This window comes from Alicycliphilus denitrificans K601, from assembly GCF_000204645.1.
GTDB classification, from domain to species: Bacteria; Pseudomonadota; Gammaproteobacteria; order Burkholderiales; family Burkholderiaceae_C; genus Alicycliphilus; species Alicycliphilus denitrificans.
This window is the reverse complement of the sequence record NC_015422.1, coordinates 4887124-4941531: the sequence shown is the minus strand read 5'-3', so window position 1 is coordinate 4941531 and position 54408 is coordinate 4887124. Positions and strand designations below refer to the sequence as shown.

The window sequence follows — 54408 nt, the reverse complement described above, 5'->3', positions numbered from 1 at the left end:
GGAATTCGGCGTTCGTCGCCTCGTGCGCGACCACGCCCTGTTCGATGATGTAGTGCCGGTCGGCGAGCTGCGTGCAGACTTCCAGGTTCTGCTCCACGAGCAGGATGGACACGCCCGCGGCCTTGATGGTCTTGAGCTGCGCAACGATCTCCTCGACGATCACGGGCGCGAGGCCCTCGACCGGCTCGTCGAGCATGAGCAGGCGCGGCGCGTTCATGAGCGCGCGGCCTATGGCCAGCATCTGCTGCTCGCCGCCCGAGAGCTGGCCGCCGCCGTTGCCGCGGCGCTCCTTCAGGCGCGGGAAGATGCGGTACACGTCCTGCAGCTGCCAGGGCGACTTCTTGCGCTGGGCCAGCATCAGGTTCTCCTCCACCGTGAGCAGCTTGAAGATGCCGCGGTGCTCGGGCACGAGGCAGATGCCGCGCTGCGCCACCTGGTGCGTGGCGAGCCGGTGCGTGGCCTCGCCGCCGAAGCGCACCTGCCCCTGCGTGGGCTGCATCACGCCCGCGATGGATTTGAGCGTGGTGGTCTTGCCTGCGCCGTTGCGGCCCAGCAGGGTGACGAGCTCGCCGTCGCCTACGCGCAGCGAGATGCCCTGCAGCACGTGGCTCTTGCCGTAGTGGGCGTGGATGTCCTCCACCGAGAGAAGCGGTGCGACGGGTACCGGAGTACCTTCGCGCTGATGCGCTGCGGTGCTATGAACCTTCGGAGCGGCCGGGCGGCTCATGCCTTGCCTCCGGTGATCATGTTGCCCAGGTAGGCGCTGCGCACGCGTTCGTCGGCGCGGATCTCGTGCGGCAGGCCCTCGGCCAGCACGCGGCCCTGCTGCATCACAGTGATGGTGTCGGAGATGTCCATGACGATGCCCATGTTGTGTTCGATGAGCACCACGGTGTGCTCGTCCTTGAGGCCCTGGATCAGCCGCTTCATGTCGTCCAGGTCGTCGATGCCCATGCCCGATGTCGGCTCGTCCAGGAAGATGGCCTTCGGGCGCGCGGCCAGCGCCATGCCAACCTCCAGCCGGCGCTGCTGGCCGTGCGAGAGGTTGCCTGCGGGCGTGCCGGCATGGCGCTCCAGCCCCACGCGCGCGAGCACGCTGGCCACCGTGTCGGCGCACGAGCGCCTGCCCACGGGCGGGCTCCAGCAGTTCAGCGCCGCCCCCGGCGCCACGCCCTGGGCGGCCAGGCGCAGGTTCTCGCGCACGGGCAGGGTTAGGAACAGGCTGGTGACCTGAAACGAGCGTGCCATGCCGCGGCGCACGCGCCGGTGGTCGGGCTCGCGCGTCACGTCGTGACCGTCGAACAGGATGCGCCCGCCGCTCACGCCCTTGGTGCCCGTGAGCATGTGAAACAGCGTGGTCTTGCCCGCGCCGTTGGGGCCGATGACCGAGTGCACGGTGTTGGCGCGCACCTTCAGGTCCACGCCGCCCAGGGCGACGAACTTGCCGTAATGCTTGGCGACGCCCTGCGCTTCGAGCAGGACCGGGGATGCGGTGGGAGCGCTCATGCCTGACCTCCGTTGGCGCTGGGTGCGGCGGCGGGCGCGGGCGGCGCGGGCCGCTTGCGGCGCGCGAGCATCCACAGGCTCTCGCCCAGGCCCCACAGGCCGCGCTGCAGGCCCAGGCTGACCACCATGAGGACCACGCCGAGCAGCAGCAGCCAGCGCGGCCACAGCGTGGAGAGCCAGTCGCCCAGCAGCACGTAGAACGCCGCACCCAGCACCGAGGCCAGCAGATTGCCGGTGCCGCCGATCACCGTCATCACGATGATCATCTCGCTCGTGTGGTATTCGGCGTTGGACAGGGGCGCGATGCCGGTCATCATGGCGTGCAGCGCTCCGGCCAGGCCCGTGACGGCGCCGGAGATCACGAAGGCCTGCAGCTTCAGCAGGCGCAGGTCGTAGCCCACGGCGGCGGCGCGCTCCTCGTTGTCGCGCACGGCCAGCAGCGTGCGGCCGAACACCGAGTCGCACACGCGCCGCAGCAGCCAGAACGCCACCAGGAACAGCGCGGCGACGAAGCCGTAGTACTGCCAGGGCGAGGCCAGCGGCCACAGCGTGTGGCCGGCGACGGCGAGCGACGGGCGCGGGATGTCCAGCAGGCCGTTGTCGCCGCCCGTGAGGCCGGGCAGCGAATAGGCGATGAAGTAGAACATCTGTGCGAACGCCAGCGTGAGCATCACGAAATAGGTGCCGCGCTGGCGGATCGCGATCCAGCCCACCACGGCCGCGCCCGCGGCCCCCATGGTGATGGCCGCCAGCAGCGCCAGGGGCATGGGCAGGGGCCAGCGCGTGAGCAGCAGCGCGATGGTGTAGCTGCCCAGGCCGAAGAAGATGCCCTGGCCGAACGACAGCAGCCCCGTGTAGCCCAGCAGCAGGTTGCAGCCCATGGCGGCCAGGGCGTAGATCAGCACCTCGCTCGCGAGCGAGCCCGAGTGCATGAACAGCGGCATGGCGACCACGATGGCCAGCGCGAGAAGAAGGTGGGAATGTCTGCTCATGGCGGTCATCCTTTGCGGCCCAGCAGGCCATGGGGGCGCAGCAGCAGCACGGCGGCCATGGCCACGTAGATCATGATGCGCGCGCCCTCGGGCCACAGCGTGCTCATCACGCTTTGCACCACGCCGATGAGAATGCCGCCGACGAGTGCGCCGCTGAAGCTGCCCAGCCCGCCCACGACGACGATGACGAAGGCCACGCCCAGCGCCTCGATGCCCATGAAGGGCTCGGCGCCGCGGATGGGCGCGGCCAGCACCCCGGCCAGCGCCGCCGTGGCCGCGCCCAGCGCGAACACCAGGCTGAAGATGCCGAACACGTTCAGGCCCAGCAGCGACACCATCTCGGTCGATTCGCTGCCGGCGCGCACCGCGCTGCCCAGGCGCGTGCCTTCGAGCACCCACCACAGCAGCACCGCCAGCACGGCCGTGAAGCCGATCACGAACAGCCGGTACTTGGGGTAGACGAAGCCGCCCCACATCACCACGCCCTGCAGCAGGTCGGGCGTGGCCACGCTGTCGCCCAGCGGCCCCCACTGCAGGATCACGAGCTCCTGTACCACGAGCGCCAGGCCCACGGTGACCAGGATGTGGAATTCGTGCGGCTTGGCGTAGACATGGCGCAGCAGCAGCTTCTCGGTCAGCCAGCCGATCGCCCCCACGGCCAGGGGGGCGATGAGCAGCGCCCACCAGAAGCTCCAGCCCCAGCGCGTCAGCTGGTAGCAGAAGTACGCGCCCATCAGGTAGAACGCGCCGTGGGCGAAGTTCACGAAGCGCAGCAGGCCGAACACGATGGACAGGCCCACGGCCAGCAGGAAGTACAGCATGCCTATGCCGATTCCGTTGATGGTCTGCAGCAGGTAGATGCTCATACGGCGGTTCCGGGACGCTCTGGGCGGCAGGGGGTCAGGCCAGCTTGCAGCCGGTCTGCTCGGGCGGCAGGAAGGACTTGCCGGAGCTGATCACGTCCACGTAGTCGTCCTTGTTCTTCATCTTGGCCTTGGCCTTGCCCTTGAGCAGGTAGTAGTTCTTGAGCACCTGGTGGTCGGCCTTGCGCACCTCTTCCGCGCCCGTCAGGCCTTGGTACTTCATGCCGTCGAGCGCGGCGATCACTGCCTTCTGGTCCACGGAGCCGGCCTTGACGATGGCGTCGATGAGCAGCTTGGTGCAGATGTAGGAGCCCGCCAGGCTGTAGTTGGGGTTGGACTTGAACTTGTCCTGGCAGCGCTTGACCAGGTCCAGGTTCAGGGGCGCGTCCACCGTGTGCCAGTACTGCGCGCCGAAGTACACGCCGTCGCACAGGTCGGCGCCGAGCGACTCGAACTGTTCCAGCCCCGAGGCCCAGGCGATCAGGATGGTCATGTTCTTGTGCATGCCGAAGCTGATCGCCTGGCGCAGCGTGTCCGACGACTGCGCGCCGAAGTTCAGCAGCAGCAGCACGTCGGGCTTGGCGGCCACGGCGTTGGTCAGGTAGCCGCTGAACTCCTTCTCGGTCAGCGAGTGGTAGCTGTTGCCCACGTGCTCGACGCCCTTTTCCTTAAAGATGTTCTTGGCGGCCGACAGCAGGCCGTCGCCGAACACATACTGCGGCGTGATCGTGTACCAGCGCTTGGCTTTCGGCATCGCGTCGATCAGCGGGCGCACGGTTTGTTCGATGGCGCCGAAGGTGGGCACCGACCAGCGGAAGGTGGCGCTGTTGCAGTCCTTGCCCGTGATCTCGTCGGCGCCCGCGGTGGTGATGAAGATGCCGCCGACCTTCTCGGCCTCCTTGCCCATGGCCAGCGCCTCGGACGAAAGGATGCCGCCCGCGAAGAAGCGCGCGCCCTGCTGCTGGGCCGCCTCCTGCACCTTGCGCACGGCGGTGGCGGGCTTGCCCTCGGTGTCCAGCAGCGTGTAGGCCAGCGGCCGGCCCAGGGCCTTGCCGTACTGCTCCAGGGCCAGCTTCATGCCCAGGTCGGCGAACTTGCCGTTGGCGGCGAACGGGCCCGACATGGGCACCGGGCAGCCGAACTGGATCGCGTCCTTGGACTGCGCCCAGGCGCTGGAGACCAGGCCCAGGGAGGAGGGCAGCGCGCCGAGCGCGGAAAGTTGCAGGAGATGGCGACGTTGCATGGAAGAACTCCGGTGGGTGGAACACAGGGATGGATGGCCCGGGGCGGGCCCGGGAGCATGTGACGTCGTCGCGCACGCGGTTATTCGGCGCGGCACGGGCATGCCCCTCTGTTCCTATTTATAGTGATAAATCGAATGAATATGACGAGTGCAAACCCTAGCGTTCCCGCAGACTCTCGTCGCCTCATACTGCGGCTGGGTTCCCGGGGAGAATCATCACCATGACAAGCAAAAATTCCGCCACGCTGGCGATCCGGCAGCTCAAGCGTTCCGACCTGGTGGCGCAGGAGATCAAGCGGCTGATCACGGAGAAGAACCTGAGCCCCGGCGACCGCCTGCCGCGCGAGAGCGAGCTGCAGGCGCAGTTCCAGGTCAGCAAGGGCACGATCCGCGAGGCGCTCAAGGCGCTGGAGGTGCAGGGCCTTGTCACCATCTCCACGGGCCCTTCGGGCGGCGGCACCATTGCCGAGGTGCCGCTCGACCGCACGCTGCAGTTCATGCAGAACTACCTGTTCTTCCAGGAGGTGACGATCGACGACATCTACACCGTGCGCCAGATGCTCGAACCCGAGCTGGCCGCCGGGGCGGTGCCGCACCTGACCGAGGCCGACTTCGAGGCGCTGGAGCACAGCATCAGCTGCTGCGACCCCACGCAGAGCCAGGAAGACCTGCTCACGCAGCGGCGCGAGGACGTGAACTTCCACGACATCCTCGCCGCCGCCAATCCCAACCCGTTCCTGCGCTTCACGTGCGAGCTGATCAACGAGATGATCCGCCAGCTCATCGTGTTCGGCAACCGCACGCCGCAGACCGAACACCGGCGCTTCGGAGAGGCCAACGCGCAGTTCCACCGCGAGATCGTGCGGTCCGCGCGCGCGCGCGACGCCGAGGGCGTGCGCGTGCTGATGCAGCGCCACATGCAGGACGCGGCCAGCAGCGTCAAGCGCATGAAGGGCCGCATCCAGGGCCGCCTGATCCTCGACGCGGACACGCTGCGGCGTCCGCGCGTGGCGCCCGCCGCCGCCAGGCGCCCGCGCAAGCTCGCCGTCGGCGCTCCATGAGCCGGCGTTGGCTCAGGCCGCGGCCGTGGTGCCTTCCGCTGCCTGGGCTGCCCACATCACGACGCGGTTGCGGCCCTGCTCCTTGGCTGTGTAGAGGGCCTGGTCGGCACAGGCAAGCAGGGCCTGGGGCTGGTCCGCGTGCTGGGGGAAAGCCGCCACGCCGCACGACAGCGTGGCGGCGAGTTCCTCGCCTTCGGAGCGCACCCGCAGGGCCTCGAATGCCTGGCGCAGTTCCTGCGCCCGTTCGATGGCCGCGGCCACCGGCATGTCGTCCAGCACCAGCAGGAACTCTTCGCCGCCGAGGCGGCACGCCAGATCCTGCGGGCGCGCATGGCGCAGCAGCAGCCGGGCGAGCGCCTGCAGCACCATGTCGCCCGCGGCGTGGCCGTGGGCGTCGTTGATGCGCTTGAAGTGGTCGATGTCGATCAGCAGCACCGATAGGGGCGTGCCCTGCTCGCGGCAGCGCCGCAGCGCGGGCGCCAGCGCTGCGTCGAGCTGGCGCCGGTTGAACAGGCCCGTGAGCGGGTCGCGCAGCGCCTGCTCCCGCAGCTGCGCCTGCAGGGAGCGGATCTCGTCGAACTGTCCGCGCAGCTGCGCATGCACCTGGTACTGTGCCATGGCGCGGTCGTAGCCGTCGCGCGCGAACGCGAAGAGGTACAGCCCCAGCGCGAGCATGCAGAGCAGGGAAGTGCGCAAGTCCGTATCGGGGTGCCACGACGGCAGGGCTGTGATGGCCGCGAGCGCGATGCCCGCCGCCATCGACACGACGAGGCGCACGCCCCCGCGCGCGCCATGGAACACCACCATGTTGATGCAGCCGGACGCACACATGATGAAGGTGATCCACAGCGGAAAGCCGAGCGCGCCCAACCAGATGCCGGCCAGGACGATGTCGGCGTCCATGTTGTGCATCTCCGCGCGCCGCTGGTCGGACGAACGGCACGCGCGCCAGTAGGCCAGCTGGGGGTAGATGAGGTAGTGCAAGACCAGCGCGGCCCAAGCCCACGCCGGGGCACCGGTGGCCAGCAGGTGCGAGCCCATTGCCAGGAACAGCAGAACGTAGAACGCGCTGCGGTTGCGCCGGTTCATGCGCACCGTCCAGTGCACACCTTCCCGGTGGGAGGAGGGCTCGGGGGTCAGTTTCATCGGCAGGCGGTTGATTTGTTATCAATCGTAACATCAACCGGATGGCCGTGCGCCGCAGGGCCCGTGCGGCGCAGGTGTCACTACCGCCCGCTCAGCGGCTGCTGGGGAAGCTGAACACCGCCCCCTCGCGCACGCCCGCGCCGGGCCAGCGCTGGGTGATGGTCTTGCGCTTGGTGTAGAAGCGCACGGCATCGGGCCCGTAGGCATGCAGATCGCCGAACAGGCTGCGCTTCCAGCCGCCGAACGAGTGGTACGCCACCGGCACGGGCAGCGGCACGTTCACGCCCACCATGCCCACCTGGATGTGGTCTGAGAAATAGCGCGCGGCCTCGCCATCGCGCGTGAAGATGCAGGTGCCGTTGCCGTACTCGTGGGCGTTGATCAGGTCCATGCCCTCCTGCAGCGTCTTCACGCGCACGATGCCCAGCACGGGGCCGAAGATCTCCTCCTGGTAGATCTTCATGCCCGGCTTCACATGGTCGAACAGGCAGGGGCCGAGGAAATAGCCGTCCTCGTGGCCCGGCACCTCCAGGCCGCGGCCATCGACCAGCAGCGTCGCTCCCTCGGCCACGCCGGCATCCACATAGCCTCGGACCTTCTCGAAATGCTGCCGCGTCACCAGCGGGCCCATGTCGTTGCCCTCGTCGGTGCCGGGGCCGACCTTCATGTCGCCGATGGCGGCCGAGAGGCCCGCGATCATCTTCCCGGCCACCTCGTCGCCCACGCAGACGATCAGCGGCACGGCCATGCAGCGCTCGCCGCAGCTGCCGTAGGCCGCGCCCATCATGGCGCTCACCGCATTGCCGATGTCGGCGTCGGGCATGACGATGGCATGGTTCTTCGCGCCGCCCAGGGCCTGCACGCGCTTGCCGTGCCGGCAGCCCTCGGCATAGATGTACTCGGCGATCGGCGTGGAGCCCACGAAGCTCACGGCCTTCACGCGCGGATCCTGCAGCAGCGCATCCACCGCCTCCTTGTCGCCATTGACCACGTTGAGCACGCCGGGCGGCAGACCCGCCTCCAGCGCCAGCTGGGCGATGAACAGGGTGCTGCCCGGATCGCGCTCGCTGGGCTTCAGGACGAAGGTATTGCCGCAGGCCACGGCCATGGGCCACATCCACAGCGGCACCATGGCGGGGAAGTTGAACGGCGTGATGCCCGCCGTCACGCCCAGCGCCTGGAACTCGGACCACGAGTCGATGCCGGGGCCCACGTTGCGGCTGTGCTCGCCCTTGAGCAGCTCGGGCGCGTAGCTGGCGTACTCCACGTTCTCGATGCCGCGCTGCAGCTCGCCGTGCGCGTCGGAGAGCACCTTGCCGTGCTCGGCCGTGATCATGGCGGCGATCTGGTCGGCGTTCTCCTCGAGCAGCACCTTGAGTTTGGACAGGACCCGCGCGCGCTTGAGCGGCGGCGTGTTGCGCCAGGCGGGGAAGGCACGCTCGGCGGAGGCGATGGCGTCCTGCACGGTGGCCTTGCCGGCCAGCGCCACGCTGGTGGTGGACTGGCCCGTGGCGGGGTTGAACACGGGCTGGGTGCGTTCGGCGCGGGTGACGAGCTGGCCGTCTATCAGGTGGCCGATGGTGGAGGTGACGGACTTGTCGTTGTGCATGGTGATTTCAAGCAAAAGACGCCCCTGGCGCTTGCCCAGCAAGCGTCAGCAGCTATCAAAAAATGATTGTCAGGCTGTCTCGGCGAGCGCGTCGCCCAGGGCGCTCACGAGGCGTTCGATTTCCGCCTCGGTGCTGACGAAGGGCGGCGCGAGCTGGATCGTGTCGCCGCCGTAGCGCACGTAGAAGCCCTTGTCCCAGCACTTCATGGCGATCTCGTACGGGCGCCTGGCGGGCTCGTCCGGCAGCGGTGCGATGGTGAAGCCCGCGGCCAGGCCGTAGTTGCGGATGTCGGCCACGTGCTTCGCGCCCTTGAGGCCGTGCACCGCCTTCTCGAAGAACGGCGCGAGCGCCTTCACGCGCGCGGGCATGTCCTCCTTCTGCAGGATGTCCAGCACCACGTTGCCCGCCGCGCAGGCCACGGGGTGGGCCGAGTAGGTGTAGCCGTGCGGGAATTCGAGCATGTAGCCCGGGCCGCCCGTGGTCATGAAGGTGTCGTAGATCTCCTTGCTCGCCACCACGCCGCCCAGCGGTTGGGCGCCGTTGGTCACCTGCTTGGCGAAGGTCATGATGTCGGGCGTCACGCCGAACACCTCGGCGCCCGTCCAGCCGCCGCAGCGGCCGAAGCCCGTGATCACCTCGTCGAAGACCAGCAGGATGCCGTTCTGCGTGCAGATCTCGCGCAGGCGCTCCAGGTAGCCCTTCGGGGGAATCACCACGCCGGCCGAGCCCGAGAACGGCTCCACGATCACGGCGGCGATGTTGCTCGCGTCGTGCAGCGCGATCAGGTCGAGCAGCTTGTCGGCCAGCGCCCGGCCGTCGATGTCGGGCATGCCCTTGTGGAATGAGCCCACGGGCGGCTGCGTGTGGGGCAGGTGGTCGGCCTCCACGCCCTGGCCGAAGGTCTTGCGGTTGCCCACCATGCCGCCGACCGAGATGCCGCCGAAGTTCACGCCGTGGTAGCCCTTCTCGCGGCCGATCAGGCGCGTCTTGCCCGCCTGGCCCTTGGCGCGCCAGTAGGCGCGGGCCATCTTGAGCGCAGTGTCGGCGGCCTCGGAGCCCGAGGCGGTGAAGAACACGTAGTCCAGCCCCGCAGGCGTCAGGTCCTTGATGCGGTTGGCCAGCTCGAACGACGCCGGATGGCCGAACTGGAACGCGGGCGAGTAGTCGAGCGTGGCGGCGGCCTTGCCGATCGCATCGGCCACGTCCTTGCGGCCATGGCCCAGGCCCGAGCACCACAGGCCCGAGAGGCCGTCGAAGATCTTGCGGCCGTCGGCGTCGGTGTAATAGGCGCCCTGGGCGCCCACGATCATGCGCGGCCTGGCCTTGAAGTCGCGGTTGCCGGTGAACGGCATCCAGTGCGCGTCGAGCCAGGCGGCATCCATGCGCGGGGCGGTGGTGGTTTCGTCGATCACGGCGAAGGACATGGCGGTCTCCTTGAGCAAGAGGGAATGCGCGATTGTTGGCAGCGGCCATAATCTCTTGAAGCAACAAATATCCACGTTCACTTGCCAGTTCATGCAAGTAAAAACCGCCCCCCGCCAGCGCGCCGTGCTGGGCCAGCTCTCCGACATGGACCTGCGCCTGCTGCAGGTCTTCAAGGCCGTGGTCGAGTGCGGCGGCATGGCCGCGGCCGAGCTGGAACTGAACATCGGCACCAGCACCGTGAGCCGCCATGTGAAGGACCTGGAGACGCGCCTGGGCCTCACGCTGTGCCGGCGCGGGCGCGCGGGCTTCGCGCTCACGCCCGAGGGGCAGCGCGTGTACGAGGAGACGCTGCGCCTGTTGGCCTCGGTGCGGGGGTTCCTGGGCAGCATCGACGACATCCACGCGCGCATGGGCGGGCAGCTGGCCGTGGCGGTGTTCGATAAGACCGCCAGCAACCCGGCCGCGCGTATCCACCAGGCGATCGCCGCCTTCACCGCGCAAGCGCCGGACGTGCAGTTGCAGCTGCACGTGGCCAGCATCAACGCCATCGAGCGCGGGGTGATCGACGGCAGCTACCAGGCGGGCATCATCCCCGCGCACCGCAGCTCGCAGAGCCTGGTCTACACCGACCTGTTCGGCGAGGCCATGCTGCTGTACTGCGGCGCGGGCCATGCGCTGTTCGATGCGCCCCACGACGCGCTGGACTGGGACGCCGTGCGCGCCTACCCCTTCGCGGGCCTGGGCTACCACTCGCCCAACATGGAGCTGAGCCACGAGGCGCGCCTGACGCGCAGCGCCACGGGGTTCGACCAGGAGTCCATCGCCACGCTGGTGCTGTCGGGCCGCTTCCTGGGCTTCCTGCCCGACCACTATGCCGAGGGCTTCGAGCGCCAGGGCCGCATGCGCGCCGTGCGGCCCGACCTGTTCCGCTACGACTGCCGCTTCGTGAGCCTGGCGCGCCGCTCGCCCGAGCCCAGCCGCGCGGCGCAGCTGTTCGGGCGCTGCCTGCTGGATGCGCATCAAAACGGGCTTTAGCGCTTGCCAGTCAAGCGCTGACAGCTATCGAAAACAAAGCGCCGCTCAAGTGCCGGCGTGAATGGCCGATACCATGGGCACCATGACCCCGCTCGCCTCCATCGCCCGATCCGGCCTCCAGGCCGCGCAGCTGCGGCTGGACAGCAGCGCCCACAACGTCGCCAACCTGGGCACGCCGGGCTTCGCGCGCCAGGCGGTGGACCAACAGGCCGCGCCCGCCCAGGGCGGCGTGCAGGCGCGGACGGGGCGGTTCGGGCAGCCCGGCGTCGCCCTGGAGGCCGAGGCCGTGGAGCAGATGGCGGCCACTTACGCCTTCAAGGCCAGCCTGCTGGTGCTGCGCACGGCCGACGAGATGGCTGGCTCCTTGCTCGACGTGTGTGCCTGAGCGGCGGCGGCCCCGCGCTTGCGCAGCGCGCGCTCCCACGCCTTCTCGTGGAAGAAGAACGCCACGGCCTGAACCGTGGGCTCCAGCAGGCTCAGCGTGAGCGAGGCGATCAGGTTGCCCGTGACGGCGTAGGCCACCAGGGCGGCCACGCAGACGTGGATCACGTAGTAGCTGCCGGTCTTCATCAGCGCGGGCAGGTTGTGGCGGGCGACGGTGCGGATGCGGGACATGGCGGGCTCCTCGGATAGGCTCATTAAATGATATTTATTCTCATTTAAATTCTCCAATTGATCGTTCCTACCTCCGCGATAGCGGCAGGGCGCCCGCGCATGCCGCCGCTCGCTATGATGGCTGCTTCCCTTTTCCCTCCACCTTTTCCGCCCGACGGGAGCACGCGTATGGCCCTCATGGACTTCATCAAGAAGCAGTTCATCGACATCATCCAGTGGACGGAAGAGGGCGACGGCACGCTGGCCTGGCGCTTTCCGATGCGGGACATGGAGATCCAGAACGGCGCCACGCTGGTGGTGCGCGAGTCGCAGATGGCCGTGTTCGTCAACGAGGGCCAGGCGGCCGACGTGTTTGGCCCCGGCACCTACAGGCTCACCACGCAGACGCTGCCCGTGCTGACCTACCTGAAGCACTGGGACAAGCTGTTCGAGTCCCCGTTCAAGAGCGACGTGTATTTCTTCAGCACGCGCCAGCAGGTGGACCAGAAGTGGGGCACGCCCCAGCCCATCGCCATCCGCGACAAGGACTTCGGCGCCGTGCGCCTGCGCGCCTTCGGCAACTACGCCTACCGCGTGGCCGATCCCAAGCTGTTCCACACCGAGATCTCGGGCACGCGCGACGCGTACCCGGCCGCTGACCTGGACGGCCAGCTGCGCGGCCTGGTGCTGCAGAACATCAGCAACGCCATCGCGGCCAGCGGCGTGCCTTTCCTGGACCTGGCGGCCAACCAGGCCATGTTCGCCGACGCGCTCGCCAGGGAGCTCGCGCCCGCGTTCGCCCGCATCGGCCTGAAGCTCGAAACCATCACGGTGCAGAACGTCTCGCTGCCCGAGGAACTGCAGAAGGTGCTCGACCAGAAGATCGGCATGGGCATGGTCGGGGGCGACATGGGCCGCTTCATGCAGTACCAGACGGCGCAGGCCATCCCGAAGTTCGCCGAAGGCGGGGCCCAAGGTGGCGGCGTGGCGGGCGACGCCATGGGCCTGGGCGCCGGCGTGGCGCTGGGCCAGGTGCTGGCGCAGAACCTGCAGCAGGGCCTGCAGGGCGGCGGCGCGCAGGCGGCGCCCGCCGCAGCCGCCGTGGGCGTGAGGCCCGAGGAGGTGATGGCCACGCTGGAGAAGCTGGCCGACCTCAAGGCCAAGGGCATCCTCACGCAGGAAGAGTTCGACGCCAAGAAGACCGAGCTGCTCAAGAAACTCGTCTGACTATCGTTTTCGTAGCTGCCAGCGTTTGAGGGATAAGCGCTGGAGGCCAAAAACACCCAAAACATCCAATGGCCGAAAGCGGCACCCAGCGCCACTACCGCGCGCCCTGCCCCGGCTGCGGCGCACCCGTCGAGTTCAGGAGCGCGCAGTCCACCCACGCCGTCTGCTCCTACTGCCACAGCACCGTGGTGCGCAGCGGCGAGGTGCTGCGGCGCGCGGGCAGGATGGCGGAGGTCTTCGACGACCACAGCCCGCTGCGGCTCATGGCCAGCGGCAGGTTCGAAGGCCAGCCCTTCACCCTCATCGGCCGCCTGCAATACAAGGGCGACGAGGGCGGCTGGACCGAGTGGATCGCCTGGCTGCAGGACGGCAGCACCGCCACGCTGAGCGAGGACAACGGCGCCTACGTCTTCATGCGCCCTGCCGCGCTGGGCCGCGAGCCGCCGGACGCCGCGCGGCTGCGCGTGGGCGCTACCACGGCCGTGGACGGCAAGCCCTTCAGCGTGGCGGCCAACCTGCGCGCGCAGCTCGTCGCGGCCGAAGGCGAGCTGCCCCGGCTGCCGCCGCCGGGCCAGCCCTTCCAGGTGGTCGAGCTGCGCAGCGGCGACGGCGAGGTGCTCGCCATCGACTACGGGAGCAGCCCGCCCCAGGTACAGCGCGGCCGCGCCGTGCGCCTGGAAGACCTGCAGATGCAGGGCCTGAAGGACGAATCGGCCAGGGAGGAGAAGGGCCGCCAGTTCAACTGCCCCCACTGCGGCGCGCCCGTGCAGGTGCAGCTGGCCACCACCAAGAGTTGCACCTGTCCCGCGTGCAACAGCCTCATAGACCTGAGCGCCGGCGTGGGCGGCGAGCTGCGCCACGCCGTGCAGCACGAGCCGGTCGCGCCGCTGATCCCGTTGGGGAGTGTGGGCCAGTTCGAGGGCGCGTCGTGGCAGGCCGTGGGCTTCCAGCACCGCATGGGGCGCGAGCCGGGCGACGACGAGGAATTCGGCTGGGACGAATACCTGCTCTACAACGCCCGGCGCGGCTTCGTTTTCCTCGTGGACGCGAGCGACGGCTGGAGCCTGGTGCGCCCCGCCACCGGCGCGCCCCAGTACAAGAACGGCGCGCAGACCGCGAGCTACCTGGGTACGCAGTACCGCCTCGCGTCCACCTACACGGCCGAAACCGACTACGTGCTCGGCGAGTTCTACTGGCCCGTCGAACGCGGCCAGAAGACCAGCAACGCCGACTTCGCCGCCACCGGCGGTAGGGGCCTCCTCTCGCGCGAGCAGTCGCGCGGCGAGGTCACCTGGTCGCACGGCGAGCGCATCGACAGCAGCGCCGTCGCCCAGGCCTTCCGCCTCGGCGACAAGGCCGCCCTGTTCCGCCGCCAGGACGCGGGCCCCGTGGCCGGCAACCCGGGCATAGGCTGCAGCACGCTGATACTCGCCGCCGTCGTGCTGCTGGTCCTGCTGGTGCTCATGAGCAACTGCGCGGGCTCGTCGGGCGGCGGCTACCGCAGCTCGGGCGGCTCGTTCGGCGGCTACACCTCGGGCGGCGGGCACAAGTGACATGACCAAGAACCACCTTCACAAGGAGCAAACGCCATGATGGGAATCGAATGGCTCCGGCCCGCGGCTTTCCTCGGGTCCATCCTCTACGCGCTGATCGGCGTTGTCGTCTTCTGGCTGTGCTTTCTCATCGTCGACAAGATCACGCCTTACGACCTGTGGGCCGAGATAGTCGAGAAGCAGAACCGTGCGCTGGCACTGGTGGTGGCAGCCATGTGCCTGGGCATCAGCATCATCGTGGCGGCGGCGATCCATTGACCGGCCCGCGCGCATGAGCGCCGCACCCGAAGCGGCGGGCGCCGCCCCGCCTGCCCCGCGCCCCACCGACATCGCCCTGCTCGCCAGCGTCTTCGTCATCGCCGCCTGCGGGCTGCTCTACGAACTCGCGGCGGGCGCGCTCGCATCGTACGTGCTGGGCGACTCGGTGCTGCAGTTCTCCACCGTCATCGGCACCTACCTGTTCGCCATGGGCGTGGGATCGTGGCTGTCGCGCTACTTCGAGCGGCAGCTGCCCGCGCATTTCCTGCGCATTGAGCTACTCGTGGCCCTCGTCGGCGGGGCGCTGCCGGCCGTGCTGTTCCTCGCGAACGCCTACGCGCCGGGGGCGTTCCGCGTGCTGCTGTACGGCATGGTGCTGCTCGTGGGCACGCTCGTCGGCCTGGAGATCCCGCTGGTCATGCGCATCTTGAAGCGCAACGTGCGGCTCAAGGACCTGGTGTCGCAGGTGCTCACCTTCGACTACCTCGGTGCGCTGGCGGTGTCGCTCGCGTTTCCGCTGCTGCTCGTGCCGCAGCTCGGGCTGGTCCGCACGGGCCTCTTGTTCGGCTTCATGAACGCGGCCGTGGCCGTGTGGGCGCTGTGGCTGTTCCGCCGTGAGCTGCGGCGCTTTCGCGCGCATGCCGTGGCCTGCGCGGCGGTGGTGGGCGCGCTGCTCGCGGGGCTGCTGGGGGCCGAGCACATCACGCGTTTCGCGGAGGACAAGTTCTACCAGGACCGCATCGTGATCAGCGCCGCGTCGCCCTACCAGCGCATCGTGGTCACCAACGGGCGGCAGGGGCACCGCCTGTACCTCAACGGCAACCTGCAGTTCGCCGAGCGCGACGAATACCGCTACCACGAGGCGCTCGTCCACCCCGCCATGGCCGCGCACGGCGCGCCCCGGCGCGTGGCGGTGCTCGGCGGCGGCGACGGCATGGCGGTACGCGAGATTCTCAAGTACCCCTCGGTCGAATCGGTCACGCTGGTGGAGCTGGACCCGGCCATGACGCGCCTGTTCACCCAGGACCCCGCGCTGCGGCGCCTGAACGGCGGCGCGCTCGCCAACCCCAAGGTGCGCGTCGTGAACACCGATGCCTTCCAGTGGCTGCAGCAGGACGAGGGCAGCTACGACGTGATCGTGGTCGACTTTCCCGACCCCACCAACTTCGCCATCGGCAAGCTCTACACCAACAGCTTCTACGCGCTGCTGGACCAGCGCCTGGCGGCCAGCGGCTACGCCGTGGTGCAGACCACCTCGCCGCTGGTGGCGCGCAAGAGCTTCTGGACGGTGGTGGCGACCATCGAGTCCGTGGGCCTGGCGGCCACGCCCTACCATGCCCACGTGCCCAGTTTCGGCGAGTGGGGTTTCGTCATCGCCAGCCGCCGGCCCTGGCGCCTGCCCGCCGCCCTGCCCGGGGGGCTGCGCTTTCTGGACCTGAAGTCGCTGCCGCTGCTGCTCGACTTTCCGCTGGACATGGCGCGCGTGCCCGCCGAGGTGAACCGCCTGTCCAACCAGGTGCTGGTGCACACCTACGAGCAGGAATGGGGCGCGGTGGTGGCGCACTGATGGACCGCCGCACCTTCCTGGCCGCGCCCCTCGCGCTGGCGGGCTGCGCGCCGCAGACGCCCGGGCTCGAAGGCGGCTTCACCGGCATCGCCATGGACCGCGGCCATGCGCTGCGCGACCGGCTCGAAGGCGCCGCGCCCGCCGTGACGCACCGCACCCGCGTGGTGATCGCGGGCGGCGGCATCGCCGGGCTGGCCGCGGCGCGCGCGCTGCGGCTCGCGGGCGTTCACGATGGCGTGCTGCTGGAGCTGGAGGACGAGCCCGGCGGCAACAGCCGCGCGGGCAGCGTGGGCGGCATCGCCTGCCCGCTGGGCGCGCACTACCTGCCCGTGCCCGGCGATCATGCGGGCGAAGTGCAGGACCTGCTCGAAGAACTGGGCCTGCGCCGCCGAGTGGCCGGCCGCTGGCAGTACGGGGGGGATGATGGGCGCCACCTGTGCCACAGCCCGCAGGAGCGCTTGTTCCTGCACGGCCACTGGCAGGAAGGGCTGCTGCCCGTGCAGGGCGTGGGCGAGTCCACGTTGGCGCAGTATCGGCGTTTCTCCAGGCGTGTTGATGAACTCGCGCGCGTCGCGCCGTTCACCATGCCCGCGCTCAAGGCATGGATGCCAAATCGGCCTCCAGCGCCCATTCATCAAGCGCTGGATGCTATTACTTTGGATGATTGGCTGGCGCGCGAGGGGCTCGATGACGCCTACCTGCGCTGGTACCTGGACTACTGCTGCCGCGACGACTACGGCGCCGGCAGCGCGCGCGTCTGTGCCTGGGCGGGCATCCACTACTTCGCGAGCCGCCACGGCTTCCACGCGCCCGGCGACGACGAGGGCGCCGAGCGCGAAGGCGTGCTCACCTGGCCCGAGGGCAACGGCTGGCTCGCGCGGCGCCTGGCCGCGCTGGGCGCGGGCCAGGTGCGCTGCGGCACCGGTGTGCTGCGCATCGCCGAGACGCGCCATGGCGTGGAAGTCGATGCGCTCGACCACGCCAGCGGCCGCATCGAGCGCTGGCAGGCCGATCGCTGCATCGTCGCGCTGCCCGCGTTCGTCGCCGCGCGCGTGGTGCAGCCCGCGCCCGCCTTCGTGCAAGAGGCCGCACGCCGCCTGCAGTGGGCGCCCTGGCTGGTCGCCAACCTCCGCATCGGCGTGCCCCTGGCCGACCGCGAGGGCGCCGCGCCCGCGTGGGACAACGTGCTCTATTCAGACCCCGTGCCAGGCGGCCTGGGCTACGTGGATGCGGGCCACCAGCGGCTCGACCCCGGCGCGTTGCTCGCCGGGCCCACCGTGCTGAGCTACTACCAGGCTCTGGGCGACCTGCCCGATGGCCGCGCGCAACTCGCCGAGCGGCCCTGGACACACTGGCGCGACGCCATCCTCGCCGCGCTCGCCGTGCCCCACCCCGACTTGGTCGGGCGCGCCACGCGCATGCAGGTCACGCGCTACGGGCACGCCATGTCCATCCCCGTGCCGGGCACGCTGGGGTTTTTAAGCAAAATCGGCCTCCAGTGCCCGCCAGGAAAGCGCTGGCAGCTATCGAATGGAGAGCGTGTGCCGCTGCCGCCCACGCCCGGCACCGCGCGCCTGCTGTTCGCGCACGCCGACTGGTCGGGCTACTCGGTGTTCGAGGAAGCCTTCACGCGCGGGCATGCGGCGGGGCTGGCGGCGGCGGGGTAGCGCGGCCATGCACGATGCGGTCGAGGAGTGATGGAGCCAAATCGGCCTTCAGCCCTTTACGGACAGGCGTTTCCAGCTATCGAATAAAGAGCGAATGCCGGCGCGCGGGCAGGAGGCAGAATCGGGGCAGCTCCCCCATGCACGCGAGACACATGCCGCCGCCGCACCCCGTCTACCACCGCACGCCCCTGCCGCCGGGCGCACGGCGCAAGGTCGGCTGGCTGATGCTGTGCTGGATGCTGATCGTCTTCAGCCCCTTCGTCGGCTTCGCGCTGCACGGCAAGGTGGAGGAGCGGGGCCTGGTCTTGGGCCTGTATTTCGCGCTGCTGCCGCTGTGCGGGCTGCTGGCGCTGCGGCGCCTGCACCGCGCCGGCCTGCGCCGGGTGCCGCCAGACGTGGTGGATGAGTGGCGGCATGGCCGCTTGGTACCGCCCGAAGGCGCGCCGCCCGTGGCGCCGCCGCTGCGCTACGCCGGCCCGCGCCACTGGATCGAGCTGCGCGCCGACGGCGTGCTGGCGTCGCGCAGCGCCCTGCTCCACCTGAACGGCGAGGGCGGCATCGCCGAGGTGATCGACAGCCTGCGCGTGGCTGACGCCGCGGGCCAGTACTTCGTGCCGTGGGCGGCCATCGACGGCTGGGAGATCGACACCGACGGCGACGGCCCCGATTTCCACCGCCTGCGGCTGCGCCCCAGGGGCTTCGTGCTCCTGCGCCGCTTCCGCGCCGGCGCCGGGCACGAAGCCGGCCTGCTGGACGGCGTGCGCTCCATCGGGCGGGTGCCGGTGCTGCTGAAGGACGACCTGACGGCGCCCTGATGGCGCGTGGCCAGGTCAGAGCATGAGCCCGTGGGCCACCCCGTCGCGCCCCGGGTCGGCGCCGCCGTGCAGCCCATCGGGCAGCGCCTGCACGCCGTGCACCCAGGCGATGGTGTAGTTGTAGGGGTTGCGGTTGACCTGGTAGCCCTGGGCCTCCAGCGCGCGCGCGGTGTGGCGCGGGATGCGGTTGCACACGTCGATGGCGTTGCTGGTGGACGAGAAGCGCGGCGCGCTCACGGCAGCCTGCATCTGCATGCCGTGGTCGATCACGTTGAGCAGCACCTGCAGCACGCCCATGGCGATCTGCGTGCCGCCGGGCGCGCCGAGCACCACGTCGAGCCTGCCGTCCTTGAACGTGAGGGTGGGGCACGACGAGGTGAAGCGGCTCTTGCCCGGCCGGATGCTGCCCGCGCGGCCCGGGCGCGGGTCGAACACGCCCATGCAGCCGTTGTAGATAAAGCCCATGCCCGGCGTGATCACGCCCGAGGGCATGGCGAGCGAATGGGTCATAGAGACGCAGTTGCCGTCGCCATCGACCACGCAGAGGTGCGTGGTGTCGCGCGGCACCGGCGCGCCGGGGTTCACGCGCTCCACGCTGAAGCGCCGGCCCGCGCGGATCTGCGCGGCGGCCTCGCGGGCCATGTCCTTGGAGAGCAACTGGTCGAGCGGCACGTCGAAGAACCGCGGATCGCCGATGTGGCGGTCCTTGTCCGACGTGGCCTTCTTCATCGCCTCGCACACGGTGCGCAGGTACTCGGGGCTGTTGTGCTCCATCGCGCCCAGGTCGAAGTTCTCGAGGATGTTGAGCATCTCCAGCAGCATCGCGCCGCCGCCCGGGGGCTGGTTGGTGGTCACCGTGCGGTCGCGGTAGCTGCCCACGAGGGGGGCGTTCCTTTGCACCTCGTAGCGCGCCAGGTCTTCGAGCGTGATCAGCGCGCCGAGCGACTGCAGGTGCGCCACCATCTCGCGCGCCAGGTCGCCCTGGTAGAAGGGGTGCGAACCCTCGTCGGCAATCCGGCGCAGCACGCGCGCCATGCCCTCGTTGCGCAGCGGCGCGCCGATGGGCTTGGGGCGGCCGTCGGGCCGGCAGTAGAGCGCGCGGCCCTCTTCGCTGTACTGCAGGCGCTCCAGGTTGCCCACGCGGCCCGAGGTGGGCTCGTCGATCCAGAACGCGTGCATGCCGGGGCGCACGAAGAAGCCGTCCTGCGCCCAGCGGATCGCGGGCTCCACCACCTGCCTCCACGGCAGGCGGCCGTGGGCCTGGTGCATGGCCTCCAGCCCCTTGAGCGTGGCGGGCGTGGCGATGGACTGCGGGCCGATGTCGTTCACGCGGCCCTTGAGGATGAAGCCGAAGCCGTCTTGCGTCTCGCCTTCGAGCAGGTCTTCCCACATGTCCTCGCGCGCGGCCAGCGGCGCGGGTGAGTGGAAGTCGAAGTATTCGTGCACGCCCGCGCCGGGCAGGTACACGGCCGCGGTGCCGAAGCCCGCGATGCCGCACATCAGCGGGTCCACCACCGTCTGCGCGAGCGCGGTGGCCACGGCGGCGTCCACCGCGTTGCCGCCCGCGCGCAGGATGTCTATGCCCGACTCGGCCGCCTCGGGCTGCGGGCAGACCACCATGGCTTGCTTCTTCATGGCGCCGTGCCTCACTTGGCGCTCAGGTTCAGCGCGTCCAGCGCCGGGCCCCAGGCCTTGGCGTCGCGCACCGTGGTCTCCATGACCAGCGACGCCGGACCCGAGACGGGCAGCACGCCCATGCTCTGCAGCTTGGCCTGCACCTCGGGGCTCTTGTGGAAGGCCTCGGTGGCCTTGTTGAGTTTCTCGATGATGGCCGCCGGCGTGCCCGCGCGCGCCACGATGCCGCTCCAGCCCATGTTGTCGAAGCCCTTCACGCCCAGCTCGCTCGCCGTGGGCACGTCGGGCAGCTCGGGCGTGCGCTGGGGCGCGAGCACGGCCAGCGCGTTGAGCTTGCCGTTCTTGATGTGCGGCAGCGCCGTGCCGTAGACGGGCGCCATCACCTCCACCTGTCCGCCGATGGTGGCCATGATGCCGTCGGCCTCGCCCTTGTAGGGGATGTGCGTCATCGAGATGCCCAGCGCCTTGGACAGCAGCTCCACCGCCAGGTGCGTGGAATTGCCCAGGCCTGCAGACGCGAAGTTCAGCTTGCCCGGCGCGGCCTTGGCGCGCTCGGTCAGCTCCTTGAGCGTCTTGATGCCCGTGGCCGGGTTGGTCGAGAGCACGAAGGGCACCGTGGTGAGCATGGCCACGCCCGTGAAATCCTTCTCGGGCGAGTAGGGCAGAGGCTTGTAGGTGAACTGGTTGAGCACCATCAGCGACACGCTGCCGTACAGCAGCGTGTAGCCATCGGCCGGCTGGTTCAGCACGCTCTGCGCGGCGATGATGCCGCCGCCGCCCGGCTTGTTCTCCACCACGATGGTGCCGCCGATGGCCTTGCCCGCATGCTCGGCCCACAGGCGCGCGATGGTGTCGCTGCTGCCGCCGGGCGCCTGCGAGACCACCAAGCGGATCGGGCGGCCGGGGTAGCTGCCCTGCGCCCACGCGGCGGTCGTGGCGGCGGCCGCCAGCGCGGCGCCCGCGAGGAGCTTGGAGAGGTTCTTGAACGTGGCTGGCATGGGCGATCCCTTCGGTGGCATGGCGGAAAAAACGATCGGCGCATTGTGGTGAAGCACCCTCCGTATGCCTAGTGAAAAGGCACAATGGCTGCATGAGGATTTGTTCATGATTGGCGACGGCGCCTCCTGGGCGCGCCGGCTCAAGGTGCGGCACCTGGAGTCGTTCCTGGTGCTGGACGAGGCGGGCACGCTCACGCGCGCGGCCGAGCGCCTGCACATGACGCAGTCGGCCATGTCGCACTGGCTGGCCGAGCTGGAGAGCGTGGCCGGCACGCCGCTGGTGGTGCGCGGACGCAAGGTGCAGCTCACGCCCGCGGGGCACTTGCTCAAGCGGCTGGCGGTCAACGTGCTGGGCGACATCTCGCGCACCGGCCGCGAAATGCAGGCCGTGGCCCAGGGGCGCGTGCCGCGCCTGAATGTGGGCAGCGTCTGGGCCGGCATCGCGGGCGGGCTGCCCGAGGCGGTGAGCGCCTTCCAGCGCACGCACGCGGACGTGGCCGTCTCCATCCACGACGGGCCGTTCGACAACCTGCTCAAGGGGCTGGAAACGCGCGCGCTTGACGCCGTCATCGGCGTGCTGGACGCGCGCGCCCACCAGCCGGGGCTGGAGCACGAGGTGCTGTTCGAGGACCGCGTGGCCATCGTCGTCGGCCAGGGCAGCAAGCACTGGGCGCACAGCGACGCGCTCAGCTTCCGCGACGTGCTCCATGAACAATGGGTAATGCCACCCGGCGGCACGCTCACGCGCATGCAGATGGACGCCTTCCTGATCGAGCAGGGGGCGTCCTGGCTCGTGCCCCGGGCCGAGACGGCGTCGCTGGCGATGATGCAGGCCCTGCTGCACAAAGGCGACTACGTGGGCGTGTGCTCGGAGTCGATGGCCGACTACCAGGCCTCCATCGGCATGTTTCGCAAGATCAGAATCGAGTCGAGCATCCGCTTCGGCCCGATCACCGTGATGTGGAACCGCGAGCATGTCGCGGCCACGCTGCGCGACTTCATCGGCTGCCTCGTGGCGCATGCGCGCGGCGCAATTGCAATTGGCTAGATGATTTTTCGTGCCCGCAGGCGCTGGATATCGTTGGCCGTCAATCCAGCTTGCGTGAATACCGCTTCGTTGTGCTCGCCCGGCGCTGGCCCGATCGGCGGCACGGGTAGCGGGTACCCGGTCACGCGCGGGACGACGCAGGGCGCGGGCAGGGGGCCGCACTCGGCATCCTCCAGGTGCACGATGGCGTTGCGGGCCTTCAGGTGCGGGTCTCGCAGGATGTCCTGCACCGTGTAGACCTTGCTGAAGGGGATGCCGCCCCGCTCCAAATGGCGCGCCAGCTCCTCGAAGTCGTGCGCCTGGAACCAGGCGACCAGCACCTCCTCCAGTTCATCCACGTGTTTCACCCGCTGCGGATTGGTGCTGAAGCGCGGGTCGGCGGCCATTGCGGGTTGTCCGACGATCTCGCACAGCCGCTTGAAAATGGGGTTGGAGGAGGCCACCAGCGAGAAGTGGATGCCGTCGCGGCTGCGGTACATGTTCGAGGGTGCGGTGTAGCTGGCCTGGTTCCCCGCGGGCCCGCGGATGGTGCCCATCTGCTCGTACTCGACGGCCAGCGGGTCGAGCAGGCGCAGCAGCGCTTCCGTCGCCGACAAGTCGACCTCGGTACCCGACATGTCTGGGTCTGCGCGCAGGCGTGCGACTTCCATCGCGATGGAAAAGGCGCAGAACAGCCCGGCCACGTAGTCGCCCACGGGGTAGTTGCTGTGCAGCGGCGTGCCGTCTTTTTCACCCGTCAGGTTGGTGAAGCCGCTCATGGCCTCGAAGATGCGGGCGAAGCCGGGGCGCGTGGCATAGGGCCCGGTCTGGCCGAAGCCGGTCAGGCGGACCACGATCAGCCGCGGGTTAGCGCGCCGCAGGGCCGCCAGGTCCAGGCCCCAGCGATCCAGCGTGCCAGTGCGGAAATTCTCGACCAGCACGTCGAACCGCGCGATGAGCCGGAGGAACACGTCGCGCCCTTCGGGCTGGCGCACGTCCAGCGTGATACCGCGCTTGCCCCGGTTGGCGACCTTCCACCACAGCGGCACGCCATCCTTCACGGGTTGCAGGGCGCGCAGCGCGTCGCTGCCGTCCGGCAGTTCGAGCTTGACCACCTCGGCGCCATGGTCCGCGCACAGGGTGGCGCCGACGGGGGCCGCCAGCACCGTCGCCATGTCGAGGATGCGCACCCCGTGCAAGGCGCCATTGGATGAGGAGGGTGAGGTCATGTGCGGCTCGGCGGTGTGTTGCATGCCGCCGCAGTCTGATGCGTCCGGGCGGCGTGCGAAAGCGGTGTTCCGCTGTGCAAAACGGCCTTGCCGGATTCATTGACGCCGATGTGCGGCGGCCATGAACATGTCGGCCAACCCCGTTTATTCCAACACGCCGTGGCCTCCATCCATTTGCCTGGATCCGTCGATCCGCACGACCTCAGCACCGACCGCCAGTTCGCGATGAACCTGGCGCGCGGCGTGCAGGTGCTGCGGGCGTTCTCGGCGCAAAGCGCGCTGCTGGGCAACCGCGAGCTGTCCGACATCACCGGCCTGCCCAAGGCTACCGTGTCCCGGCTGACCTACACGCTGAGTCTGCTGGGCTTGCTGGAGCGGGAGGCCGTGTCGCAGAAGTTCCGGTTGACTGCGGGCGTGCTGTCGCTGGGCCATCCGCTGCTGGCGAGCATGCCGGTGCGCCAACTGGCCCGGCCCTTGATGGTGGAGCTGGCGCAGCGGTCGGGCTGCACCGTGAACCTGGGCATGCGCGACCGTTCCAACGTCGTCTATATCGATTCGATCCGGCCCCACGACGACAACGCGCACATGCCGGACATCGGTGCCACCTATCCGATGGTGGCGAGCGCCATCGGGCGCGCGCTGATCTTTGCGACACCGAGGCAGGAGCGCATGGCGCTGCTGAACTTCCTGCGCGTGCAGGACGGCGAGACTTTCGCCAAGTATGCGAGTGCGCTGGAAGAAGACCGCAAGCGCTGGGAAAAGCACGGCTACTGTCACGGCCCGGGCTATTGGCGCAAGGAGGTCCACGCCATCGCCGTGCCGATCGCGCAGCGCAGCGGCGAGCCCGCGCTGGCCATGAATTGCACGCTGTACGCGCACCGCAACGCGGCGGAGTACCTGCCCAAGAAGGTGGTGCCCCTGCTCAAGGATGCCGTACGCCATCTGGAGGCAGCGCAAGGGCTGCTCTGAATTCCATTCGCCACCCATCAACGACAGGAGACAACCCATGACACAGCACCGCCGCAGGCGCTTCACGATGGCCTTGTGCGCCGCCCTGGCTGCATTCGGCCTCGGCACGGCCCATGCCAGCGACGCCTTTCCCAGCCGGCCCATCCGGATCATCGTTCCCTACCCCGCGGGCGGCGTGGTGGACGCGCTGGCACGGGTCGTGGGCGACAAGCTGTCGGGCAAATACGGCCAGCCTGTGATCGTGGAGAACCGGCCCGGCGCGGGAGGCAACATCGGTACGGAATACGTCGCCAAATCGGCAGCCGATGGCTACACGCTGCTGATGGCGTCGCCCTCCTTCGCCGTCGCGCGGCTGTTCCAGAAGTCGATCGGTTGGGATCCCGTGCGCGACTTCAAGGGCATCGCCTGCTTCGGCGCCATTCCCAACGTGATCGTGGTGCCACCGCAAGTGCCCGCCAAGACACTGCCGGAATTCCTGGCGCTCACCAAGGGCGGCAAGTCGCCGCAGACGTATGCCAGCTCGGGCATCGGCACCTCGTCCTTCCTGGCGGGCGAGCTGCTGGTGCAAACCGCGCGCGTGCCGCTGACCCACGTGCCCTACAAGGGGCAGCCCGAGGCCTTCACCGACCTGTTGGCGGGCCGCGTGGACATGATGCCCATGTCCACCTCGCTGGCGCTGCCGCAGATCCAGTCGGGCAAGCTGCGTCCGCTGGCCGTCACGACCCTGCAGCGCGCGCAGGCGCTGCCGGACGTGCCCACCGTGGCCGAAGCGGCGAAGCTCCCCGGCTACGAGGTCGCCACCTGGCTGGGGCTGCTGGCCCCGGGCAAGACGCCGCAGCCGGTGCTGAACCAGTTGTCGCAGGACGTCGCCGCGGTGCTGGCGCTACCCGACGTGAAGGCCAAGTTCCGCGATCTGGCCATCGAGGGCCAACCGATGAAGGGGACGGATTTCGACCGTTTCGTTGCCAGCGAAGTGGAAACCTGGACGCGCGTTGTCCAGCAGGCCGGCATCACGCCCAACTGAAGGGAGACATGAGATGACAGCAAATGCCTGCGCCGGCCGTCTCTTCGGCGATCACTTCCTGTCCAGGCTGAATGTGGACGAACAGGCCATGGTGGCCAACGTGCGCCGCCTGGCTAGGGATGCACTCGGCCCCCGCGCCGCCGAGGTCGCGCAGAGGGACGTCTTCGCCTGGGACAACTTCCGCCTGCTCGCCAGGGAGGGTGTGATCGGCACCGCCTTTCCGCGCGAATACGGCGGCACCGATGCGCGGCAGGTGCTGCGCATCCGCATCATCGAAGAGCTGGGCCGGGTCTGCAGTGCGTCGGCCTCGCTCGTCACCGGAGCGGACCTGTCCTGCCGCGCCATCGTCGCGGGCGCGTCGGATGACAACAAGGCGCGGCTCCTGCCCGCCCTGTGCCGGGGCGACATCCAGGCCGCCTTTGCGCTGACCGAGCCTGGCGCGGGATCGGACGTGCGGGGCCTGTCCACCACGATCCGTCGTGAGGGAGACGATTACGTCATCAACGGCCGCAAGAAATTCATCACGCGCGGCACCACCGCCGACTGGTTCATGGTCGTGGGGCGCGCGGCGCACGACCCGTCCTGCTTCATCGCCGTGCTGGTGCCGCGCGATGCGGCGGGCTTTGCCATCAGCCCCGAAGTGGGCAAGCTGGGCTGGGCGGGCGTGCCGATCTCGTCGCTGCAATTCAAGGACGTGCGGGCCCAGGTTTCCGACCGCCTGGGCGCGGAGGGCGACGGCTTCGACCTTGCGCAGGACGCGCTGATCCGCGCGCGCATGGGCCATGCTTCGATGGCGCTGGGGCGCGCCATCGGAGCCGTGGAAATCGCGGCGGCCTACATGGTCGATCGCAAGCTCTTCGGCAAATCGCTGGGCGAGCACCAGGGCGCGCAGTGGATGGTGGCCGACATGGTCACCCAGCTCGAAGCCGCCCGCGCGCTGGTGCATCTGGCAGCCGAGAAATACGACAGCGGCGACCCTGACGCGGGCATCTTCGCCTCCATGGCAAAGCTGCAGGCTACCGACCTGGGCATGAAGGTCGTGACGGACGCGCTGCAGCTCACGGGAGGGCGCGGCTACCTGCAAGACTTTCCGCTGGAGCGATTCTTTCGCGACGCCAAGCTCAACCAGATCGGCGAGGGCTCCAGCGAAGTGCACAAGACCGTCATCGGCCGTGACGCCATCCGCCGCGTGCGTACGCTGGAACGGCATCCCTGTCTGAAGTTCGAGTCGCTGGAAAACTACTGAAGTGGCACGCGTGCGTTTCAGGCAGAGCGGGCCTGCATGAATCGGGGCGCGGGATGCAGGATGCCCTCTCGCTCGACCAGGCTGCCCAGCGCGCGCAGATGGAGGGTGGGCCGCCAGCGCGCCGAGCGACGGCATGGGAGACACGCAGGCTTCGGTGCCCTCGAACACCTGGCACCAGTGCGTTCGGTCTTGCCGCGCTCCAGCACGCGCACGCTGGCCAGGGGTGCGCTCATGCCGCCTCTCCGAACGCCACGAGCGTCCGGCCGCTGGTGGCGCCGGCCAGCTGGCGCTGCGCATGCGCCAGGACATCGCCCAGCCTGATCTCATGCACATCGGGTGCGAGCGCGGCGAAGTCGGGCGCCCAGTCCTGCGCGAGCTTGTGCCACAGGCGCAGCCGCTCTTCCCACGTGGCGTTGGCGACTATGCCGAACAGGTGCACCCTGCGCATGATGAAGGGCAGCACGCTGCCGTCGAACGTATTGCCGGCCGCGTTGCCCACCGAGGCCACCAGCCCGCCGTCCTGCATGGAGCGCAGCAGCCAGGCGAGCGTGCTGCCGCCCACGTTGTCGATGGCGGCGGCGAACCGCGCCTTTTCCAGCGGGCGCGGGGGCGCGAGCGCGAGGCAAGCATCGAGCACATCGGATGCTCCCAGCGCGCGCAGCGCGTCCGTTTGCGCCAGGTCGCGCGTGAGAGCGGCCACGCGGTAGCCGGCGCGCGACAGGATGTGGATGGCCAGGCGCCCCACGGCGCCGCCCGCGCCGGTGACTGCGATCGGGCCGTCCCCGGGCTGGAGGCCCCAGGCTTCGAAGCGCTCCAGCGCCATCGCGGCCGTGAAGCCGGGCACGCCGATGATGGCGGCCTGCCGCGGCGTCAGCCCTTCGGGCACGCGCTGGAGGTGGCGCGCGGGCACGCGCATGACTTCGGAGAGTCCGCCGTCGAAGTCGATCCCGGTCTGGAAACCGTGCACCAGCACGGCATCACCGGGGCTGAAGGCCGCGTCTTCGGAGGCGATGACCTCGCCTACCGCCTCGATGCCCGGTATTCGCGGATAGCTGGAGATGATGCGGGCCTTGCCCAGCAGGGACAGGCAATCCTTGTAGTTCATGCCCGCATAGCGGGTGCGCAGCGTGACCTCGCCGGGAGACAGCTGGCCAGCCGTGAGGGTCTCCAGGGCCGCGTGCGCCTGTCCGTCCTGCTGGCGCACGACGAGGGCGTGGAAGGGGGCGTTCATGGGTGGACTCCTCGCGGTCAGATCACGCCTTCGGCGCGCAGATCGGCCAGGTCGGCATCGGAGAGCCCGAACTGCGCATACACCTGCGCGTTGTGCTCACCGACTGCCGGGCCGGTGCGCGGCGTGGGCATGTCGCGCCCGGGAACGCGCGGCACGATGCAGGGGGCAGGCAGGCTGCCGTACTCCGGATCGGGCAGGCGGATGATGGCGCCGCGCGCCTGGAAGTGCGGGTCGGCCGCGATGTCGCGGATGTCGTAGACCTTGCTGAAGGGAATTTCGTACTGCTCCAGCAGCGCCGCGATGTCCGCGAACGGCCGCTGGCGGAACCACTCGGCGATACCGTTGTCGAGCGCGTCCAGGTGGACGATGCGCAGCGTCGCGGTGCAAAAGCGCGGATCCGCGAGCCACTCGGGCCGGCCCAGCGCCTGGCACAGGCGCACGAAGATCGCCTGCGAGGAAGCGACCATCGAGAAGTAGGTGCCGTCCTGGCTCTGATACATGTTGGACGGCGCCGTGTAGGTGGTGCGGTTGCCCACGGCGTGCCGTACCTGCCCCAGTTGCTCATGCTCCACGGCCAGCGGGTCCAGCAGGCGGAACAGCGCCTCCGTCGCGGACAGGTCCACTTCGCATCCGAGGGCTTCAGAGTCTGCGCGCAGGCGTGCGATCTCGGCGGCGATGGAGAAGGCACAGAACACGCCGGCGACCGCATCGCCCACCGGAAAATTGCTGTGCAGGGGGGCGCGGCCGGCCTCGCCCGTGAGATTGGTGAAGCCGCTCATGGCCTCGAACACGCGCGCGAAACCGGCGCGGGCGCGGTACGGGCCGGTCTGCCCGAAGCCCGTGAGGCGCACGACGATCAGGCGCGGGTTGGCCTGGTGCAGGGTGGCGATGTCCAGCCCCCAGCGGTCCATGCTGCCGCTGCGGAAGTTTTCCACCAGCACGTCGAAGCGGGGGAGCATGGAGAGCAGCAACGCGCGCCCGCGCGGCTTGCGCACGTCCAGCGTGATGCCGCGCTTTCCGCGGTTGGCCACCTTCCACCACAGCGGAGAGCCGTCCCGGATGGGCTGCATGTGGCGCAGCGCGTCGCTGCCGTCGGGCAGCTCCAGTTTCACGACGTCCGCGCCGTGGTCGGCGCACAGCGTGGCGCCGCTGGGGGCCGCCAGCACGGTGGCCATGTCGAGGATGCGCACGCCGGCCAGGGCGCCCGTGGTCGAGGAAGAAGAGGTCATGCAAACACGTGAAGAGGCGTTCAGGGGACTGTGTTTGTGCCAGCCCGCCCGGAGCCCGGCAAGACTATGTTTTGCACAGCGAACCATGGGCGCGATCCTGTTGACGCTCGCGGGGCCGCGCCGAATCATGGCGCCTCCTGAGAACGTGTGAACGAATCCACCATGCCCGCTCATCACGCCAAAACACGCCCCCTCTGCGTTGCAAATGCTCGCCATAGCCCGAGCTATGGCTGCGCTTTGCGCATTGATGGGCCGCGTTTCGATGCGCTGCTCGGCCACGCCGAATTCATTCACACGCTCTGACCAAAGGCTCGCACCTTGAACCCCATTCCGCTCCCCGGGCTCGTCAACCCGCACGATCTGTCCGCCGACCGCCAGTTCTCCATGAACTTGGCGCGCGGCCTGGAGGTGCTGCGCGCCTTCACGGCCGCCACGCCCTTGCTGGGCAACCGCGAGATCGCGGACCGTACCGGCCTGCCCAAGCCGACGGTCTCCCGATTGACGTACACGCTCACCCTGCTGGGCTACCTGAGCCGCGATGCCCACGGGCAGAAGTACCGCCTGGGGCCGGGCGTGCTGTCGCTGGCACACCCTCTGCTCGCGAGCATGCAGGTGCGCCAGCTGGCCAAGCCGCTCATGGAATCGCTGGCGCGCACGACAGGGTGCACCGTCAATCTGGGCGTGCGTGACCGCGACCAGCTCGTCTACATCGACTCCGTGCGCGCGGACTCCACCAACCAGCACCTGCCCGACATCGGCACCACGCGCCCGCTGCTGCCCTGTGCCATGGGGCGCGCGCTCATCCTGGGCTGTACCGCCGCGCAGCAGACGGCCATCCTGAACTTCCTGAAGGTGAAGAACCGCGCGGAGTTCGAACAATACCGGCCGCTCTGGGAGGCCGACAGGAAGCGGTTTGCCGCGCATGGCTACTGCCATTCCAAGGGCGACTGGCGCAAGGAAATCCACGCCATCGCGGTGCCGGTGCGCACCACGCTGGGCGACTCCCCGCTGGCGCTCAACTGCACGATCAGCGCGCATCGCGCGCCGCGCGAGCGGCTCGGCCGGGAAGTGGCCCCGCTGCTCAAGGAAGCCGTGCACCAACTCGAAATCGCCCAAGGGCTGCGCTAGTCACTTACGAGGAAAACCATGATCAGAGATGCCAAGCAACTGGGAACGATGCTCCAGGAGATCCGCACATTCCTCCGCACCGAATGCCTGCCCATCGAGGCGCAGGTGGACGCGGCGGACGAGATTCCCGAACCCGTGGTGCAGCGCATGCGCGAGTTGGGCCTGTTCGGCCACAGCATCCCCGAGGAGTACGGCGGCGCGGGCCTCACCACGGAGGAACTGGCGCTGGTGAACATCGAGGTGTCGCAGGTCGCCACCACCTTCCGGGCGCGCTTCGGGGGCAACACGGGCATCGCGTCCGAATCGCTGGTGGTGGACGGCACGCCCGAGCAGAAGCGCCGCTATCTGCCCCTGCTCGCCAGCGGCGAGGTGACCGGCTGCTTCGCCTTGACAGAGCCCGACGCAGGCTCGGACGCCACGGCGCTGCGGACCACGGCGGTGCGCGACGGCGACCATTACGTGATCACGGGGAGCAAGTGCTTCATCACCAACGCGCCCATTGCCAACCTGTTCACGGTGTTCGCGCGCACCGATCCTCAGTCCAAGGGCGCGCGCGGCGTCACGGCCTTCCTGGTGGAGCGGGGTGCGCCCGGCCTGAGCACGCCGCCGGCCTATCGCAAGATGGGCCAGCACGGATCGCCCGTGGGCGAGGTGGTGCTGGACCAGGTGCGCGTGCATGAAAGCGCCATCGTGGGCGGCGTGGAGGGGCAGGGCTTCAAGACGGCGATGAAGGCACTCAACAAGCAGCGCATCAACCTTGCCGGCCTGTGCGTGGGCCCCGCGATACGGCTGGTGGACGAAATGGTGCGCCGCGCGCAGACGCGCCGGCAGTTCGGCCAGCCCGTGGGCGAGTTCCAGCTGGTGCAGCAGATGATCGCCGAGAGCAACACCGAGGTCCACGCCGCGCGCGCCTTGGTGCTGGAGACCGCGCGCAAGCGCGACGCCGGCGCCGACGTGACCATGGAAGCCTCCATGTGCAAGCTGTTTGCCTCCGAGATGTGCGGCCGCGTCGCGGACCGCGCGGTGCAGCTGTTCGGTGGCAGCGGCTACATCGCAGACAACGTGGCGGAGCGGTTCTACCGCGACGTGCGCCTGTTCCGCCTGTACGAGGGCACCAGTCAGATCCACCTGACCAACATCGCCAAACGCACCATGGCCGCCGCGGCCGCCTGACCCTTCATCACCACTACAAGGAGACAACCATGAAGAAGTTCATCCGCCTGGCCTGGGCGGCAGTCCTGTCTGCGACCCCGTTGGCTGCAGCCCATGCGCAAGCCGCCTATCCGGCCAAGCCGGTCAGGATCATCGTGCCGTTCTCCGCGGGCGGCATCGTGGACTCGGTGGCGCGCCTGGTCGGGGACAAGCTCTCCACGATGAACGGGCAGCCGTTCATCGTGGAGAACAAGACCGGCGCAGGGGGCGCCATCGGCACCGATTTCGTGGCCAAGGCGCCGGCCGACGGCTACACGCTGCTGCTCGTGAGCCCGAGCCACGCCGTGGGGCCCAGCCTGCAAAAGGTGACATGGAACCCCGTGCGCGACTTCAAGGCGATCGCCGGCTTCGGCATCGTGCCCAACGTGATCGTGGTGCATCCCAGCGTGCAGGCCAGCACCATGGCGCAGCTGGTGGAGCTGGCGAGGAAGAGCGACCCGCCGCTGACCTATGCGACGGCGGGCCTGGGCACTTCCAACCACCTGTCGGGCGAACTGCTGGCGCAGGAGGCCCACATCAAGCTGACCCACGTGCCCTACAAGGGACAGACGGACGCGCTCAACGACCTGCTGGGCGGCCGCGTGGCCATGATGCCTCTGACCGCGGCGCTGGCGATGCCGCATGCCAAGAGCGGCAAGCTGCGCGCGCTCGCGGTCACCACGGCCAAGCGCGCGAGCGCGCTGCCGGATCTGCCGACGGTGGCCGAGTCGGCAAACCTGCCCAACTACGAAGTCGGCACGTGGTTCGGCCTGGTGGCTCCCGCCAACACGCCGGCGCCGGTGCTGCAGAAGCTGGCGGCGGACGTGGAGCGGGTGGTGGCGCAGCCGGACGTGCAGGCCAAGTTCGCCTCCCTGGGCATGGAGCTGGCATTGCAGACGCCCGCGCAGTTCGACGCCTTCGTGGCCAGGGAATACGAGAAGTGGAGCCGGGTCATCAAGCAGGCCGGCATCGAGGCGAACTGACATGGCCGCGTTGCGCACCCCGATCTGCGACACCCTGGGCATCCGTCACCCCATCTTCGGTTTCTCGCACGAGCCCGACGTGGTGGTGGCCATCGCCGAGGCAGGGGGCTTTCCCGTGCTGGGGCTCGGACGCGACGCGCCCGGGCAGATCCCGGCCATCGTCGAGGCGGTGGAGCGCCGCCTGGACGGGCGGCCCTATGGTATCGACCTCATGCTCCCTGCCAAGGTGCCGCAGCAGGCCGATCCGCGCGGCCTGAAGGCGGCGCTGCCGCCGGAGCACGTGGCCTTCGTGGAGGGCCTGCGCGCGCGCTTCGCCGTCAAGCCGCCCGGTGCGCCGAGCTTCTTCATCACCCATGCACGTTCCGAGGCGCTGTTCCAGGCGCAGATCGATGCGGTGCTGCAATCCAACGCCCGTGCGGTGGTCACGGCCATCGGCCTGCGCGCCAGCCTCATTGCGCAGGCGCGCAGCCGCGGCAAGCTGACCATGTCGCTCGTGGGCACCGTGCGGCATGCGCGCAAGGCCCTGGACATGGGGGTGGATGTGCTCGTGGCACAGGGCTACGACGCGGGCGGGCACACGGGGCCGATCGGCACGCTGTCGCTGCTGCCGCAGATCGTGGATGCCGCGCAAGGCAAGCCGGTGCTGGCTGCGGGCGGCATTGCCACGGGCGCCCAGGTGCTGGGCTGCATCGGCGCGGGCGCGCAAGGGGCGTGGCTCGGAACGCTGTGGATGGCGGCGCGCGAAAACCATACCCCTCCCGCCCTGATGCGGCGCCTGATCGACAGCGGCAGCGATGACACGGTGATCTCGCGCGCCCACAGCGGCAAGCCCTGCCGGGTGGTGCGCAGCGCGTGGATCGATGCCTGGGACGAGCCCCAGGCGCCTGCTCCGCTGGGCATGCCCTACCAGCAGGTGCTGACGGGGGATGTGTTCGCATCGATCCATGAACACGGCGATGCCGCGTTGATCTACGAGGCAGCGGGCCAGAGCGTCTTCGGCATCACGCGCGAAACGACGGTAGCCGCGCAGATGGAGCAACTGGTTTCCGAGATGCAGGCGGCCTGGAGGCGCCTGGGCGCGTTCGTCACGGCATGACCCAAGGACCGCGAGGAAACGCGCATATGTATCGGGAACTCCCCAGGCCTTGGGAGCTTCCGGCTTCGAACGAGTTCTTAGAGCTCGACGGCCTGGACGCGGTTGCGCCCCGCGCGTTCGGCCGCGTAGAGTTAGCGCGTCGGCCTGCTGCAGCAGTTCCTGCGCGCTGGCGCGGTCCTGCGCCAGGGTGGCGACGCCGATGCTCACCGTCAGGGTTTTCTCCCCGGTCAGGGCATTGGGCAGGGCAAGCCGGGCCGTTGCCTGGCGGATGCGCTCGGCCACGCTGCGCGCGTCCCTGGCGGCGGTGTCGGGCAGCAGGCAGGCGAACTCCTCGCCGCCATGGCGCGCCGCCAGGTCGGTGGGCCGGGTCACCGTTTTCCGCAGCACCTGGGCGATGGCGCGCAGATAGTCGTCCCCTGTGGCGTACCCGTAGTGGTCGTTGACGCACTTGAAGTGCTCCACGTCCAGCAGTAGCACGCTCAGCGGCGCTCCCGCGTGCTGCAGGCGCGCCATGCGCCGGTAGCGCATGAATGCCAGGCCGAACACCAGCACCAGGGTGGCGGCGGCCACGCTGGCGGTCTGCAGGACGGCGCGCTGGCCGTTCTGCGCCATGTGGCGGCCGATGAACTCGCGCTCGCCATCCTCGTGGGCGCTGATGGAGGCCGAGACGTCCAGGGCCTCCAGTTAGCGGTCGAACGCCGCCACGATGCGCTGGTGCCGCGGCGAGGGGCTGAAGTAGAACCGGTATTCGCGCGGATGCTCGCGCAGGGAGAGGATGACCTCCAGGTCGAAGTATTCGTAGCGGTAGCGGTCTTCGGTGAACATGCGCTGCCCGGGCAATGACGGCGTAGTGGCTTTCGTAGTACGGCCGGGTAAACAGGCCCAGCCTCGCCCGCTCGGGCTGCTGGCTCAGCGGCATGAAGACGTCGGCACGGCCCTGCTGCACCTGCCGCAGCTTTTCCGTCAGGGGCTGGTCCAGGCCAGGGACGGTCTCGTAGCGCAGCCCCAGTTCCCGGGCGATGAAGCACCAGACGTCGACGCTGATGCCGGTGTAGGCCTTGCTGCGCTGGTCGTAGCGTGCCATGGGGGGCGCGTCGGACGACAGCACGCGCAGCGGCGCCATCGCCCGGAATTCGGCCTTCTCCTGGGGGCTGACCTCCACGGGCTGGCGCAGGCGGACGTATTGCGCGCCCTCGCAGGCCAGGGCCTGTGCGCTGCACAGCGCCGCCCCCAGCGCGCCCAGCCCATGCCATCTCCAACCCATCCCCCGCACCCCTGGAATTCAGTGAAACACGCCTGGCCACCTCCGCGCCGTGCAGGCCCCTCCCTCGCCCCTTCTTTCCCCAAGGGGAAGGGAGGCCGGCCGCGATGGCCCTGCTTCCTGCTCCCTCTGGGAGAGGGCGGGGCGGGGGGCGCGGCCTGATCCGAGGCATGTCGCTCATCAGGAAAACAGGCGATTGTTGCTGGAGTCCGTGCGCGGCCACGCCGACTCAGCGCCAGGGCCGCGCGCGTATCCGGCGGCGGGCGGCAAGGCGCAGCAGCTCCAGCCAGGCCAGGCACAGCGCCAGCACGGCGGCGACCGCTGCCAGCGTCGGCAGGCCCGCGCCGGCCAGGCCCATCAGCTGGCGCAGGCCCGGCAGGATCAGCACGGCCGCCAGCAGCAGGCCCATGGCCGCCGCCATGGGCAGCAGCCAGGGGTTGGGGGTTGGCCCGCGCCGCCATGGCGGCTGCGCCGGGTCGCGGTGCGCCAGGATGAGCAGCAGCACGCACGGCACCAGGGCGCCCAGCACCACGGCACGCCCCTGGGCCACGCTCCAGCCTTGGGCTTGCAGCCAGGCCTGCGCCGCGAGCAGCACGGCGGCGATCCCCAGGCCCTGCACCATGGGCAGCAGCAGCGCGCCGGGTGCGAAGGGCGAGTCGTCCACGGGGCGCGCGGGGCGCCGCATGATGTCCGCGGCCTCGGGCTCGGCCTCGAAGACGATGGAGCAGGCAGGGTCGATGAGCAGCTCCAGCAGCACGATGTGCACCGGCAGCAGCAGCGCGGGCCAGTGCAGCAGCGTGGGCGCCAGCGCCAGCGCGACGATGGGCATATGCACGGCGAACACGAAGCGCGTGGCCTTGCGCACGTTGTCGTCGATGCGCCTGCCCTGGCGGATGGCGGCGACGATGTGGGCGAAGCTGTCCTTGAGCAGCACCAGCGCCGCCGCCTCGCGCGCCACGTCGGTGCCGCGCTCGCCCATGGCGATGCCCACGTCGGCGGCCTTGAGCGCCGGTGCGTCGTTCACGCCGTCGCCGGTCATGGCGACCACGGCGCCGTCGGCGCGCAGCAGCTGCACCAGGCGCAGCTTGTGCGCGGGCTTGAGGCGCGCGCACAGATCCACGCGGCGCAGGCGCTCGCGCAGTGTGGTGTCGTCCAGGGCCTGCAGCTCGTCGCCGGTCAGCGCCTCGGGGCGGTCGGACAGGCCCACCTGCCGCGCAATGGCGCGCGCCGTCGCCGGGTGGTCGCCCGTCATCATCACCACGCGCACGCCGGCGCTGCGGCACTGGGCCAGGGCCTCGGGCACCTCGGGGCGCGGCGGGTCGGCCAGCGCCAGCAGGCCCAGGAACTCGAAGTCGAAGTCGTGCTGGCTCGGCGGCCAGGCCAACGCCTGGCCGGATGCGCCGGCCCAATGCCCGCGCGCCACGGCGAGCACGCGCAGGCCGCTCTCGGCCAGGGCCTCGACCTGGGCGCGTATGGCCGTGCGGCGCGCCTCGTCCAGGTGGCACAGGTCGGCCACGGCCTCGGGCGCGCCCTTGGTGGCCAGCAGGTGCCGGTAGGGCGCGCTGGTGGCGTACACGCGCGTCATGGCCAGGATCTCGCCCGATAGGGCGTACTCGAACACCGGCTCGCGCCCGTCGTGCAAATGCTCCGTGCCCCGCAGCCAGTCATGGCCGAACTGCTGGATGGCCTTTTCCATGGGGTCGAACGGGTCGCCCGGCGTGGCCAGCATGGCGAATTCGACCAGCCGGTGGAAGTCCTCGGGCAGCTCGCCGGCGCCCTCGGCACGCCAGTGCAGCGCGGGCGTCGCCAGCTCGGCCACGGCCATGCGGTTCTGGGTCAGCGTGCCGGTCTTGTCCACCGCCAGCACGGTGATGGCGCCCAGGGTCTCGACGGCGGTGATGCGCCGCGTGAGCACCTTCAGCTGCGCGATGCGCCAGGCACCCAGCGCCAGGAACACGGTGAGGATTACCGGTATTTCCTCGGGCAGCAGGGCCATGGCCAGGGCGATGCCCGACAGCAGGCTGTCGAGCAGCGGGCGGCCGTTCCACCACCAGCCCAGCAGCACCTGGGCCGTGGCCAGCACCAGCGCCAGCGCCCCCAGGGCGCGCACCAGGCGGCGCGAGCGCTGCTGCAGCGGCGAGGGCGGCGCCTCGGTGGCGGCCAGGTCGGCGCCGATGCTTCCCACGGCCGTGCGGCCCGCCGTGGCGCAGACCCGCGCCAGGCCCACGCCGCGCGTGACCACGGTGCTGGCGTACAGGCGCTGTCCGCTCGCGTCATCGGGCAGCTTGGCCACGGGCACGGACTCGCCCGTGAGCAGCGATTCGTCCACCTCCAGCTGGCCGTCCAGCAGCAAGGCATCGGCGGCGATGCGGTCGCCCTCGTGCAGCACGAGCACATCGCCGCACACCACGTCGCGCCCGGCGATGTGCTGCTCCGCGCCGTCCCGCAGGACCAGCGCGCGCGGGGCCGAGAGGTCGCGCAGCGATTCCAGCGCGCGCTGCGTGCGCCGCTCCTGCACCAGCGTGATGCCGATGACCACGAACACGAAGCCGAGCAGGAACAGCGCCTCGCCCCGGTCGCCCAGTGTCAGGTAGATACCGCCCGCGGCCAGCAGCATCAGGAACATGGGCTCGGTGAGCACCTCGCGCACGATGGCAGCCGTGGATTTCGGCGTGCTGCCCGGCAGCTGGTTGGGGCCGTCGCGCGCCAGGAGCTCGGCCGCCTCGCGGCTGCTCAGGCCTGGCAAGGGGGTGGCTGCGGCAGGTGGTCGGTCTGGCATGGGGCAGGGCGCCGGTAGGGTTTTTAGGCAGTGTATAAGAGCCGTCCTTCCTGTTGCGATGGACTTGCTTGATGGCCACGACCCACCCGCCCGCTTATTTCGAGGACCAGCACGAACGGCTGGATGCGCAGCTGCAGGCCCATCTGCTCGATGTGGTGGGCGCGGACTTCGGTGCCGCGCTGGAGCGCCTGCAGCGCTGGCGCGCGGACTTGGCGCGGCACATCGAGATCGAGAACACCCGCCTGCTGCCCCATGTGCCCCAGGGCGCGCGCTGGGCCGCGCGCGTGTACCTGCTGGAGCACGAGCGCATCGTCCTGCTGGCCGATGAATACGCGCAGCGCGTGCAGGCCGCTGCCGCCCATCCCCTGCGCGACGAGATGGCCCGGCGCCGCGCGGTGCTGCAACTGCTCGATTCGGCGCATGCGCTGCGCCACGTGCTGGAGCACCACCACGAGCGCGAGCACCAGGGGCTGGCCCATGAGCTGCCCCTGGACCTGCAGGCCGCCGTGTGGGGCGGTCCGCAGGACGGCGGCGCGTAGAGCCGAGCGCCTGCGTCAGACCTGCGTCTGCGCCCCGGCCACCCAGCGCAGGCCCTTGCCTCGACTGAGGTAGTAGTCGCCCTGCGGGCTGATGACGACGGCACGGCGTGCCTGGGGATCCGAGAAGTAGCGCCAGCCGTGGGCACGTTCCTGCGGCCCGGCGTTGTTGGGCACGGCCTGCATGCCATGGTCGAAGCCGTCGGCGCTGCGGATGCTGGCCTGCTCGTGCCCGCGGTCGCGGCCATGGTCTGCGGCGAGCGCGGGGCTGGCGATGGTGGCGCCCAGCATGGCCATCGTGGCGAGAATGACGGTGGTGCGCATGGTGATCTCCTTCGCTGGATTGATTGCAGTCGCGATCGACTGTGGCTGCAGTCTGCGCCGGGGGCGGTGAACCGGTGCTGAATGCCGGGTTCACCCGCCGTTCACGCGCCGCCGAACCGCCCCAGCCCCAGTTGCACCAGCGCGCCGCCGCGGCGCAGCAGCCACAGCGCCTCCAGCCCCAGGCGCTGCGCCAGGGCCAGGCCTTCGCCGGGGCCGGCCACCAGCAGCGCCGTGGCCCAGGCGTCGGCGTCCATGCAGTTCGGTGCGAGCACGGTGACGGAGGCCACGCCGTTGTTCACCGGCGCGCCGCGGCGTCCGTCCATGCTGTGCGCCAGGCGCGTCTGGCCCACCCGCACGAAGCGCCGGTAGTCGCCCGAGGTGGCGACGGCCAGGTCCTGCAGTTCGATCACGCCCTGCGCGCTGCGGCGGCCCTCCAGGGGGCTCTCCAGCGCCACGGCCCAGGGGGCGCCGTCGGCCTGGGGGCCGAGGGCGCGCAACTCGCCGTCGAGCGCCGCCAGCGCGTGGCGCACGCCGTGCCGTTGCAGCATGTCGCACATGCGGTCCACCGCATAGCCCTTGGCGATGCCGCACAGGTCGAGCTGCAGCGGGGCGTGCTTGCGCGCGCGGCCCGCGGGCAGGTCCAGTTCCAGCGCCTGGTGCGTCGGCGGGCGGGGCGCGGCATGGGCGGCCCGGGCGGCGTGGATGGCCTGCGCGTCGGGCGCATCGCGCGCGGCGCCAAAGCCCCAGGCATCGACGAGCGCGCCCACGGCGGGTTCGAAGGCGCCACCGCTCAGGCGGCAGACTTCCAGCGCGCGGGCGAGCACCTGCAGCATTTCGGTGGGCAGGTCGATCCAGGCGCCGGCGGGTGCGCGGTTCAGGCGCAGCAGGTCGCTGTCCGGCTTGTAGGGCGACATCTGCGCGTCTACCTGTGCCACGGCGGCCTGCAGGGCGGCATGCAGCGCCTTGTGGTCCATCCCTGCGGGCGCGTCGCAGCCGACTGACCAGCGCGTGCCCATGGCGGGGCCGTGCAGCTGCAGGCGCGTGAGGGGCGCCCCGGCCTCAGAACAGGTCTTCGGCATAGCGCCCCTTGACCTTGAGCTCGCGCACGCTCAGGCCCAGCGTGCCCAGGATGTCGTCCAGCACCTGTGCCACGGCCTGCGCCATGGGGCGGCTGCCGCACACGCGCACGATGGCACCGCCGGCCAGCAGCGCGCGCAGGCGCTCGCGGTCGCGGCGCAGGACGTCCTGCACGTAGCCGCCCCCGGGCACGCGCGAGAAGGCGGTCTGCACGCTGGCCAGGCGCTGCTCGTCGCGCCAGCGCTGGATCTCGGGCTCGAAGTAATAGTCGCGCGCCGGGTCGCGCGCGCCGAAGTACAGGTGCATGGCCGTGCGGCCGTCGTTGCTCCGGATGAAGCCCGCCAGCGGGGCCACGCCCGTGCCCGCGCCGATCAGCAGCGCGCTGCGCGGCCGGTCCTGCAGGGCAAAGCCCGGGTTGCTGCGGATGAAGGCCTGGGTGCCGTCTCCCGGCTTGAGGCCCAGCAGGTGCGAGGAGCACAGGCCGCCGGGCCACTGGCGCACGCAGATTTCGAGAAAGCCGTCCGCGCTGCCGGAGGCCAGCGAGTAGTAGCGCGGCACGGCGCTGCCCGGCGCCACGATGCCCACCAGGTCGCCCGCCGCAAAGCGCGCCAGGCCGTGCCCGCGCAGGCGTTCGTGCCATGGCAGCCGCGGCCATGAGAAACGCAGGATGGCCGTGGGGCGGCCGTCCTGCCCCGGATAGTCGCGCCGCGACACCAGCGTGAGCGCCGTGGTGGGCGGCAGGCGCGGCCGGTAGTCGATAGCGAGCGGTTCGCCCAGCGCCTGCGCCAGCGCCCCGCCCCAGCGGGCGAACTGCTGGCTGGACTGCTGGTGTATGCATTCCAGCGGCAGCAGCGCGGGCCAGCCCCGGGCGCGCAGCGTCTGCTCGATGGCCTGGGCAAAGGCGCAGAAGGAGGGGTACTGCCGGTCGCCGAAGCCCAGCACCGTCACCGGCACGGCGCCTGCGGCCTGCGCGGCGATGCGCTGCAGGGCATGGCGCGCGTGCGCCGGGGGCTGGCCCTCTCCATAGGTGGCGGCCAGGATGAACACCTGCCGGGTGGCGGGCGTGGTCTGGAAATGCTCCAGGCCCGTGCTGTGCACGCGATGGCCGGCCCGCACCAGCGCGCCGTGCAGCGCCTGGGCAAAGCCCCAGGTGCTGCCGCCCTCGCTGGCGACGAAGACCAGGACGTCGGCCTGCGGCAGAGTGCAGTTGTCCGCGATGCGCACCGCGCCCTGCCGTTCCTGCCACCAGATCAGCACGCCGGTGGCCCAGAACAGCAGAACGCTCAGGCCCGACAGGCCCAGCACCACGGCCCAGGGCCAGGCGCTCTCGCCCGTGTGCAGCACGCGCGCCCAGTCGTCGATGCGCTGGGCGGCCGTCGCTTCCTGCCAGGCCAGGGTCTGGCCGCTGTAGCGGTCCATCCAGCCCTGGCCCTGGACCGTGGTGACCTGCCAGGTGTCGGTGGGGTCGGTGGCGTCGGGCAGGTTGAGCCTGCGCAGGTCGCCCGTGCGCAGGTCCTGCAGCAGGGGAAGCTTGCCGGCAGGCAGGGGGGCGGCGCTGACGGCGGTGGAGGCCACCTCGGGCTCGGGCCCGGCGCCGGGCGCCACCAGCCCCAGCGTAGACGCGCTCATGAGCAGCGCCGTCACCGAGGACAGGCACAGCACCGCCAGCACCACCCGGCCCGCGAGCACGTGCAGGCGCTGCGCCAGCGTGCCGCGCACCCGGCCCGCCAGCTGCCGCCAGCCGCCCATGCGGCGCAGCAGCAGCACCAGGCCCGACACCGACAGCACCGCCATGGCCAGCGCCGCGCCCGCCGCGGCCCAGCGCCCGGCGTCGCCCAGCAGCAGGGCACGGTGCAGGTTCTTGACCCAGCGCGGCATGCTCGACGGCTGGTACGGGCCGAGCAGCCGTCCGTCGGCCGGATCGACATACAGCGCCTGCGCCTGCTCGCCGGAAAAACCGAAGGCGGCGATGGCGCCCGACGGAAGGCGGCGGATCTCCTCCACGCCCGGCATGCCGGCCTGCACTCGCTGCACCAGCGTGGCCACGGGCAGGCCGGGCGCGGCGGCCGGGGCCTGCCAGGCCTGCTGCAGCGGATCGATGGCCAGCAGCGCGCCCGACAGGCCCAGCACCATGGCCAGGGTGCCCAGGGTCAGGCCGAGCCAGCGGTGGACGGATTTCCAGCCCATGGTCATTGCAGCTGGTAGGTCAGCGACTGGATGTACTGCCTGCCCGGCTGGGGCTTGCCGGCGTTCTGCGTGGTCAGAGGCAGGCGGATCTCGCCGGGGCTGTCGCGCATGTCCTCCACGGCGGCATCGACGCGGATCTCGTAGCCGGCGTCGATCAGCGCGTCGGCCAGGTCGGCCGTCACCTTCAGCGTGCGCCCCGCGCCCACGCTGGCGCCGGTCACGCCGTTCAGGCGCCTGGCGTCGCCGGCGGACAGGCGGTTCCAGTCCGACAGATGCTTGTAGTACTTGGCCTTGCCGCCGGCCACCCACAGCGTGCCGGCGTAGGCGCCCTTGGCGTCGGTGAGGTAGACGGCGAGGTAGGCGCCGTCGCCGCCGTAGTTCTTGAGCTGGGTGGTCAGGGTGACCTGGCGCGCCTGGCCCAGGGCGGGCAGGGCGAGCGCGCAGGCGGCGGCGATGGCAGTCAGCAGGGGTTTGGTGGACATATGGGTTCTCCGGTACAGGGGGTCATTCGGTCTGGCCGCGCGGCGTGGTGCCCAGGGCCGGCGGGGCAGCGGGGGCCGCGTCCTGGCCCCGGGTGCGCTCGCGGTGGCGTTCGTGGTCGCGGTCGCGCCACTTCATCTTCACCACGCGCAGCGTCTCGGGGTCGAGCCGGGCCTTGAAGGCGCGCCCCTGGGCATCCTGGCCGCGGATCTCGTAGCAGCCGTCGTCGATCTTCAGGCGCTGCACCTGCCAGCCCTGGCGCGCCGCGTGCTGCAGCACGGCATCGCGTGGCTGCCAGCGCCCGACGGGGGCATCGCAATCGTCGTCGGCCAGCGCCGGGGAGGCCGTGGTGCCCAGGGACAGGGCGAACAGGCAGGGGATGAGGGATTTCATGGTCGAGCCCTTTCTTTGCAAGCGGAACCAGGTCGTTGGGCGAAGGCGCTAGCGCCGCGCCGCCGGGCGCGAAGGCCACATGCGCCGCAGCGTGTCGTCGCGCACCAGGTAGTGGTGGTACAGCGCGGCGCCGGCGTGCAGGCCGATCAGCAGGAAGCCGATGTCGCCGATGAAGCCGTGGATCTGCTCCAGGTTGTTGCCCAGCGCCTTGTCCGCGCCGATCAGGGGCGGCAGTTGCAGCGCGAAGAATGGGATCGCCTTGCCCTTGGCAGAGAGCGTGAGCCAGCCCAGCACTGGCAGCACCAGCAGCAGCACGTACAGTGCCACGTGCATGGCCGTCGCCAGGCGATGCTGCCAGGCGGGCGGCGCAGGGGTGATCGGTGGCGCGCGCCAGGCCAGGCGCAGCGGCAGGCGGACCAGGACGAGGGCGAGCACGGTCAAGCCCAGCGTGAAGTGCCATGTTTTCATCAGGTCGTGGGCCGCGCTGCCCTTGGGATAGATCCCGCGCAGCTCGATCAGCGCATAGACGGCGATCAGCAGCGCCAGGGTCAGCCAGTGCACACCGATCAGCAGGGGGTGGTAGCGGTTGTCGAGCGGTTTCATGGTCTCTCCAATGGGGGCATGCGACTTCGCAGTCCGAAACATAACTGCGTTCCGGCCTCGGCCTGTTGCACGGGGTCAACGCATGGCGAATGATTCGCGGTGCAGCCGCCAGGCACGCGTGCCGCCGGCGTGCGCCGCGAGCAGCTCGCCCAGGCCCTGCGGGCCGCAGAACCAGATGTCCAGCGGCCCGGCCGTGGCCTCCAGGGCCTGGGGCGTGAGGCGCTGGCCCAGTGCGTCGTCGTGCACGCTGAGTCGCACGGGCGGCTGGGCCTGCGCGCACAGCTGGCGCAGGCGCGGCAGCAGCGGGTCGCGCGCCGCGTCGCGGGTGCAGTAGTGCATGTGCACGGGTTGCGAATGGGCGCGCGCGGGGGCCGCGCCCGGCTGGCGTGCCTCCAGCAGCGCCAGGAAGGGCGTCACGCCCACGCCGCCCGCCACCCACACCTGCTGGCGCCGCTGGCGGCCCCGGCCGTCGAAGCGGCCGTAGGGGCCTTCGATGTCCACGCGCTGGCCCACGCGCAGGCGCTGGCCCAGGGTGCGGGTGTAGTCGCCCAGTGGCTTGATGACCAGGCGCAGCAGCGGCTCGCCCTGGTCGCTGCGCCCCAGGCTGCCGGGGGCGCTGGCGATGGTGAAGGGGTGCTGTCCCTCCGCACGGTCGAAGCGCACGAAGGCGAACTGCCCCGCACGGTGGCTTGGCCAGCTGGCGGGCAGGGAGCAGACCACCTCGACGGGTGCGAGCGGGCCGCCATCGCCGAGCGCGCGCACGGCATGGATACGCCCCTGGTGGCTGCGCGCGCGGCCGATCCGGCCCGCCAGCGACCAGAGGGCCGCCAAGCTGCCCAGCGCCAGCAGCGTGCCCATGAGCAGGCCCAGCGGCAGCGCCCAGAAGGAGAGCGGCATCAGGGCTGCCGTGTGCAGTGCCAGCGCCAGGAACAGCAGCGGCATGGCGCGGTGCAGCAGGCGCCAGGGCCTGTAGGACAGCAGCCGGGTCAGCAGCGTGACGGCCACCATGGCCAGCAGCAGGTAGAAGGCCCATTCGCCCAGGTCCTTGGCAAGGCCGCGCGCGTCGGTGAGCCAGGGCAGCACGGCGTCGTGCTCGGGTTTGCCGGCGCGGCCCCACAGGGCCTTGATCCAGCCGCTCGACTCCTTGGAGCCCCAGTGCGCGATGGCCGCGACGGCCGCGCCAATGCCCGCCCACTTGTGCAGGCGGTAGACTTGGTCCATGCCGCCCAGCGGGCGCTCCAGCCAGGGCAGGCGCAGCGCCAGCACCATGGCCAGGGCCATCAGGCCGATGCTCCACAGCCCCGTGAGGTACAGGGCATGCTGGCGCAACTGCCACCAGCCCGTGGCCGCGCCCTGGGCATCGAACAGCGGTTGCACGCCCGGTCCGGCCGGCACCACCGCTATCCATGCCAGGGTGATGACGAGCAACCAGATGCCCAGGACCGCTTTGATGCGCATGACGTTCTCCTTGTCGGTGGATGGAAGGCGCTTTTAGCGGCGAGTGCGGGTACGGGTGCTCTCTACGGCGCCGGTGGTGGCGTTCACGTACAGCTTCACGCGTTCGCCCTGGGCGTTGCTGGCCTTGACTTCGTAGCGGCCGTGGTCCCATTCGATCTCGCGGATGTCGCGGTAGCCCGCGGCCTCCATGCGGTCGTAGACGTCGCGCACGGTCAGCTGCGCAGCCGCGGGTGCGGTGGCGGCTGCCGGGGCCTGCGTGGCCGGAGCTTGTGCCTGGGCGATGCCCCAGGTCACGGCGGTGCCGGCGGCAATGGCGACAAGGAAGCGGCGGATGTTCTGTTGCATGGCGATGACTCCTTGATGGATGGCCCGGCACGGCGCCTGGCCTGCCGGGAATTCTCGAAAAGCCACCCTGAACCCTTGCTGAAGGCGGCGTTCATCGGAGGTTCATCGCGCGGTGCGTATAAAACCAGGCCTATGCACATGTATCGCCGCACCATCGTCCCGCTTGCGATCGCCCTGGGCATCCTGGGCGCCGGCGGCACGCTGCATGCCGACGAGCGCGATCACGAGCTCGCCCGCGAGGCGCTGCAGCAGGGCCAGGTGCTGCCGCTGCGCCAGGTGCTGGACAAGGTCGAGCGCGAATACCAGGGCCAGGTGCTCAAGATCGAGTTCGAGCGCGACGATGGGCGCTACGTCTACGAAATCCGCTTGCTGCAAAAGGACGGACGCATGGCCAAGCTCAAGGTGGACGCGGTCGACGGCCGCGTGCTGAAGATCAAACGCAAGGGAGATTTCTGATGCGGATCCTGGTCGTGGAGGACGAGCCCACCCTGTGCGCACAGCTCGTGCAGGCCATCGCCGGTGCCGGCCACACGGTGGAGTCCGCTGGCGACGGCGTGCAGGCCCATTACCTGGGCGACGTGGAGAGCTTCGACGCCGTGGTGCTCGACCTGGGCCTGCCCCAACTCGACGGCCTGTCGGTGCTGCGCCGTTGGCGCGCCGCTGGGCGCAACATGCCGGTGCTCATCCTCACGGCGCGCGGCAGCTGGCAGGAAAAGGTGGCGGGCATGGACGCGGGCGCCGACGACTACCTGGCCAAGCCCTTCCACATGGAGGAACTCCTGGCGCGCCTGCGCGCCCTGCTGCGCCGCGTGGGCGAGCACGCCAGCGCGCAGTGGCAGTGCGGCCCGATCTGGCTGGACACGCGCCAGGCGCGCGTGCTGGTCGATGGCCGGCCGCTCACGCTCACCAGCCACGAGTTCAAGCTGCTGTCGCTGCTCATGCAGCGCAAGGGCGAGGTGCTGTCGCGCACCGAGCTGGCCGAGCACATCTACCCGCAGGACAGCGAGCGCGACTCCAACACCATCGAGGTCTTCGTGGGCCGCCTGCGCAAGAAGCTGCCCGAGGGTTGCATAGAAACCGTGCGCGGCCTGGGCTACCGGCTGGTGGACGTGGGCGTGGGCGGCGGCGCATGAAGGGCGACGGAACGTGTTGATGGTCTTTTCATGGTGCCCGCAAGGCAGCAAAAAGCCGCACTCTAGGCGCGCGCCGCGGGCCATGCTGGTGGCCTGGGCAAGGTGCGCAACGACGAGTGCGGCTTTTTGCTGCCTTGCCCGAAGGGTTGCCCCGCAAAGGCAGCGTCTGCGGCGTTGCCCATCCTCGCCGCACATCAGTGCGGCTTGCGGTGGGCGCCTTGCATCCACTGCCTTTGCGGGGCAACGGGCACCATGAAAAGACCATCAACACGTTCCCTGCGCCTGCGCCTGCTGGCCGGCACGCTGGCCTGGATGCTGCTCAGCATCGCCGCCGCCGGCTGGGGGCTGCGCACCCTGTTCCTGGACCACATCACGCAGCAGCTGCAGGCGCAGCTGGTGCTGCAGCTCGACCAGCTCAGCGCCGTGGTGGACTGGGGGGCGGGCGGGCGGCTCGTCGTGTCCCCCATGGTGGCCGATCCGCGCCTGGAGCGGCCGCTGTCGGGCCTGTACTGGCAGATCGACCGCCTGGGCGACGAGCCGCGTGCGGCCGTGGCGCGCTCGCGCTCGCTGTGGGACCAGGCGCTGGTCCTGCCGCCCGCGCCCGAGGGCTACCCCGCCCGGGGCTACCGCGTGCTTTCATTGCAAGACGCCCAGGGCCACCGGCTGCTGGCCGTGGCACGCACGCTGCAGCTGCCCGACGATGCCGCCCCGCCCCTGCGCCTGGTGGTGGCGGGCGACCAGGCCCTGCTGGCCGAGCCGCTGCAGGGCTTCACCCGCATGCTGCTCATCGCCCTGGGCGTGCTGGCCGCCGGCCTGGCGCTGGCCGTGGTGCTGCAGCTGCAGCTCGCGCTGCGCCCCCTGCAACTGCTGCGCCAGCGGCTGGCCGCCGTGCGTGCCGGCACCGCCGCACAGCTGCAGGGGCCGTTCCCGCAGGAGCTGCAGCCGCTGGTGACCGAGTTCAACCACATGCTGGCCGAGAACGCCGACATGGTGCAGCGCGCCCGCACCCAGGCGGGCAACCTGGCGCATGCGGTGCACACGCCGCTGTCCGTGCTGGCCAACGCCGCCGCCCAGGAGCCGGGCCCGCTGGGCGCGCTGGTGCGCGAACAGGTGGACGCCGCGCGCCGCCAGGTCGACTACCACCTGGCGCGCGCGCGCGCCGCCGCCGCCGTGCGCGCCACCGGCCTGGCCACGCCGGTGCTCGAGCCCGTGCGGGCGCTGCTGCGCACCATGCAGCGCCTGCATGCCGTGCGCGGCCTGTCGTTCGAGCTCGCCCAGGGCGCGCAGGACGCGGCGTTTCGCGGCGAGCCGCAGGACCTGTACGAACTGCTGGGCAACCTGATCGACAACGCCGGCAAATGGGCGCGTTCGCGCGTCGTGGTGGATGTGCGGCGCGAAGGGGGCCAGCTGTGCTTCACCGTGGACGACGACGGCCCCGGCATCCCCGAGGCCGAGCGCGAGCGCATGTTCGAGCGCGGCGTGCAGCTCGACGAACGGCGCCCCGGCTCCGGCCTGGGCCTGGACATCGTGCGCGCCCTGGCCGACACCTATGGCGGCAGCGTGCAGGCCGGGCAGTCGCCCCTGGGCGGCGCGCGCCTGCGGCTGTGCCTGCCGGTGGCGGCCTGAAGGGGGTCAGCGCGTCAGCGGCAGCGACGCGCCCATGACCGCAAAGGCGCCGCCGCAGACGCGGTTGAACCGCTTGCCGAAGCGCTGCAGGGCCGGGCGGATGCGGTGCGCCATTCGGGCCAGCAGGTATTCCACCAGGCACTCGATCGCGCCAAACGTGCCAGCCATGATGGCGAACTGCCACCACAGGCTGCGCTGCGGGTCGATAAACTGGGGCAGGAATGCGCCGTAGAACAGCAGCGCCTTGGGGTTGGACACCGCCGCCAGCAGGCCCTGGCGGAACATCATGCCGCGGTGCGAGGCACGGGCCACGTCCGCAGCCGCCTCCAGCTGCAGCGGCGGCGCACGCCACAGCTGCACCCCCAGCCACACCAGGTACGCACCACCTGCCCACTTGAGCACCAGCAGCGCATGGGCCGAGGCCTGCAGCAATGCCCCGATGCCCACCATGGACAGCGCGATCACGCAGACAAACCCCAGCGCACCGCCGGTAATGGTGTAGAGCGCACGGTGGTGGCCGTGCAAGGCGCCGTGGGTCAGCGCCAGCAGGCTGTTGGGCCCAGGGGTGAGCGACAGGCCGAGCGCCGCCACCAGATACAGCAGCCAAGTGTGCAAAGCCATGCGTAGTCTCCTCGGATCGAGCGGTGCGCCATCGTAGCCGGTGCAGCCCTATGGATGGCGTTGGGCAGATCTGCTGAAGGCCCCTGCTGGCACAATTCCAAGCTTTCGCACCACCTCCAGCCAGCAGCCATGTTCACAGGCATCGTCCAGGCCACCGCCACCATCGCCGCCATCGAGGACCGCGCAGGCCTGCGCACCTTCACCATCGACTTTCCCGAAGGCTTCTGCCAGGACCTGGCCATCGGCGCGAGCGTGGCCGTCGATGGTGTGTGCCTGACGGTGACCGAGATCCTCTCGCCCACGCGCGCCACCTTCGACGTGATGCTGCAAAGCCTGAACATCACCACGCTGGGCGGCTATGCCGTGGGCGCGCGCGTGAACGTGGAGCGCGCTGCCAGGGACGGGGCCGAGATCGGCGGCCATCCGCTCTCGGGCCACATCGACTTCACCGGCACGCTGGCCGAGCGGCGCGAGCTGGAGAACAACCTCGTGTGGCGCGTGTCGGTGCCCGGGCCGTTCCGCCGCTACGTCTTCGCCAAGGGCTACATCGCCATCCACGGCGCCAGCCTCACGGTGGCCGAGGTGAACCGCGCCGAGGGCTGGTTCGAAGTCTGGCTGATTCCCGAGACGCGCCGCGCCACGGTGTTCGAGGACAAGCGCGTGGGCGACGCGCTCAACATCGAGATCGAGCGCGGCACCCAGGTGGTGGTGGACACGGTGCGCGAGGCCGTGGAGGAAAGCCTGGGCCAGCTGCGCCCGGCCATCGAGTCGCTGCTGGCCGAGCGCGGCCTGTCGCTCGAAGACTTCGTGCGCGTGCCGACGCTGCCCAAGGGCTGATGCCCATGCGGGGCGCGGCGGCCGTGCCTCTCCAGCCATGACGCGAAGCTACTGAAAGAGTAGCTGCAGGCGCTTGTCTGATAAGCGCTGGAGCCATATTTTCCTTGAATTAGCGATACCCCTCCAGGGGTGGACAAGGCATGCTTTTGGCTGGATTTTATTTGTCTATATACAAATAAAAGTTGTATTTGACAATAACAAGCCGGATCCAGAAACTGGGTGCACCTCAAAGGAGACACGCACCCCATGCCCCGACTCACCGATTACCAGAGCTATGCGGACGCCCAGGCGTATTTCTCGGCCGAGAAACTCTGGGAGCTTTTCGATGGCGACCGCGAGCGCCTCAACATCGCCCACGAGTGCGTGGACCGGCACGCGGACAGCGGCCGCGACGCGCTGATCGTGGCCCACGCGGACGGCGCCGACGAGGTCATCACCTACCGCGAGCTGGCCGAGGATTCGTCGCGCTTCGCGCATTACCTGGAGCGGCGCGGCATACAGCGCGGGCAGCGCGTGGCGATCATGCTCGATCCCTCGCGCGCCTTCTACACGGCGATGTTCGGCGTCATCAAGCGCGGCGCCATCGCCGTGCCGCTGTTCACGCTGTTCGGGCCCGACGGCATCCGCCTGCGCGTCCATGACTGCCAGCCCGCGCTGATCGTCACCAACGCGCAGAAGATGCCGGTCGCCGTCTCGGCGACGCAGGTGCCGGCGCTCGTCTACGACGACGCGTTCCACGCCAGCCTGCAGGGGCTGCCCCCGCGCTACGCGGTGCAGACGCGCGCCGACGACCTGGCGGTGTTCCAGTACACCTCGGGCACGACGCGCGAGCTGCCCGATGCCGTGAAGCACACGCACCGGGCGCTGGTCACGCTCACGGTGGCGGCGCTGTACGGCACGGGCCTGCGGCCGGGCGACCGGTTCTTCTGCCCCTCGTCGCCCGCATGGGGGCACGGCCTGTGGCACGGCACGCTGGCGCCGCTGGGCATGGGGCTCACGGTGGGCGCGTACAGCGGGCGCTTTCATCCCGAGCGGCTGCTGCAGGCGCTGTCAAGGCACCGTTTCACCAACATGTCGGCCGCCGCCACGCACTACCGCATGATGAAGAACTGCGGCAAGGCGGGCGACTACGCCTACTGCTTCGGCAAGCTCTCGTTCACCGGCGAGCCCATCGACGACGACACGGCCGACTTCGTGCGCCGGACCTTCGGCCTGGAGGTCTGCAGCATGTACGGCACCACCGAGATCGGCGTGGTGCTGGCGAGCTACCCCGGCGCGCCGGACTTCCCCGTCAAGCGCGGCTCGCTCGGCAAGCCCGTGCCGGGCACGCGCATCGAGGTGCACGACGCCGAGGGCCGCCCCTGCCCGCCCGGCGCCACGGGCCAGCTCATGGTGCTGCGCAAGGGCGAGTGGATACCGACCAAGGACCTGGGCCGCGTGGACGAGGACGGCTACTACTACCACGCGGGCCGCGCCGACGACGTGATCATCTCCGCCGGCTGGACCATGAGCGCGGTGGAGATCGAGAACGCCATCCTGCTGCACCCCGACGTGCTCGAGGCTGCCGCCATCGGCGTGCCCGACGAGGTGCGCGGCCAGGTCGTCAAGGCCTTCGTCGTCACCGGCCGCGCACCCGGCGAGCCGTTCGTGCAGGAGATCCAGGAGCTGGTGCGCTCCAAGCTCAGCCAGCACGAATACCCGCGCCACGTGGCCTTCGTGCCCGAGCTGCCCAAGACCCCCGCCGGCAAGGTGCACCGCAAGGTGCTGCGCGAGCGCGAGGCCGCCGCCGCGCATTGACCCATTCCGTTCACCCATCCACCCCTACAGGAGACAAGCATGTCCACCACCACCCAGCGCAGCTTCCCCAAGATCACGGAAAGCGGCCTCGACGAACTGCGCGAGCGCATCGGCCAGAAGATCGGCAACACCGTCGAGCCATGGTGCTACGAGGCCACGCGCGACAACATCCGCCACTACGCCCACGGCATCGGCGACGACAACCCGCTGTGGTGCGACCCGGACTACGCGGCCAAGACGCACTACGGCGGCATCGTGGCGCTGCCGAGCTTTCTGTTCGCCACCAGTCGCATCGTCTCGGGCTACGTGGGCGGCCTGCCGGGCGTGCATGCCATGTGGTCGGGCGCGGACTGGACGTGGCACAAGCCCATTCGCCGCAACGACGCCATCCACACCGAGGCCTACCTGAAAGACCTGATCGAGCACCAGACCCGCTTCGCCGGCCGCGCCGTCCAGCAGATCTACCACGTGGACTTCTTCAACCAGACCGGCGACAAGGTGGCCGAGGCCGACAGCTGGTGCTTCCGCACCGAGCGCGACCATGCGCGCGAGCAGGGCACCAAGTACCAGGAGGTGCGCGCGCGCGAGCCGCGCCGCTACACCGACGAGGAGCTGGGCGAGGCCTACCAGCTCTACCGCAACGAGGAAATCCGCGGCGCCACGCCGCGCTACTGGGAGGACGTGCGGGAGGGCGAGGAGCTGCCCACCATGTTCAAGGGCCCGATGACGGTGACCGGCTTCATCGCCTACGCCCAGGGCTGGGGCGGCCTGTACATCCGCGCCAACAAGCTCGCGTGGAAGCTCATCGACCAGCACCCGGGCGTGGGCATCAAGAACCGCTTCGGCATCCCGGACTGCCCCGAGCGCGTGCACTGGGAAGAAGACTTCGCGCTGGAAGTGGGCGCACCCGGCGCCTACGACTACGGCCCCGAGCGCACTTCGTGGCTCACGCACCACCTGACCAACTGGATGGGCGACACGGGTTTCCTGCACAAGGCCAGCTGCAAGATCCGCCGCCACAACCCCGAGGGCGACATGCTGTTCATCAAGGGCCGCGTCAAGCGCAAGTTCATCGAGAACGGCCGGCACATGGTCGAGATCGAGCAGGAGGCCCGCAACCAGGACGACGAACTGTCGGTCGTGGGCGGCGGCATGGTCGTCCTGCCTTCGCGAGGCTGAAATGGGCGCTGCGCTGCACGGCCTGAAGGTGGTGGACCTGACCCGCGTGCTCGCGGGCCCGCTGTGCACCCAGATGCTGGCCGACCATGGCGCGCAGGTCGTCAAGGTGGAGCCGCCCGGCGGGGACGAGACCCGCCAGCTCGGCCCTCCGTTCGACCTGGACGGCCACGCGGCCTACTTCTCGGCCCTCAACCGGGGCAAGCGCTCCATCAGCCTGGACCTGTCCACGCCCGGCGGGCAGCAGGTGCTGCACCGGCTGCTGGAGGGCGCCGACGTGCTCATCGAGAACTTCCTGCCCGGCACCATGGATCGCTGGGGCCTGGGCTACGAGCAGGCGCTGGCCGCGGCCTACCCGCGCCTCGTGTACTGCAGCGTGACCGGCTTCGGCGCCGACGGGCCGCTGGGCGGCCTGCCCGGCTACGACGCCGTGCTGCAGGCCCTGTGCGGGGTGATGAGCATCAACGGCGACGCCGCCACGGGCGCGACCCGCGTGGGCATCCCGGTGGTGGACCACCTCACCGGCTACGTGGCGCTGTCGGCGATCCTCATGGCGCTGCTGGCGCGGGCGCGCACCGGCCAGGGGCAGCGCGTGGAGGCGACGCTGTACGACACGGCGCTCAGCCTGCTGCTGCCGCACGCGTCGAACTGGTTCGCCTCGCAGAAAAGCCCCGGGCTGCTGGGCAGCGCCCACCCCAACATCGCGCCCTACGACAAGTTTCGCGCGCGCGACGGCGAGCTGTTCATCGGCATCCTCAACGACGGGCAGTTCAGGCGCTTCTGCGGCCACGTGGGGCTGCAGGGCCTGGCGGAGGACGAGCGCTTCGCGTCCAACACCGCGCGCCTCGCGCACCGCGATGCATTGCGGTGCGCCATCGAGGCGGCCATCGCCCGCCACGACTGCGGCCCGCTGTGCGACGCCCTGATGCGCGCCGGCGTGCCCTCGGGCCCCGTGCTCTCGGTGCCGCAGGCGCTGGCGCACCCGCACTGCGCGCACCGGCAGATGGTCGTGCGCGCGGGCAACTACACCGGCCTGCGCGCGCCCATGCGGCTGGCGGGGACGCCCGGGGCGCCGGGAGGCCCGCCCCCCGCCTTCGCCCAGCACGCCGACGAGGTGCTGCAGGAGTTGGGGTTCGCGGCGCCGCAGCGCCAGGCCCTGCATGCCAGCGGCGCGGCACCCGTGCCCGCGGCCGCATGACAACCCGTTGAAGATAGCTACAAGGAGACAAAACCATGCGCAAACCTGCAATCGTGCTCGCGGCCGCGGCCTGCTTCCTCGCGGGAGCGCCCGGGGCACACGCCCAGGGCCCACAGGCCGCCTACCCCGACAAGCCCATCCGGGTCGTGGTCGCCTATGCGGCGGGCCAGGGGACGGACATCGCGACCCGCTACATCGCCGACCTGATGGCCAGGGACCTCGGCCAGGCGCTGGTCATCGACAACCGCCCCGGTGCCGGCGGCAACCTTGGCACGGAGGCCGCTGCGCGGGCGCCGGGCGATGGCTACACGCTCATCATGGGCACCAACGCCACCCACGTGCTCAACCAGTTCCTCTACTCCAAGATGCCGTTCGACGCGGAGAAGGACTTCGAGCCCATCGGCCTGGTGGGCACCTTCCCCATGGTCCTGGCCGCCAACGCCGGGGCGCACTTCGCCTCAGCGAACGACCTGCTGAAGGCGGTCAGGCACAACCCCAGGTCGGCCGACGTCGCCATGCCAAGCACGACCGCGCGCCTGGTGGTCGAACTGCTCAAGGAGCGCACCGGCGCGGCGCTGTTCGGCGTGCCCTACAAGGGCTCGGGCAACGCGATGACCGACGTGCTGGGCGGCCAGCTGTCCGTGATCGTGGACACGCCCACGGCCCTGCGCCCGCACCTGGCCTCGGGGAAGGTGAAGGCCATCGGCGTCACGTCGGCCAGGCCCAGCGGCCTGGTCCCGGGCGTCAGGCCGATCGCGGAGCAGGGCATCGACGGCTTCGAGGTGATCGCCTGGAACGCGCTGTACGCCCCCAAGGGCACGCCGGCCGCCGTGATCGCGGCCCTGAACGCGTCGCTCAACAAGGCGCTGGCGCGGCCCGAGACGCGCCAGAAGCTGTTCGACCTCGGCTTCGAGCCTGCGGGCGGCACGCCGGCGCAGCTCGCCGAGTTCGCGCGCGCCGAGCGCAGAAAGTGGGGGCCGCTGATACAGGCGGCGGGCATCCGCGCGGACTGAGAAGACCGAGGGCCCG

The 54408-nt window shown here is 70.2% G+C and carries 53 protein-coding genes and 2 pseudogenes (1 of these 55 only partly in view); 27 read left to right on the top strand and 28 right to left on the bottom strand.

Features of this window, described 5'->3' with window-relative positions:
• The 5 genes in view from ALIDE2_RS23305 to ALIDE2_RS23285 are tightly spaced (at most 34 nt apart) and all read right to left on the bottom strand, a layout consistent with a single transcriptional unit that may run on beyond the window.
• Window positions 1-727, bottom strand: the 5' portion of a protein-coding gene (locus tag ALIDE2_RS23305; protein ID WP_013521110.1) for an ABC transporter ATP-binding protein. Its footprint begins 50 nt before the window's first position; 727 of the gene's 777 nt are visible here — the first part of the coding sequence; its start codon is at window positions 725-727; its stop codon lies beyond the left edge, outside the window.
• Window positions 724-1506: an ABC transporter ATP-binding protein gene (locus tag ALIDE2_RS23300; RefSeq protein ID WP_013521109.1), complete on the bottom strand. Its 783-nt coding sequence runs from the start codon at window positions 1504-1506 to the stop codon at window positions 724-726. Before ALIDE2_RS23300 ends, ALIDE2_RS23305 begins: the two co-directional genes overlap by 4 nt.
• Window positions 1503-2498, bottom strand: a complete 996-nt coding sequence (locus tag ALIDE2_RS23295) for a branched-chain amino acid ABC transporter permease (RefSeq protein ID WP_013521108.1) — start codon at window positions 2496-2498, stop codon at window positions 1503-1505. The genes ALIDE2_RS23300 and ALIDE2_RS23295 overlap by 4 nt, the downstream gene beginning before the upstream one ends.
• A gap of 5 nt (window positions 2499-2503) precedes the next feature.
• Window positions 2504-3364, bottom strand: coding sequence for a branched-chain amino acid ABC transporter permease (locus ALIDE2_RS23290; RefSeq protein ID WP_013521107.1), 861 nt, complete (start codon window positions 3362-3364; stop codon window positions 2504-2506).
• Window positions 3365-3398: 34 nt separating this feature from the next.
• Window positions 3399-4604, bottom strand: a complete 1206-nt coding sequence (locus tag ALIDE2_RS23285; RefSeq protein WP_013521106.1) for an ABC transporter substrate-binding protein — start codon at window positions 4602-4604, stop codon at window positions 3399-3401.
• 221 nt (window positions 4605-4825) lie between these two features.
• On the opposite strand from ALIDE2_RS23285, the gene ALIDE2_RS23280 reads away from it, so the two are divergent.
• Window positions 4826-5665 carry a FadR/GntR family transcriptional regulator gene (locus tag ALIDE2_RS23280; protein WP_013723293.1) on the top strand — a complete coding sequence of 280 codons (840 nt, stop codon included), beginning with the start codon at window positions 4826-4828 and terminating at the stop codon, window positions 5663-5665.
• 12 nt (window positions 5666-5677) lie between these two features.
• On the opposite strand, the gene ALIDE2_RS23275 is transcribed toward ALIDE2_RS23280, so the two are convergent.
• The 3 genes from ALIDE2_RS23275 to aptA form a co-directional block, all read right to left on the bottom strand.
• Window positions 5678-6811, bottom strand: a complete 1134-nt coding sequence (locus ALIDE2_RS23275) for a sensor domain-containing diguanylate cyclase (RefSeq protein WP_013521104.1) — start codon at window positions 6809-6811, stop codon at window positions 5678-5680.
• Window positions 6812-6902: 91 nt separating this feature from the next.
• Window positions 6903-8420, bottom strand: a complete 1518-nt coding sequence (locus ALIDE2_RS23270; protein ID WP_013521103.1) for a CoA-acylating methylmalonate-semialdehyde dehydrogenase — start codon at window positions 8418-8420, stop codon at window positions 6903-6905.
• 69 nt (window positions 8421-8489) lie between these two features.
• Window positions 8490-9845, bottom strand: coding sequence for an omega-aminotransferase AptA (gene aptA, locus ALIDE2_RS23265; protein WP_013521102.1), 1356 nt, complete (start codon window positions 9843-9845; stop codon window positions 8490-8492).
• A 91-nt stretch (window positions 9846-9936) separates the two neighbouring features.
• Here aptA and ALIDE2_RS23260 point away from each other — a divergent pair, with 91 nt between their 5' ends.
• Complete coding sequence (locus ALIDE2_RS23260; protein WP_013723292.1) at window positions 9937-10881, top strand: LysR family transcriptional regulator; 945 nt, start codon at window positions 9937-9939, stop codon at window positions 10879-10881.
• Window positions 10882-10942: 61 nt separating this feature from the next.
• Window positions 10943-11266, top strand: a complete 324-nt coding sequence (locus ALIDE2_RS23255; protein WP_013521100.1) for a flagellar basal body protein — start codon at window positions 10943-10945, stop codon at window positions 11264-11266.
• On the opposite strand, the gene ALIDE2_RS23250 is transcribed toward ALIDE2_RS23255, so the two are convergent.
• Complete coding sequence (locus tag ALIDE2_RS23250) at window positions 11188-11496, bottom strand: DUF2061 domain-containing protein (RefSeq protein WP_013521099.1); 309 nt, start codon at window positions 11494-11496, stop codon at window positions 11188-11190. The genes ALIDE2_RS23255 and ALIDE2_RS23250 overlap by 79 nt on opposite strands.
• 168 nt (window positions 11497-11664) lie before the next feature.
• Between ALIDE2_RS23250 and ALIDE2_RS23245 the strand changes: the two genes are divergently transcribed.
• The 6 genes from ALIDE2_RS23245 (at window position 11665) to ALIDE2_RS23220 (ending at window position 18562) form a co-directional block, all read left to right on the top strand.
• Window positions 11665-12702: an SPFH domain-containing protein gene (locus ALIDE2_RS23245; RefSeq protein ID WP_013521098.1), complete on the top strand. Its 1038-nt coding sequence runs from the start codon at window positions 11665-11667 to the stop codon at window positions 12700-12702.
• A gap of 68 nt (window positions 12703-12770) precedes the next feature.
• Complete coding sequence (locus ALIDE2_RS23240) at window positions 12771-14255, top strand: DUF4178 domain-containing protein (RefSeq protein WP_013521097.1); 1485 nt, start codon at window positions 12771-12773, stop codon at window positions 14253-14255.
• Between the two features lie 36 nt (window positions 14256-14291).
• Window positions 14292-14513, top strand: coding sequence for a DUF350 domain-containing protein (locus ALIDE2_RS23235; protein WP_013521096.1), 222 nt, complete (start codon window positions 14292-14294; stop codon window positions 14511-14513).
• A gap of 13 nt (window positions 14514-14526) precedes the next feature.
• Window positions 14527-16080 (top strand): polyamine aminopropyltransferase, encoded by a 1554-nt coding sequence (locus tag ALIDE2_RS23230; protein ID WP_013723291.1) that lies wholly within the window; start codon window positions 14527-14529, stop codon window positions 16078-16080.
• Window positions 16080-17747, top strand: a complete 1668-nt coding sequence (locus ALIDE2_RS23225; protein ID WP_013723290.1) for an FAD-dependent oxidoreductase — start codon at window positions 16080-16082, stop codon at window positions 17745-17747. The genes ALIDE2_RS23230 and ALIDE2_RS23225 overlap by 1 nt, the downstream gene beginning before the upstream one ends.
• 137 nt (window positions 17748-17884) lie before the next feature.
• A complete protein-coding gene (locus tag ALIDE2_RS23220; protein WP_238530075.1) occupies window positions 17885-18562 on the top strand; it encodes a hypothetical protein in 678 nt (225 codons plus the stop codon).
• Between the two features lie 15 nt (window positions 18563-18577).
• Here ALIDE2_RS23220 and ggt read toward each other — a convergent pair whose 3' ends face one another.
• Together ggt and ALIDE2_RS23210 are read right to left on the bottom strand one after the other, a co-directional pair.
• Window positions 18578-20197 carry a gamma-glutamyltransferase gene (ggt, locus tag ALIDE2_RS23215; RefSeq protein WP_013723288.1) on the bottom strand — a complete coding sequence of 540 codons (1620 nt, stop codon included), beginning with the start codon at window positions 20195-20197 and terminating at the stop codon, window positions 18578-18580.
• 11 nt (window positions 20198-20208) lie between these two features.
• Window positions 20209-21195 carry a Bug family tripartite tricarboxylate transporter substrate binding protein gene (locus tag ALIDE2_RS23210; protein WP_013521091.1) on the bottom strand — a complete coding sequence of 329 codons (987 nt, stop codon included), beginning with the start codon at window positions 21193-21195 and terminating at the stop codon, window positions 20209-20211.
• 106 nt (window positions 21196-21301) lie between these two features.
• On the opposite strand from ALIDE2_RS23210, the gene ALIDE2_RS23205 reads away from it, so the two are divergent.
• A complete protein-coding gene (locus ALIDE2_RS23205) occupies window positions 21302-22243 on the top strand; it encodes a LysR family transcriptional regulator (RefSeq protein ID WP_013521090.1) in 942 nt (313 codons plus the stop codon).
• Here ALIDE2_RS23205 and ALIDE2_RS23200 read toward each other — a convergent pair.
• A complete protein-coding gene (locus ALIDE2_RS23200; protein WP_013521089.1) occupies window positions 22240-23475 on the bottom strand; it encodes a CaiB/BaiF CoA transferase family protein in 1236 nt (411 codons plus the stop codon). The genes ALIDE2_RS23205 and ALIDE2_RS23200 overlap by 4 nt on opposite strands.
• Window positions 23476-23559: 84 nt before the next feature.
• Here ALIDE2_RS23200 and ALIDE2_RS23195 point away from each other — a divergent pair, with 84 nt between their 5' ends.
• Genes ALIDE2_RS23195 through ALIDE2_RS23185 form a run of 3 tightly spaced genes read left to right on the top strand, consistent with a single transcriptional unit; the run spans window position 23560 to window position 26690 of the window.
• Window positions 23560-24420: an IclR family transcriptional regulator gene (locus ALIDE2_RS23195; protein ID WP_013723287.1), complete on the top strand. Its 861-nt coding sequence runs from the start codon at window positions 23560-23562 to the stop codon at window positions 24418-24420.
• A gap of 37 nt (window positions 24421-24457) precedes the next feature.
• Window positions 24458-25444 carry a Bug family tripartite tricarboxylate transporter substrate binding protein gene (locus ALIDE2_RS23190; RefSeq protein ID WP_013521087.1) on the top strand — a complete coding sequence of 329 codons (987 nt, stop codon included), beginning with the start codon at window positions 24458-24460 and terminating at the stop codon, window positions 25442-25444.
• Window positions 25445-25457: 13 nt separating this feature from the next.
• Entirely contained in the window at window positions 25458-26690 is a 1233-nt protein-coding gene (locus ALIDE2_RS23185; RefSeq protein ID WP_013521086.1) for an acyl-CoA dehydrogenase family protein, read from the top strand.
• 17 nt (window positions 26691-26707) lie between these two features.
• Here ALIDE2_RS23185 and ALIDE2_RS25125 read toward each other — a convergent pair whose 3' ends face one another.
• The 3 genes from ALIDE2_RS25125 to ALIDE2_RS23175 are packed head-to-tail and all read right to left on the bottom strand — an operon-like array spanning window position 26708 to window position 29150.
• A complete protein-coding gene (locus ALIDE2_RS25125; protein WP_174764535.1) occupies window positions 26708-26923 on the bottom strand; it encodes a hypothetical protein in 216 nt (71 codons plus the stop codon).
• Window positions 26920-27921 (bottom strand): YhdH/YhfP family quinone oxidoreductase, encoded by a 1002-nt coding sequence (locus tag ALIDE2_RS23180; RefSeq protein ID WP_013723286.1) that lies wholly within the window; start codon window positions 27919-27921, stop codon window positions 26920-26922. Before ALIDE2_RS23180 ends, ALIDE2_RS25125 begins: the two co-directional genes overlap by 4 nt.
• Before the next feature lie 17 nt (window positions 27922-27938).
• Complete coding sequence (locus ALIDE2_RS23175; protein WP_193353134.1) at window positions 27939-29150, bottom strand: CaiB/BaiF CoA transferase family protein; 1212 nt, start codon at window positions 29148-29150, stop codon at window positions 27939-27941.
• Window positions 29151-29297: 147 nt separating this feature from the next.
• On the opposite strand from ALIDE2_RS23175, the gene ALIDE2_RS25240 reads away from it, so the two are divergent.
• Genes ALIDE2_RS25240 through ALIDE2_RS23155 form a run of 5 tightly spaced genes read left to right on the top strand, consistent with a single transcriptional unit; the run spans window position 29298 to window position 33548 of the window.
• Window positions 29298-29453: a hypothetical protein gene (locus tag ALIDE2_RS25240; protein WP_162096609.1), complete on the top strand. Its 156-nt coding sequence runs from the start codon at window positions 29298-29300 to the stop codon at window positions 29451-29453.
• A 15-nt stretch (window positions 29454-29468) separates the two neighbouring features.
• Window positions 29469-30278, top strand: a complete 810-nt coding sequence (locus ALIDE2_RS23170) for an IclR family transcriptional regulator (RefSeq protein WP_013521083.1) — start codon at window positions 29469-29471, stop codon at window positions 30276-30278.
• Between the two features lie 18 nt (window positions 30279-30296).
• Window positions 30297-31451: an acyl-CoA dehydrogenase family protein gene (locus ALIDE2_RS23165; RefSeq protein WP_013521082.1), complete on the top strand. Its 1155-nt coding sequence runs from the start codon at window positions 30297-30299 to the stop codon at window positions 31449-31451.
• A 29-nt stretch (window positions 31452-31480) separates the two neighbouring features.
• Window positions 31481-32452, top strand: a complete 972-nt coding sequence (locus ALIDE2_RS23160; protein ID WP_013723284.1) for a tripartite tricarboxylate transporter substrate binding protein — start codon at window positions 31481-31483, stop codon at window positions 32450-32452.
• 1 nt (window position 32453) lies between these two features.
• Window positions 32454-33548: an NAD(P)H-dependent flavin oxidoreductase gene (locus tag ALIDE2_RS23155; protein WP_013521080.1), complete on the top strand. Its 1095-nt coding sequence runs from the start codon at window positions 32454-32456 to the stop codon at window positions 33546-33548.
• A 177-nt stretch (window positions 33549-33725) separates the two neighbouring features.
• Here ALIDE2_RS23155 and ALIDE2_RS25585 read toward each other — a convergent pair.
• The 4 genes and pseudogenes from ALIDE2_RS25585 to ALIDE2_RS23145 all read right to left on the bottom strand — a co-directional run.
• Window positions 33726-34061 (bottom strand): annotated as a pseudogene (locus ALIDE2_RS25585) (GGDEF domain-containing protein); the annotation flags it as partial.
• 171 nt (window positions 34062-34232) lie between these two features.
• Entirely contained in the window at window positions 34233-34373 is a 141-nt protein-coding gene (locus tag ALIDE2_RS25580) for a hypothetical protein (protein ID WP_013723283.1), read from the bottom strand.
• 64 nt (window positions 34374-34437) lie between these two features.
• Window positions 34438-34632: pseudogene (locus tag ALIDE2_RS25575) on the bottom strand (transporter substrate-binding domain-containing protein); the annotation flags it as partial.
• Between the two features lie 406 nt (window positions 34633-35038).
• On the bottom strand, window positions 35039-37588 hold the full coding sequence (locus ALIDE2_RS23145; RefSeq protein ID WP_013723282.1) for a cation-translocating P-type ATPase: 2550 nt from the start codon (window positions 37586-37588) through the stop codon (window positions 35039-35041).
• A 71-nt stretch (window positions 37589-37659) separates the two neighbouring features.
• On the opposite strand from ALIDE2_RS23145, the gene ALIDE2_RS23140 reads away from it, so the two are divergent.
• The gene (locus ALIDE2_RS23140) at window positions 37660-38127 is read left to right on the top strand and encodes a hypothetical protein (RefSeq protein WP_013521078.1); all 468 of its coding nucleotides are present in this window, start codon (window positions 37660-37662) and stop codon (window positions 38125-38127) included.
• Between the two features lie 15 nt (window positions 38128-38142).
• Here ALIDE2_RS23140 and ALIDE2_RS23135 read toward each other — a convergent pair whose 3' ends face one another.
• From ALIDE2_RS23135 to ALIDE2_RS23100, 8 genes are all read right to left on the bottom strand, one after another.
• Entirely contained in the window at window positions 38143-38448 is a 306-nt protein-coding gene (locus tag ALIDE2_RS23135; protein WP_013521077.1) for a hypothetical protein, read from the bottom strand.
• 101 nt (window positions 38449-38549) lie between these two features.
• The gene (locus ALIDE2_RS23130; protein ID WP_013723281.1) at window positions 38550-39527 is read right to left on the bottom strand and encodes an FAD:protein FMN transferase; all 978 of its coding nucleotides are present in this window, start codon (window positions 39525-39527) and stop codon (window positions 38550-38552) included.
• A complete protein-coding gene (locus tag ALIDE2_RS23125; RefSeq protein ID WP_193353133.1) occupies window positions 39508-41712 on the bottom strand; it encodes a PepSY domain-containing protein in 2205 nt (734 codons plus the stop codon). Before ALIDE2_RS23125 ends, ALIDE2_RS23130 begins: the two co-directional genes overlap by 20 nt.
• A gap of 2 nt (window positions 41713-41714) precedes the next feature.
• Window positions 41715-42194, bottom strand: coding sequence for a DUF2271 domain-containing protein (locus ALIDE2_RS23120; RefSeq protein WP_013521074.1), 480 nt, complete (start codon window positions 42192-42194; stop codon window positions 41715-41717).
• 22 nt (window positions 42195-42216) lie between these two features.
• Window positions 42217-42585, bottom strand: a complete 369-nt coding sequence (locus ALIDE2_RS23115) for a PepSY domain-containing protein (RefSeq protein ID WP_013521073.1) — start codon at window positions 42583-42585, stop codon at window positions 42217-42219.
• Between the two features lie 48 nt (window positions 42586-42633).
• On the bottom strand, window positions 42634-43188 hold the full coding sequence (locus ALIDE2_RS23110) for a cytochrome b (RefSeq protein WP_013521072.1): 555 nt from the start codon (window positions 43186-43188) through the stop codon (window positions 42634-42636).
• Between the two features lie 75 nt (window positions 43189-43263).
• The gene (locus tag ALIDE2_RS23105; protein ID WP_013521071.1) at window positions 43264-44646 is read right to left on the bottom strand and encodes a ferredoxin reductase family protein; all 1383 of its coding nucleotides are present in this window, start codon (window positions 44644-44646) and stop codon (window positions 43264-43266) included.
• Window positions 44647-44679: 33 nt separating this feature from the next.
• Entirely contained in the window at window positions 44680-44991 is a 312-nt protein-coding gene (locus ALIDE2_RS23100; protein WP_013521070.1) for a PepSY domain-containing protein, read from the bottom strand.
• Between the two features lie 138 nt (window positions 44992-45129).
• On the opposite strand from ALIDE2_RS23100, the gene ALIDE2_RS23095 reads away from it, so the two are divergent.
• From ALIDE2_RS23095 to ALIDE2_RS23085, 3 genes are all read left to right on the top strand, one after another.
• Window positions 45130-45447 carry a PepSY domain-containing protein gene (locus ALIDE2_RS23095; RefSeq protein ID WP_013521069.1) on the top strand — a complete coding sequence of 106 codons (318 nt, stop codon included), beginning with the start codon at window positions 45130-45132 and terminating at the stop codon, window positions 45445-45447.
• A complete protein-coding gene (locus tag ALIDE2_RS23090; RefSeq protein WP_013521068.1) occupies window positions 45447-46124 on the top strand; it encodes a response regulator transcription factor in 678 nt (225 codons plus the stop codon). The genes ALIDE2_RS23095 and ALIDE2_RS23090 overlap by 1 nt, the downstream gene beginning before the upstream one ends.
• A 252-nt stretch (window positions 46125-46376) precedes the next feature.
• On the top strand, window positions 46377-47750 hold the full coding sequence (locus ALIDE2_RS23085) for a sensor histidine kinase (protein WP_013521067.1): 1374 nt from the start codon (window positions 46377-46379) through the stop codon (window positions 47748-47750).
• Between the two features lie 6 nt (window positions 47751-47756).
• On the opposite strand, the gene ALIDE2_RS23080 is transcribed toward ALIDE2_RS23085, so the two are convergent.
• Window positions 47757-48371: a LysE family translocator gene (locus tag ALIDE2_RS23080; RefSeq protein WP_013521066.1), complete on the bottom strand. Its 615-nt coding sequence runs from the start codon at window positions 48369-48371 to the stop codon at window positions 47757-47759.
• 129 nt (window positions 48372-48500) lie between these two features.
• Between ALIDE2_RS23080 and ALIDE2_RS23075 the strand changes: the two genes are divergently transcribed.
• From ALIDE2_RS23075 to ALIDE2_RS23055, 5 genes are all read left to right on the top strand, one after another.
• Entirely contained in the window at window positions 48501-49208 is a 708-nt protein-coding gene (locus tag ALIDE2_RS23075) for a riboflavin synthase (protein WP_013723279.1), read from the top strand.
• A 246-nt stretch (window positions 49209-49454) separates the two neighbouring features.
• A complete protein-coding gene (locus tag ALIDE2_RS23070; RefSeq protein ID WP_013723278.1) occupies window positions 49455-51005 on the top strand; it encodes an acetate--CoA ligase in 1551 nt (516 codons plus the stop codon).
• A gap of 39 nt (window positions 51006-51044) precedes the next feature.
• Window positions 51045-52184, top strand: a complete 1140-nt coding sequence (locus ALIDE2_RS23065; RefSeq protein ID WP_013723277.1) for an FAS1-like dehydratase domain-containing protein — start codon at window positions 51045-51047, stop codon at window positions 52182-52184.
• Window position 52185: 1 nt separating this feature from the next.
• Window positions 52186-53379 carry a CaiB/BaiF CoA transferase family protein gene (locus ALIDE2_RS23060; RefSeq protein WP_013521062.1) on the top strand — a complete coding sequence of 398 codons (1194 nt, stop codon included), beginning with the start codon at window positions 52186-52188 and terminating at the stop codon, window positions 53377-53379.
• Window positions 53380-53414: 35 nt separating this feature from the next.
• Window positions 53415-54392, top strand: coding sequence for a Bug family tripartite tricarboxylate transporter substrate binding protein (locus ALIDE2_RS23055; RefSeq protein WP_013521061.1), 978 nt, complete (start codon window positions 53415-53417; stop codon window positions 54390-54392).
• Window positions 54393-54408: the final 16 nt, after the last annotated feature.

Coding starts and splice junctions, on each gene's coding strand:
- ALIDE2_RS23300 (WP_013521109.1), bottom strand. CDS start 1,506: ATGAGCGCTCCCACCGCATCCCCGGTCCTGCTCGAAGCGCAGGGCGTC.
- ALIDE2_RS23295 (WP_013521108.1), bottom strand. CDS start 2,498: ATGAGCAGACATTCCCACCTTCTTCTCGCGCTGGCCATCGTGGTCGCC.
- ALIDE2_RS23290 (WP_013521107.1), bottom strand. CDS start 3,364: ATGAGCATCTACCTGCTGCAGACCATCAACGGAATCGGCATAGGCATG.
- ALIDE2_RS23285 (WP_013521106.1), bottom strand. CDS start 4,604: ATGCAACGTCGCCATCTCCTGCAACTTTCCGCGCTCGGCGCGCTGCCC.
- ALIDE2_RS23280 (WP_013723293.1), top strand. CDS start 4,826: ATGACAAGCAAAAATTCCGCCACGCTGGCGATCCGGCAGCTCAAGCGT.
- ALIDE2_RS23275 (WP_013521104.1), bottom strand. CDS start 6,811: ATGAAACTGACCCCCGAGCCCTCCTCCCACCGGGAAGGTGTGCACTGG.
- ALIDE2_RS23270 (WP_013521103.1), bottom strand. CDS start 8,420: ATGCACAACGACAAGTCCGTCACCTCCACCATCGGCCACCTGATAGAC.
- aptA (WP_013521102.1), bottom strand. CDS start 9,845: ATGTCCTTCGCCGTGATCGACGAAACCACCACCGCCCCGCGCATGGAT.
- ALIDE2_RS23260 (WP_013723292.1), top strand. CDS start 9,937: ATGCAAGTAAAAACCGCCCCCCGCCAGCGCGCCGTGCTGGGCCAGCTC.
- ALIDE2_RS23255 (WP_013521100.1), top strand. CDS start 10,943: ATGGCCGATACCATGGGCACCATGACCCCGCTCGCCTCCATCGCCCGA.
- ALIDE2_RS23250 (WP_013521099.1), bottom strand. CDS start 11,496: ATGTCCCGCATCCGCACCGTCGCCCGCCACAACCTGCCCGCGCTGATG.
- ALIDE2_RS23245 (WP_013521098.1), top strand. CDS start 11,665: ATGGCCCTCATGGACTTCATCAAGAAGCAGTTCATCGACATCATCCAG.
- ALIDE2_RS23240 (WP_013521097.1), top strand. CDS start 12,771: ATGGCCGAAAGCGGCACCCAGCGCCACTACCGCGCGCCCTGCCCCGGC.
- ALIDE2_RS23235 (WP_013521096.1), top strand. CDS start 14,292: ATGATGGGAATCGAATGGCTCCGGCCCGCGGCTTTCCTCGGGTCCATC.
- ALIDE2_RS23230 (WP_013723291.1), top strand. CDS start 14,527: ATGAGCGCCGCACCCGAAGCGGCGGGCGCCGCCCCGCCTGCCCCGCGC.
- ALIDE2_RS23225 (WP_013723290.1), top strand. CDS start 16,080: ATGGACCGCCGCACCTTCCTGGCCGCGCCCCTCGCGCTGGCGGGCTGC.
- ALIDE2_RS23220 (WP_238530075.1), top strand. CDS start 17,885: ATGCACGCGAGACACATGCCGCCGCCGCACCCCGTCTACCACCGCACG.
- ggt (WP_013723288.1), bottom strand. CDS start 20,197: ATGAAGAAGCAAGCCATGGTGGTCTGCCCGCAGCCCGAGGCGGCCGAG.
- ALIDE2_RS23210 (WP_013521091.1), bottom strand. CDS start 21,195: ATGCCAGCCACGTTCAAGAACCTCTCCAAGCTCCTCGCGGGCGCCGCG.
- ALIDE2_RS23205 (WP_013521090.1), top strand. CDS start 21,302: ATGATTGGCGACGGCGCCTCCTGGGCGCGCCGGCTCAAGGTGCGGCAC.
- ALIDE2_RS23200 (WP_013521089.1), bottom strand. CDS start 23,475: ATGCAACACACCGCCGAGCCGCACATGACCTCACCCTCCTCATCCAAT.
- ALIDE2_RS23195 (WP_013723287.1), top strand. CDS start 23,560: ATGTGCGGCGGCCATGAACATGTCGGCCAACCCCGTTTATTCCAACAC.
- ALIDE2_RS23190 (WP_013521087.1), top strand. CDS start 24,458: ATGACACAGCACCGCCGCAGGCGCTTCACGATGGCCTTGTGCGCCGCC.
- ALIDE2_RS23185 (WP_013521086.1), top strand. CDS start 25,458: ATGACAGCAAATGCCTGCGCCGGCCGTCTCTTCGGCGATCACTTCCTG.
- ALIDE2_RS25125 (WP_174764535.1), bottom strand. CDS start 26,923: ATGAGCGCACCCCTGGCCAGCGTGCGCGTGCTGGAGCGCGGCAAGACC.
- ALIDE2_RS23180 (WP_013723286.1), bottom strand. CDS start 27,921: ATGAACGCCCCCTTCCACGCCCTCGTCGTGCGCCAGCAGGACGGACAG.
- ALIDE2_RS23175 (WP_193353134.1), bottom strand. CDS start 29,150: ATGACCTCTTCTTCCTCGACCACGGGCGCCCTGGCCGGCGTGCGCATC.
- ALIDE2_RS23165 (WP_013521082.1), top strand. CDS start 30,297: ATGATCAGAGATGCCAAGCAACTGGGAACGATGCTCCAGGAGATCCGC.
- ALIDE2_RS23160 (WP_013723284.1), top strand. CDS start 31,481: ATGAAGAAGTTCATCCGCCTGGCCTGGGCGGCAGTCCTGTCTGCGACC.
- ALIDE2_RS23155 (WP_013521080.1), top strand. CDS start 32,454: ATGGCCGCGTTGCGCACCCCGATCTGCGACACCCTGGGCATCCGTCAC.
- ALIDE2_RS25580 (WP_013723283.1), bottom strand. CDS start 34,373: ATGTTCACCGAAGACCGCTACCGCTACGAATACTTCGACCTGGAGGTC.
- ALIDE2_RS23145 (WP_013723282.1), bottom strand. CDS start 37,588: ATGCCAGACCGACCACCTGCCGCAGCCACCCCCTTGCCAGGCCTGAGC.
- ALIDE2_RS23140 (WP_013521078.1), top strand. CDS start 37,660: ATGGCCACGACCCACCCGCCCGCTTATTTCGAGGACCAGCACGAACGG.
- ALIDE2_RS23135 (WP_013521077.1), bottom strand. CDS start 38,448: ATGCGCACCACCGTCATTCTCGCCACGATGGCCATGCTGGGCGCCACC.
- ALIDE2_RS23130 (WP_013723281.1), bottom strand. CDS start 39,527: ATGCCGAAGACCTGTTCTGAGGCCGGGGCGCCCCTCACGCGCCTGCAG.
- ALIDE2_RS23125 (WP_193353133.1), bottom strand. CDS start 41,712: ATGGGCTGGAAATCCGTCCACCGCTGGCTCGGCCTGACCCTGGGCACC.
- ALIDE2_RS23120 (WP_013521074.1), bottom strand. CDS start 42,194: ATGTCCACCAAACCCCTGCTGACTGCCATCGCCGCCGCCTGCGCGCTC.
- ALIDE2_RS23115 (WP_013521073.1), bottom strand. CDS start 42,585: ATGAAATCCCTCATCCCCTGCCTGTTCGCCCTGTCCCTGGGCACCACG.
- ALIDE2_RS23110 (WP_013521072.1), bottom strand. CDS start 43,188: ATGAAACCGCTCGACAACCGCTACCACCCCCTGCTGATCGGTGTGCAC.
- ALIDE2_RS23105 (WP_013521071.1), bottom strand. CDS start 44,646: ATGCGCATCAAAGCGGTCCTGGGCATCTGGTTGCTCGTCATCACCCTG.
- ALIDE2_RS23100 (WP_013521070.1), bottom strand. CDS start 44,991: ATGCAACAGAACATCCGCCGCTTCCTTGTCGCCATTGCCGCCGGCACC.
- ALIDE2_RS23095 (WP_013521069.1), top strand. CDS start 45,130: ATGTATCGCCGCACCATCGTCCCGCTTGCGATCGCCCTGGGCATCCTG.
- ALIDE2_RS23090 (WP_013521068.1), top strand. CDS start 45,447: ATGCGGATCCTGGTCGTGGAGGACGAGCCCACCCTGTGCGCACAGCTC.
- ALIDE2_RS23085 (WP_013521067.1), top strand. CDS start 46,377: ATGAAAAGACCATCAACACGTTCCCTGCGCCTGCGCCTGCTGGCCGGC.
- ALIDE2_RS23080 (WP_013521066.1), bottom strand. CDS start 48,371: ATGGCTTTGCACACTTGGCTGCTGTATCTGGTGGCGGCGCTCGGCCTG.
- ALIDE2_RS23075 (WP_013723279.1), top strand. CDS start 48,501: ATGTTCACAGGCATCGTCCAGGCCACCGCCACCATCGCCGCCATCGAG.
- ALIDE2_RS23070 (WP_013723278.1), top strand. CDS start 49,455: ATGCCCCGACTCACCGATTACCAGAGCTATGCGGACGCCCAGGCGTAT.
- ALIDE2_RS23065 (WP_013723277.1), top strand. CDS start 51,045: ATGTCCACCACCACCCAGCGCAGCTTCCCCAAGATCACGGAAAGCGGC.
- ALIDE2_RS23060 (WP_013521062.1), top strand. CDS start 52,186: ATGGGCGCTGCGCTGCACGGCCTGAAGGTGGTGGACCTGACCCGCGTG.
- ALIDE2_RS23055 (WP_013521061.1), top strand. CDS start 53,415: ATGCGCAAACCTGCAATCGTGCTCGCGGCCGCGGCCTGCTTCCTCGCG.